The 57,671-nt window shown below is 29.8% G+C and carries 56 protein-coding genes (2 of these 56 running past the window's edge); 24 read left to right on the top strand and 32 right to left on the bottom strand.

The window, feature by feature from the left end:
• From H9W90_RS15125 to H9W90_RS15080, 10 genes are all read right to left on the bottom strand, one after another.
• Positions 1 to 647 carry the 5' portion of a SulP family inorganic anion transporter gene (locus tag H9W90_RS15125; protein WP_187482407.1) on the bottom strand. It extends 1,081 nt beyond the left edge of the window, so only the first 647 of its 1,728 coding nucleotides appear in the window; the start codon lies at positions 645 to 647; the stop codon falls past the left edge of the window.
• A 3-nt stretch (positions 648 to 650) separates the two neighbouring features.
• The gene (ruvB, locus tag H9W90_RS15120) at positions 651 to 1,673 is read right to left on the bottom strand and encodes a Holliday junction branch migration DNA helicase RuvB (protein WP_187482406.1); all 1,023 of its coding nucleotides are present in this window, start codon (positions 1,671 to 1,673) and stop codon (positions 651 to 653) included.
• A 108-nt stretch (positions 1,674 to 1,781) separates the two neighbouring features.
• Positions 1,782 to 3,563, bottom strand: a complete 1,782-nt coding sequence (locus tag H9W90_RS15115) for a cytochrome c oxidase subunit I (protein WP_187482405.1) — start codon at positions 3,561 to 3,563, stop codon at positions 1,782 to 1,784.
• A gap of 30 nt (positions 3,564 to 3,593) precedes the next feature.
• Positions 3,594 to 4,601, bottom strand: coding sequence for a cytochrome c oxidase subunit II (locus H9W90_RS15110; RefSeq protein WP_187482404.1), 1,008 nt, complete (start codon positions 4,599 to 4,601; stop codon positions 3,594 to 3,596).
• A 37-nt stretch (positions 4,602 to 4,638) separates the two neighbouring features.
• Complete coding sequence (locus tag H9W90_RS15105) at positions 4,639 to 6,078, bottom strand: urease accessory protein UreE (RefSeq protein ID WP_187482403.1); 1,440 nt, start codon at positions 6,076 to 6,078, stop codon at positions 4,639 to 4,641.
• Between the two features lie 25 nt (positions 6,079 to 6,103).
• Complete coding sequence (locus H9W90_RS15100) at positions 6,104 to 6,652, bottom strand: c-type cytochrome (protein WP_187482402.1); 549 nt, start codon at positions 6,650 to 6,652, stop codon at positions 6,104 to 6,106.
• A gap of 13 nt (positions 6,653 to 6,665) precedes the next feature.
• The gene (locus H9W90_RS15095) at positions 6,666 to 7,193 is read right to left on the bottom strand and encodes a DUF3341 domain-containing protein (protein WP_187482401.1); all 528 of its coding nucleotides are present in this window, start codon (positions 7,191 to 7,193) and stop codon (positions 6,666 to 6,668) included.
• A 2-nt stretch (positions 7,194 to 7,195) separates the two neighbouring features.
• The gene (gene nrfD, locus H9W90_RS15090) at positions 7,196 to 8,659 is read right to left on the bottom strand and encodes an NrfD/PsrC family molybdoenzyme membrane anchor subunit (RefSeq protein WP_187482400.1); all 1,464 of its coding nucleotides are present in this window, start codon (positions 8,657 to 8,659) and stop codon (positions 7,196 to 7,198) included.
• Between the two features lie 22 nt (positions 8,660 to 8,681).
• Positions 8,682 to 11,744 carry a TAT-variant-translocated molybdopterin oxidoreductase gene (locus H9W90_RS15085; RefSeq protein WP_187482399.1) on the bottom strand — a complete coding sequence of 1,021 codons (3,063 nt, stop codon included), beginning with the start codon at positions 11,742 to 11,744 and terminating at the stop codon, positions 8,682 to 8,684.
• A gap of 73 nt (positions 11,745 to 11,817) precedes the next feature.
• Entirely contained in the window at positions 11,818 to 13,119 is a 1,302-nt protein-coding gene (locus tag H9W90_RS15080; protein WP_187482398.1) for a c-type cytochrome, read from the bottom strand.
• Positions 13,120 to 13,317: 198 nt separating this feature from the next.
• Here H9W90_RS15080 and H9W90_RS15075 point away from each other — a divergent pair, with 198 nt between their 5' ends.
• Positions 13,318 to 13,686 carry an SPOR domain-containing protein gene (locus H9W90_RS15075; RefSeq protein WP_187482397.1) on the top strand — a complete coding sequence of 123 codons (369 nt, stop codon included), beginning with the start codon at positions 13,318 to 13,320 and terminating at the stop codon, positions 13,684 to 13,686.
• A gap of 110 nt (positions 13,687 to 13,796) precedes the next feature.
• Here the strand turns inward: H9W90_RS15075 and infB are convergent, their stop codons facing one another.
• The 3 genes from infB to rimP all read right to left on the bottom strand — a co-directional run bounded on the left by infB (position 13,797) and on the right by rimP (position 18,417).
• Positions 13,797 to 16,622 (bottom strand): translation initiation factor IF-2, encoded by a 2,826-nt coding sequence (gene infB, locus H9W90_RS15070; protein WP_187482396.1) that lies wholly within the window; start codon positions 16,620 to 16,622, stop codon positions 13,797 to 13,799.
• 64 nt (positions 16,623 to 16,686) lie between these two features.
• The gene (gene nusA / locus H9W90_RS15065) at positions 16,687 to 17,943 is read right to left on the bottom strand and encodes a transcription termination factor NusA (protein ID WP_187482395.1); all 1,257 of its coding nucleotides are present in this window, start codon (positions 17,941 to 17,943) and stop codon (positions 16,687 to 16,689) included.
• Positions 17,944 to 17,955: 12 nt separating this feature from the next.
• Entirely contained in the window at positions 17,956 to 18,417 is a 462-nt protein-coding gene (gene rimP, locus H9W90_RS15060; RefSeq protein ID WP_187482394.1) for a ribosome assembly cofactor RimP, read from the bottom strand.
• Positions 18,418 to 18,592: 175 nt separating this feature from the next.
• Between rimP and H9W90_RS15055 the strand changes: the two genes are divergently transcribed.
• On the top strand, positions 18,593 to 19,420 hold the full coding sequence (locus tag H9W90_RS15055) for a universal stress protein (RefSeq protein ID WP_187482393.1): 828 nt from the start codon (positions 18,593 to 18,595) through the stop codon (positions 19,418 to 19,420).
• Between the two features lie 42 nt (positions 19,421 to 19,462).
• On the opposite strand, the gene H9W90_RS15050 is transcribed toward H9W90_RS15055, so the two are convergent.
• Both H9W90_RS15050 and H9W90_RS15045 read right to left on the bottom strand, forming a co-directional pair.
• On the bottom strand, positions 19,463 to 19,828 hold the full coding sequence (locus tag H9W90_RS15050; RefSeq protein ID WP_187482392.1) for a DUF8840 domain-containing protein: 366 nt from the start codon (positions 19,826 to 19,828) through the stop codon (positions 19,463 to 19,465).
• 2 nt (positions 19,829 to 19,830) lie between these two features.
• Positions 19,831 to 21,180: a DEAD/DEAH box helicase gene (locus H9W90_RS15045; protein ID WP_187482391.1), complete on the bottom strand. Its 1,350-nt coding sequence runs from the start codon at positions 21,178 to 21,180 to the stop codon at positions 19,831 to 19,833.
• Positions 21,181 to 21,282: 102 nt separating this feature from the next.
• Between H9W90_RS15045 and H9W90_RS15040 the strand changes: the two genes are divergently transcribed.
• The 6 genes from H9W90_RS15040 to H9W90_RS15015 all read left to right on the top strand — a co-directional run bounded on the left by H9W90_RS15040 (position 21,283) and on the right by H9W90_RS15015 (position 27,875).
• On the top strand, positions 21,283 to 22,047 hold the full coding sequence (locus tag H9W90_RS15040; RefSeq protein WP_187482390.1) for a TatD family hydrolase: 765 nt from the start codon (positions 21,283 to 21,285) through the stop codon (positions 22,045 to 22,047).
• A gap of 3 nt (positions 22,048 to 22,050) precedes the next feature.
• Positions 22,051 to 22,749, top strand: coding sequence for a hypothetical protein (locus tag H9W90_RS15035; protein WP_187482389.1), 699 nt, complete (start codon positions 22,051 to 22,053; stop codon positions 22,747 to 22,749).
• 6 nt (positions 22,750 to 22,755) lie between these two features.
• Complete coding sequence (locus tag H9W90_RS15030; protein WP_187482388.1) at positions 22,756 to 23,241, top strand: methylated-DNA--[protein]-cysteine S-methyltransferase; 486 nt, start codon at positions 22,756 to 22,758, stop codon at positions 23,239 to 23,241.
• 57 nt (positions 23,242 to 23,298) lie between these two features.
• Positions 23,299 to 26,676, top strand: coding sequence for a DUF8818 domain-containing protein (locus H9W90_RS15025; protein WP_187482387.1), 3,378 nt, complete (start codon positions 23,299 to 23,301; stop codon positions 26,674 to 26,676).
• Between the two features lie 79 nt (positions 26,677 to 26,755).
• A complete protein-coding gene (locus H9W90_RS15020) occupies positions 26,756 to 27,304 on the top strand; it encodes a DUF3575 domain-containing protein (RefSeq protein ID WP_187482386.1) in 549 nt (182 codons plus the stop codon).
• Between the two features lie 73 nt (positions 27,305 to 27,377).
• On the top strand, positions 27,378 to 27,875 hold the full coding sequence (locus H9W90_RS15015) for a DUF3575 domain-containing protein (protein WP_187482385.1): 498 nt from the start codon (positions 27,378 to 27,380) through the stop codon (positions 27,873 to 27,875).
• Between the two features lie 70 nt (positions 27,876 to 27,945).
• Here H9W90_RS15015 and H9W90_RS15010 read toward each other — a convergent pair whose 3' ends face one another.
• A complete protein-coding gene (locus H9W90_RS15010; protein ID WP_187482384.1) occupies positions 27,946 to 29,487 on the bottom strand; it encodes a glycine--tRNA ligase in 1,542 nt (513 codons plus the stop codon).
• A gap of 45 nt (positions 29,488 to 29,532) precedes the next feature.
• On the bottom strand, positions 29,533 to 30,096 hold the full coding sequence (locus H9W90_RS15005) for a class I SAM-dependent methyltransferase (protein WP_187482383.1): 564 nt from the start codon (positions 30,094 to 30,096) through the stop codon (positions 29,533 to 29,535).
• A gap of 51 nt (positions 30,097 to 30,147) precedes the next feature.
• Here H9W90_RS15005 and H9W90_RS15000 point away from each other — a divergent pair, with 51 nt between their 5' ends.
• From H9W90_RS15000 to H9W90_RS14990, 3 genes are all read left to right on the top strand, one after another.
• Complete coding sequence (locus H9W90_RS15000; protein ID WP_187482382.1) at positions 30,148 to 30,834, top strand: ComF family protein; 687 nt, start codon at positions 30,148 to 30,150, stop codon at positions 30,832 to 30,834.
• A gap of 57 nt (positions 30,835 to 30,891) precedes the next feature.
• A complete protein-coding gene (locus tag H9W90_RS14995) occupies positions 30,892 to 32,505 on the top strand; it encodes an Ig-like domain-containing domain (protein WP_187482381.1) in 1,614 nt (537 codons plus the stop codon).
• Between the two features lie 65 nt (positions 32,506 to 32,570).
• The gene (locus H9W90_RS14990) at positions 32,571 to 33,362 is read left to right on the top strand and encodes a THC0290_0291 family protein (protein WP_187482380.1); all 792 of its coding nucleotides are present in this window, start codon (positions 32,571 to 32,573) and stop codon (positions 33,360 to 33,362) included.
• Between the two features lie 95 nt (positions 33,363 to 33,457).
• On the opposite strand, the gene H9W90_RS14985 is transcribed toward H9W90_RS14990, so the two are convergent.
• From H9W90_RS14985 to H9W90_RS14975, 3 genes are read right to left on the bottom strand one after another with little or no spacing between them, the layout of a single operon-like run.
• Positions 33,458 to 34,606, bottom strand: a complete 1,149-nt coding sequence (locus H9W90_RS14985) for a cystathionine gamma-synthase (protein WP_187482379.1) — start codon at positions 34,604 to 34,606, stop codon at positions 33,458 to 33,460.
• Between the two features lie 14 nt (positions 34,607 to 34,620).
• Positions 34,621 to 35,877 carry a cation:proton antiporter gene (locus tag H9W90_RS14980; protein ID WP_187482378.1) on the bottom strand — a complete coding sequence of 419 codons (1,257 nt, stop codon included), beginning with the start codon at positions 35,875 to 35,877 and terminating at the stop codon, positions 34,621 to 34,623.
• 6 nt (positions 35,878 to 35,883) lie between these two features.
• The gene (locus tag H9W90_RS14975; RefSeq protein ID WP_187482377.1) at positions 35,884 to 36,339 is read right to left on the bottom strand and encodes a DinB family protein; all 456 of its coding nucleotides are present in this window, start codon (positions 36,337 to 36,339) and stop codon (positions 35,884 to 35,886) included.
• Between the two features lie 42 nt (positions 36,340 to 36,381).
• On the opposite strand from H9W90_RS14975, the gene H9W90_RS14970 reads away from it, so the two are divergent.
• Positions 36,382 to 36,729, top strand: a complete 348-nt coding sequence (locus H9W90_RS14970; RefSeq protein ID WP_187482376.1) for an arsenate reductase family protein — start codon at positions 36,382 to 36,384, stop codon at positions 36,727 to 36,729.
• A gap of 79 nt (positions 36,730 to 36,808) precedes the next feature.
• On the opposite strand, the gene H9W90_RS14965 is transcribed toward H9W90_RS14970, so the two are convergent.
• The 3 genes from H9W90_RS14965 to H9W90_RS14955 all read right to left on the bottom strand — a co-directional run bounded on the left by H9W90_RS14965 (position 36,809) and on the right by H9W90_RS14955 (position 39,260).
• On the bottom strand, positions 36,809 to 37,282 hold the full coding sequence (locus tag H9W90_RS14965) for a hypothetical protein (RefSeq protein ID WP_187482375.1): 474 nt from the start codon (positions 37,280 to 37,282) through the stop codon (positions 36,809 to 36,811).
• 25 nt (positions 37,283 to 37,307) lie between these two features.
• Positions 37,308 to 38,291 (bottom strand): glycosyltransferase family 4 protein, encoded by a 984-nt coding sequence (locus H9W90_RS14960; protein WP_187482374.1) that lies wholly within the window; start codon positions 38,289 to 38,291, stop codon positions 37,308 to 37,310.
• Between the two features lie 108 nt (positions 38,292 to 38,399).
• Positions 38,400 to 39,260 carry a DUF8457 domain-containing protein gene (locus H9W90_RS14955; RefSeq protein ID WP_187482373.1) on the bottom strand — a complete coding sequence of 287 codons (861 nt, stop codon included), beginning with the start codon at positions 39,258 to 39,260 and terminating at the stop codon, positions 38,400 to 38,402.
• A 101-nt stretch (positions 39,261 to 39,361) separates the two neighbouring features.
• Here H9W90_RS14955 and H9W90_RS14950 point away from each other — a divergent pair, with 101 nt between their 5' ends.
• The 7 genes from H9W90_RS14950 (at position 39,362) to H9W90_RS14920 (ending at position 44,637) form a co-directional block, all read left to right on the top strand.
• Positions 39,362 to 39,985 carry a thymidine kinase gene (locus H9W90_RS14950; RefSeq protein ID WP_088353893.1) on the top strand — a complete coding sequence of 208 codons (624 nt, stop codon included), beginning with the start codon at positions 39,362 to 39,364 and terminating at the stop codon, positions 39,983 to 39,985.
• A complete protein-coding gene (gene alr, locus H9W90_RS14945) occupies positions 39,978 to 41,078 on the top strand; it encodes an alanine racemase (protein WP_187482372.1) in 1,101 nt (366 codons plus the stop codon). Before H9W90_RS14950 ends, alr begins: the two co-directional genes overlap by 8 nt.
• 56 nt (positions 41,079 to 41,134) lie before the next feature.
• A complete protein-coding gene (gene mscL, locus H9W90_RS14940) occupies positions 41,135 to 41,542 on the top strand; it encodes a large conductance mechanosensitive channel protein MscL (RefSeq protein ID WP_187484012.1) in 408 nt (135 codons plus the stop codon).
• Between the two features lie 182 nt (positions 41,543 to 41,724).
• Complete coding sequence (locus H9W90_RS14935) at positions 41,725 to 42,255, top strand: RNA polymerase sigma factor (protein ID WP_187482371.1); 531 nt, start codon at positions 41,725 to 41,727, stop codon at positions 42,253 to 42,255.
• A 2-nt stretch (positions 42,256 to 42,257) separates the two neighbouring features.
• The gene (locus tag H9W90_RS14930) at positions 42,258 to 43,019 is read left to right on the top strand and encodes a zf-HC2 domain-containing protein (protein WP_187484011.1); all 762 of its coding nucleotides are present in this window, start codon (positions 42,258 to 42,260) and stop codon (positions 43,017 to 43,019) included.
• 13 nt (positions 43,020 to 43,032) lie between these two features.
• Positions 43,033 to 43,836 carry a DUF4097 family beta strand repeat-containing protein gene (locus H9W90_RS14925; RefSeq protein WP_187482370.1) on the top strand — a complete coding sequence of 268 codons (804 nt, stop codon included), beginning with the start codon at positions 43,033 to 43,035 and terminating at the stop codon, positions 43,834 to 43,836.
• 60 nt (positions 43,837 to 43,896) lie between these two features.
• Positions 43,897 to 44,637 carry a DUF4097 family beta strand repeat-containing protein gene (locus H9W90_RS14920; RefSeq protein WP_187482369.1) on the top strand — a complete coding sequence of 247 codons (741 nt, stop codon included), beginning with the start codon at positions 43,897 to 43,899 and terminating at the stop codon, positions 44,635 to 44,637.
• Positions 44,638 to 44,703: 66 nt separating this feature from the next.
• Here the strand turns inward: H9W90_RS14920 and truB are convergent, their stop codons facing one another.
• From truB to H9W90_RS14890, 6 genes are all read right to left on the bottom strand, one after another.
• Positions 44,704 to 45,399 (bottom strand): tRNA pseudouridine(55) synthase TruB, encoded by a 696-nt coding sequence (gene truB, locus H9W90_RS14915; protein WP_187482368.1) that lies wholly within the window; start codon positions 45,397 to 45,399, stop codon positions 44,704 to 44,706.
• A gap of 22 nt (positions 45,400 to 45,421) precedes the next feature.
• Entirely contained in the window at positions 45,422 to 46,216 is a 795-nt protein-coding gene (locus H9W90_RS14910; RefSeq protein ID WP_187482367.1) for an undecaprenyl-diphosphate phosphatase, read from the bottom strand.
• Between the two features lie 3 nt (positions 46,217 to 46,219).
• On the bottom strand, positions 46,220 to 46,462 hold the full coding sequence (locus H9W90_RS14905) for a DUF3098 domain-containing protein (protein ID WP_187482366.1): 243 nt from the start codon (positions 46,460 to 46,462) through the stop codon (positions 46,220 to 46,222).
• A 4-nt stretch (positions 46,463 to 46,466) separates the two neighbouring features.
• A complete protein-coding gene (locus H9W90_RS14900; RefSeq protein ID WP_187482365.1) occupies positions 46,467 to 47,345 on the bottom strand; it encodes a cell division protein FtsX in 879 nt (292 codons plus the stop codon).
• Positions 47,346 to 47,420: 75 nt separating this feature from the next.
• Positions 47,421 to 47,822, bottom strand: coding sequence for a methylmalonyl-CoA epimerase (mce, locus tag H9W90_RS14895; protein WP_187482364.1), 402 nt, complete (start codon positions 47,820 to 47,822; stop codon positions 47,421 to 47,423).
• Positions 47,823 to 47,893: 71 nt separating this feature from the next.
• Positions 47,894 to 48,355: a hypothetical protein gene (locus H9W90_RS14890; RefSeq protein ID WP_187482363.1), complete on the bottom strand. Its 462-nt coding sequence runs from the start codon at positions 48,353 to 48,355 to the stop codon at positions 47,894 to 47,896.
• A 295-nt stretch (positions 48,356 to 48,650) separates the two neighbouring features.
• On the opposite strand from H9W90_RS14890, the gene H9W90_RS14885 reads away from it, so the two are divergent.
• From H9W90_RS14885 to H9W90_RS14870, 4 genes are read left to right on the top strand one after another with little or no spacing between them, the layout of a single operon-like run.
• On the top strand, positions 48,651 to 49,208 hold the full coding sequence (locus tag H9W90_RS14885; RefSeq protein WP_187482362.1) for a hypothetical protein: 558 nt from the start codon (positions 48,651 to 48,653) through the stop codon (positions 49,206 to 49,208).
• Between the two features lie 18 nt (positions 49,209 to 49,226).
• Positions 49,227 to 49,859, top strand: a complete 633-nt coding sequence (locus tag H9W90_RS14880; RefSeq protein WP_187482361.1) for a hypothetical protein — start codon at positions 49,227 to 49,229, stop codon at positions 49,857 to 49,859.
• Positions 49,829 to 50,593 carry a sensor histidine kinase gene (locus tag H9W90_RS14875; protein ID WP_187482360.1) on the top strand — a complete coding sequence of 255 codons (765 nt, stop codon included), beginning with the start codon at positions 49,829 to 49,831 and terminating at the stop codon, positions 50,591 to 50,593. The genes H9W90_RS14880 and H9W90_RS14875 overlap by 31 nt, the downstream gene beginning before the upstream one ends.
• Complete coding sequence (locus tag H9W90_RS14870) at positions 50,590 to 51,234, top strand: response regulator transcription factor (RefSeq protein WP_187482359.1); 645 nt, start codon at positions 50,590 to 50,592, stop codon at positions 51,232 to 51,234. Before H9W90_RS14875 ends, H9W90_RS14870 begins: the two co-directional genes overlap by 4 nt.
• A 76-nt stretch (positions 51,235 to 51,310) precedes the next feature.
• On the opposite strand, the gene H9W90_RS14865 is transcribed toward H9W90_RS14870, so the two are convergent.
• Together H9W90_RS14865 and H9W90_RS14860 are read right to left on the bottom strand one after the other, a co-directional pair.
• Positions 51,311 to 52,753: a DUF5689 domain-containing protein gene (locus tag H9W90_RS14865; RefSeq protein ID WP_187482358.1), complete on the bottom strand. Its 1,443-nt coding sequence runs from the start codon at positions 52,751 to 52,753 to the stop codon at positions 51,311 to 51,313.
• A 32-nt stretch (positions 52,754 to 52,785) separates the two neighbouring features.
• On the bottom strand, positions 52,786 to 55,593 hold the full coding sequence (locus H9W90_RS14860) for a carboxypeptidase-like regulatory domain-containing protein (protein WP_187482357.1): 2,808 nt from the start codon (positions 55,591 to 55,593) through the stop codon (positions 52,786 to 52,788).
• Positions 55,594 to 55,734: 141 nt separating this feature from the next.
• On the opposite strand from H9W90_RS14860, the gene H9W90_RS14855 reads away from it, so the two are divergent.
• A complete protein-coding gene (locus H9W90_RS14855) occupies positions 55,735 to 56,790 on the top strand; it encodes an endonuclease/exonuclease/phosphatase family protein (RefSeq protein WP_187482356.1) in 1,056 nt (351 codons plus the stop codon).
• A 124-nt stretch (positions 56,791 to 56,914) separates the two neighbouring features.
• Here H9W90_RS14855 and H9W90_RS14850 read toward each other — a convergent pair whose 3' ends face one another.
• Positions 56,915 to 57,671, bottom strand: partial view of an Rne/Rng family ribonuclease gene (locus tag H9W90_RS14850; protein WP_187482355.1) — the final stretch only. It continues 773 nt past the right edge of the window; only the last 757 of its 1,530 coding nucleotides appear in the window; its start codon lies off the right edge, out of view; the stop codon is at positions 56,915 to 56,917.

Here is a 57,671-nt window from a genome sequence, read left to right as displayed (position 1 = left end):
ACAATCCCAAAAACAACCACGATTAATGCATTCGGAATTTTTTTATTTATCTTTCTAAAAATGATTATTACTACAACAGAAATCAAACCTATTTTTGTTGTATGGTTATTAAAATCTAAAATTTGCAACCATATATCTTCTAAAATGACTTGTATTTGATCGCTTTGTATAAAGTCTACTCCTAATAAGTTTCTAAACTGGTTTAAACCAATAATTAATGCAACCGCAGATGTGAAGCCTGTTATTACGGGTTTTGATAAGAAATTAACAATAAAACCTAAACTGAAAACTCCTAATATGAATTGAATAGTACCTACCATTAAAGCTAATAGAATAGCAATGGATATGTAACTTTCTGAACCAGCTAGTGCTAAAGTAGAAACTCCTGTAGCAACAATTAAAGAATCCATTGCAACTGGGCCAATTGCCACTTGTCTAGAAGAACCAAATATTGCATACATTAATTGTGGAACCAAAGCACAATATAATCCGTAAATTGGTGGCAAACCTGCAATAAGAGCATAAGCAATTCCTTGTGGAATTAAAATAATACCAACAGTGATTCCCGCTACTAAATCTCCTTTAAATAAAGAGGTATTGTAGTTTGGTAACCACTCTAAAATTGGTATGACTTTTTTTATGTTCATCAATTAAAATAACTCTCCTTGATTTCTTCCTTTTGTTCTACCTAGATGGGTGTATGCTAATTCTGTAACTTCTCTTCCTCTTGGAGTTCTCATTATAAAACCTTGTTGAATTAAAAAGGGTTCATAAACTTCTTCAATGGTTTCTGTATTTTCACTAACAGCAGTCGCAATTGTACTTAAACCAACTGGGCCACCTTTAAATTTATCGATAATGGTTTTAAGAATCTTATTATCCATTTCATCTAAACCGTGAGCATCCACATTCAATGCCTTTAAAGCGTATTGAGCAATTTCTATGGTAATATTTCCATCTCCTTTAATCTGTGCAAAATCTCTAACTCTACGTAATAATGCATTTGCAATTCTTGGTGTTCCTCTACTTCTACCAGCAATTTCAATGGCTGCTTCCATAGAAATTGGTACTCCTAAAATATGTGCACTTCTTTGAATAATTGTTGTTAATAAATCGGTTTTGTAATAATGTAATCTACTACTAATTCCAAATCTTGCTCTCATTGGCGCAGTTAACAATCCTGAACGAGTTGTTGCACCAATTAAAGTAAATGGTTCTAAATTGATTTGAACTGTTCTAGCATTTGGACCAGATTCAATCATAATATCAATTTTGTAATCTTCCATAGCAGAATACAAATACTCTTCAACAATTGGACTTAATCTGTGAATTTCATCAATAAAAAGCACATCTCTTTCATCTAGGTTAGTAAGCAAACCTGCTAAATCTCCAGGCTTATCTAAAACGGGTCCTGATGTTACTTTTATACCAACTTGTAATTCGTTTGCTAAAATATGCGCAAGTGTTGTTTTCCCTAAACCTGGAGGCCCGTGAAACAATGTATGATCTAAAGCTTCATCTCTTTGATTTGCAGCTTCTACAAAAACTTTTAGATTATCAATTGCTTGATCTTGACCTGTAAAATCATCGAAGGAAAGTGGACGCAATTTTTTTTCAACGTCTAAATCTTCATTTGATAAATTGGTGTTTTCAGGATTTAAGTTTTCGTTCATAAATACAAAGATAATAGTTTTTATAGGACATTTTCTGTAAGATTTGTTACATAACAAAAAAACCTTTCCGAAAAATGGAAAGGCTTTTTATTATTATATAATTTTATTTTATGATGGATCTTCACCTTCTAGTAAAGGTGTTGTTTGTAAAACAAAGTCTTTACCATGTAAATAATCGCTATCATCATCTTTAGGATCTACACGCTTACTATAGTCATAAGCCCATCTGTGAACTTCAGGAATTTTACCTGGCCAGTTACCGTGAATATGTTCTACTGGTGTAGTCCATTCTAATGTATTAGAGTTCCAAGGGTTTTGTGTTGCTTTTTGACCTCTGTACATAGAGATGAAAAAGTTTGCTATAAAAAATATTTGAGCAAAACCACCAACCAATGCAAAAATTGTAATTACTACATTGATATCAGATAAGTCATCAAACATAGGAAATGCAGTATTAGAATAATATCTTCTTGGTAAACCTGCTAATCCAATAAAGTGCATTGGCCAGAAAACTCCATAAGCACAAATTATGCTTAACCAAAAGTGCCAATAACCTAAAGTTTTATTCATCATTCTACCATACATTTTAGGAAACCAGTGATATACACCAGCAAACATTCCAAATATAGCGGAAACACCCATTACTAAATGGAAATGCGCTACTACAAAGTATGTATCATGAATATTAATATCTAAAGCAGAATCTCCTAATACCAAACCTGTTAAACCTCCTGTTACGAATGTAGAAACTAAACCGATAGAGAATAACATTGCAGGATTCAACTGTAAGTTTCCTTTCCATAAAGTAGTAATATAATTAAATGCTTTTACTGCAGATGGAATTGCAATTAATAGGGTTGTAAATGTAAATACTGAACCTAAAAATGGATTCATACCAGAAATAAACATATGATGTCCCCAAACAATTGTAGATAAAAATGCAATTGCCATAATAGAACCAATCATTGCTCTATAACCAAAAATCGGTTTTCTAGAGTGAGTAGATATAATTTCTGATGTTATTCCTAAAGCAGGTAATAATACAATATATACTTCTGGATGTCCTAAAAACCAAAATAAGTGTTCAAACAATACTGGTGATCCACCTTGGTAGTGTAATACTTCACCAGAAATAAAGATATCTGATAAGTAAAATGATGTTCCAAAGCTTCTATCAAAAATTAACAATAAAGCTGCTGATAATAATACAGGGAAAGAAACAACACCAATAATTGCAGTAATAAAGAATGCCCACATAGTTAATGGCAATCTTGTCATTTTCATTCCTTTTGTTCTTAAGTTAAATATTGTTACAATATAGTTTAAAGAACCAATTAATGAAGATGCAATAAATATAGCCATAGATACCAACCATAAAGTCATACCTGCACCAGAACCTGGAATTGCTTGTGGTAATGCACTTAAAGGTGGATAGATTGTCCAACCTGCAGATGCTGGTCCTGCTTCAACAAATAATGAAATCACCATGATTATACTTGATAAAAAGAATAACCAATAAGAAACCATATTTAAAAAACCAGAAGCCATGTCTCTTGCTCCAATTTGCAATGGAATTAATAAGTTAGAAAATGTACCACTTAAACCTGCCGTAAGTACAAAGAAGACCATGATAGTACCATGAATTGTTACCAATGCTAAATACATATCTGGATTCATTACTCCATCTGTTTGATGAGGGCCTAAAAATGCTTCAATAATTGAAAACGATTTTTCTGGCCATGCAATTTGCATACGAAATAACATAGACATAAATACACCAATAATACCCATAAACATACCTGTTACTAGGAATTGTTTAGAGATCATTTTATGATCTTGACTAAAAATATATTTTGTTACAAATGTTTCTTTATGATGATGATCTGACATAATCTATTTATTTGTAGTATCTTAATTTAATTATTTAATAACTGATGCTAATGTTGGTTGCTCTGCAATCCATTTGTCGTACTCTTCTTGTTCTACAACAGTAATTTTCATTTGCATGTTGTAATGAGAAGCTCCACAAATTTTATTACATAATAACAAATAATCAAACACGTAAGGATCTTCTCCTTTAGCTTGTCTTATTTTGTTAATTCCTTTTGTTTTTTTAATAACTTCAGGTTGTTGTCTCATTTCTTCGGTAGTGTATTTTGGTGTAAAACCAAATTCTGTAACCATACCAGGAACACAATTCATTTGAGCTCTAAAATGGGGCATATAAGCTGAATGTAAAACATCTTGAGAACGGAATTTAAAATGTATTTTTCTTCCTTTTGGCAAATACAATTCTGTTACTTGTTTATCGTCAGCAGAATTTTTATCAGTCATATCAACACCCATCGTGTTAATACCTTTAATATAGTTTACGTTTCCTAAACCTAAAGCATTATCTTCTCCTGCATAACGTGCATCCCATCTAAATTGTTGAGAATATACTTCAATTACAACTGCATCTTTTTCATCAGATAAATCCATAATGTCATTCCATTGCCATAAACCATATCCAATTAAGAACACAAGAACAACAGCTGGAGTTACTGTCCAGATTAATTCAAGTTTGTGGCTATCTGCATAAAATTTAGCTTTTTTACCTTCCTTACCTCTATATTTAAATGTGAAGTAAAAGATTAAAAACTGCATAATAAACTGAACAATACCAATCAACCAAAATGTAATATCAAATAAATTGTCATCATGTTCTCCTTCAATAGAAGCAGATTCTGGTAACATAATTACATTCATGAAAATTAAACAGTAAATCATCATTGCGTATAAGAATACCATAAAATATATAGCATTTGTACCCTGCTTTGCGTTGTCTTTATCCGTGGCGATTACGCCTCTTAAGTTTAAAATCCTGGTTATTTGCCAGAAACTTACTCCGATTGCAACAGCTATAAAAATATAAAATAGAGCTAGCATAGTTATCTCGTCTTAATTATTTTAGTTCAAATTATTATTAATGATGATCTGATGATCCTTCTCCTCTGTGTTCAATATTATAATAGTGAAAGTGTTCACTTTCTTCTAAAAATGGATTTCCTTGTGGTATAGGATTTGCTTTAGCGAATGCACTAAATGTAGCATAAATAAAGATTCCTAAAAAGAATAACAAGGCACTTAATTCTGCAATACCGAAAGACCATTGTGCACCAACTGTTGCAGGCATAACCATTACAAAAATATCTATATAGTGTCCTGCAAGAATAACAATACCTCCAATTACAACAAACCAAGGAATACTCTTAAAGTCGCTATTTAATAATAACAATATTGGGAATACAAAATTCATACCTACCATAGCTAAAAATGGTAATTTATATTCATTAAATCTTGCTACAAAGTAAGTTGTTTCTTCCGGAATGTCTGCATACCAGATTAACATAAATTGAGCAAACCATAAATAAGTCCAAAATACAGAAAAACCAAACATGAATTTAGCTAAATCATGAATATGACTATCGTTTACTCCTGGTAAAGCTCCTTTAGAACGTAAGTATATTGTAACAAAAGCAATTGCTGTTAAAGCACTTACTAGTAAACTTGCTAGAACATACCAACCAAATAATGTAGAGAACCAGTGAGGATCTAATCCCATAATCCAATCCCAAGACATCATAGATTCTGTAATCATAAATAGGAAAATAAATCCTACAGATACATTGTAATTTAATTTATATGTTTTACCACCATCATTTGCAGTATCCTCTTTAATAGAATTTCTACGGATAAACCATCTGTAAGCATTCCATATTACTAAATAGATTATACTTCTAATTGTCCAACCTGGAATATTCATCCACCAAGCTTTACCTTCTATAATAGGATCATAATTTGCACTTGTTGGGTCGAAAACTCCTTCTGCCATCCAAGGAAAAAGGTGATTAATGTGCATTACCGAAGCAATTACTACAAATAACATTATTACAGATGTTGGCACTAAATTAGCTGTTATTGCTTCCATTACTCTAAACAAAACAACAGACCAACCAGATTGTGCTACTCTTTGCGATGCATAAAAGGCTAATACCAATAATGTAACTCCTAAAAAGAAAAATAATGCTACATAAAATGCAGCCCAAGGTTTATTTTGCAATTGATGAAAAACATGCTCATCATGTTTTGCGTCATGATGCTCTGCATGATCACCTGAAGAAGCATGTGCTTCTTTTTTAACACCATGAGAATCAAATACAGCATCACTTTTGTGATCTTCTTTTGAAACTTCATCATGAGAATCACCATGAGTGTTTCCATGTGATGACACTTGATGTGCTATAATTTCTTTAGCTTCTTCAACAGTTTTAGGTGCTGAATAAAAACTATATGCAATACCCAAAGCTCCTAAAATAATTAGTGCTAATGAGAATGTTTTTAATTTACCTGAGAATTGATACATATCTTTCGTATTCTTCTTTTTGTAATTATTTTGCTAATTCTATACGTAATTGTTCTACGTATTGTACTATTTGCCAACGCTCTTTATACGTTAATTGAGATGCATGTGAACCCATTAAGTTTTTACCGTGCATGATTACATGATAAATACTACCTGCGTTTATATCTCTATCTTTATAGTTAGGAATCCCAGAAAATTTCTCTCTTTGAGATAAAACCCCATTTCCATCACCTTTAGTTCCATGACAAGTTGCACAATAAATATCGTACATTTTTTTTCCGTTCTCTAAATTTTCTTCAGAAGCTTCAATAGGATTTGTTAATTCGGCTTTTGCTTTTTCATATCCTTCATTAGTATTAGGAATATCATAACTAGCATGGCCTCCACGTGCAATTGTTCCTGCAACTGGCTCCGAATTTACTGGATTCCCATTTAAACCTTCTGCTCCATTTGGATTATATGGTACAGATACATACATATCAGGCATATATTGAAGGCTAGGTGTTCTTCTATTGTTACAAGAAATAAAACTTGCAACAACTAGTAAAGCGATAATTAATCTAAAATTCTTCATTATCATCTATCTATTAGTGCTTGTCTACTATATTAATTTCTACAGCTCCTGTAGTTGCTAATAAAGCTGTTAATTCTGCTTCATTGTTATGTACAGGTATTTCCATTAAAAAATGATCATCTGTAGTTCTTGGATCAGGATTCTCTGCCTCTTTAAATGGCCAAATTCTACTTCTCATATAAAAAGTAATTACCATTAAGTGAGCTGCAAAAAACACTGTTAATTCAAACATAATTGGTACAAATGCTGGCATATTAGCAACCCAAGAAAAACTTGGTTTACCTCCAATATCTTGAGGCCAATCTTGAATCATCATGTAATTTGTCATCCAAATAGCAACAGACAAACCTGTGATTCCGTAAAAGAAAGCTGTAATAGCTAATCTTGTTGGAGCCAACCCCATAGCTTTGTCTAAACCATGTACTGGGAATGGACAAAATACTTCTTCAATATGATGATGTTTTGCTTTTACAACTTTCACTGCATCTAACAAAATTTCGTCATCAGTATAAAACGCATGAATAACTTTTGATGATTCCATAATTATTCGTTTAAATTGTTATCAGAATCTTCCTTTTTTACAGCTGCTTTTGCTACAACAATCGCAGGTTTTGTAGGAATTCCTTGTTCTCTTCTCTTCTTGTAAAATTCACCAGAAGATTTTAATATTGTTTTTACTTCCGCTTGCGCGATTACTGGGAATGTTCTTGCATATAATAAGAATAATACAAAGAAGAACCCAATTGTTCCAATAAAGATACCAACATCTACAAAAGTTGGCTCAAAACGCCACCATGTTGATGGTAAATGACCTTTACTTAATACAATTGCAATGATATCGAAACGTTCAAACCACATACCAATATTAATAAATATTGAAATGATAAATGACCATATAAAACTTCTTCTAATTTTCTTGAACCATAATAACTGTGGAGTTAAGATGTTAAAGAATAATAAAGAGTAGAATGCCCAAGCATAAGGACCTGTTGCAGCACCTACAGATAAATATGTGTAGTACTCATAAGGAGAACCTGTATACCAAGCTATAAAAAATTCAGTTGCATAAGCTACAGCTACAATTCCACCAGTTAAAATAATTACAATATTCATATATTCTACGTGCAAACGTGTAATATAATCTTCCATATTAGTAACTTTTCTCATAATACCTAATAACGTTTGTACCATTGCAAATCCAGAAAAGATAGCTCCAGCTACGAAATAAGGTGGGAAAATTGTTGAGTGCCAACCTGGGTTGATTGATGTTGCAAAGTCCATAGATACAATTGTATGTACAGAAAGTACTAATGGTGTTGCTAAACCTGCAAGTACCAAAGATACTTCTTCGAAACGTTGCCAATCTTTTGCTCTACCAGACCAACCAAATGATAATAAAGCGTAAATTTTCTTTTGAAAAGGTTTTACAGCTCTATCACGAATCATTGCAAAATCTGGTAATAAACCTGTCCACCAGAAAACTAATGATACAGATAAATATGTTGAGATTGCAAATACATCCCATAATAATGGTGAGTTAAAGTTTACCCAAAGTGATCCAAACTGGTTAGGAATTGGTAAAACCCAATATCCGTTCCAAGGACGCCCCATGTGAATGATTGGAAACAATCCAGCTTGAAAAACAGCAAAAATTGTCATTGCTTCTGCAGAACGGTTAATTGCCATTCTCCATTTTTGACGGAATAATAAAAGTACAGCAGAAATTAATGTTCCTGCATGACCAATACCTACCCACCATACAAAGTTAGTAATATCCCAAGCCCATCCAATGTTCTTGCTCAATCCCCAAACTCCAATACCAGTTCCTACTGTGTAAAAGATACATCCAAACCCCCATAGCATTGCTGCTAAAGAAATGTAAAATGCCATGTACCAATTCTTATTTGCTTTACCTTCTATAGGTTTTGCAATGTCTTCGGTAATATCGTGATATGTTTTATCACCTAATACTAAAGGTTCCCTTATGGGTGCTTCGTAATGAGACATATTTTTATATCTTAAATTTTAATTACGCTTCGTTTGTGTTTTTTATCTTCACTTGATAGATTACATTTGGCTTCGTTTGAAGATAATCTAAAACATTATATGCTCTTTTATCTTCTGCTAATGCAGCTACTTCGTCTTCTTTATTGTTTACATCACCAAATACCATAGCTCCTGTTGTACATGCAGATGAACAAGCAGTTTCGAACTCATCAGTATTTACAGCTCTTCCTTCTTTTTTAGCTTTTAGAATTGTTGCTTGTGTCATTTGAATACACATAGAACACTTTTCCATAACTCCTCTAGAACGAACTACAACATCTGGGTTTAAAACCATTTTACCATATTCATTATTCATATTGAAATCAAACTCATTATTATTTGAGTATTGAAACCAGTTAAAACGACGAACTCTATATGGACAGTTATTTGCACAATACCTTGTACCAACACATCTGTTGTATGCCATTTGGTTTTGTCCTTGACGACCATGAGATGTTGCTGCAACTGGACACACAGTCTCACAAGGAGCGTGATTACAGTGCTGACACATCATCGGCTGAAAAGTAACTTCAGGATTTTCTGCTTCAGTTTCTAATGCTTCATACATTTCACCTCTACTTAACCCTAATTCTTTTGCTTCTTCTCTAGTTTCTACTTCAGAAGAATAATATCTATCAATACGCAACCAGTGCATATCTCTACCAACTCTAACTTCATTTTTACCTACTACTGGAACGTTGTTTTCAGCATGACATGCTATAACACAAGCTCCACAACCAGTACAAGATGTTAAATCTATAGATAAATTAAAGTGATGACCAATTTCCCTGTTATGCTCATCCCATAAATCAATGGTATTAGCTTCGACTTCTTGATGATCATAAGAAACATAAGAAGGTTTATTCCAACCATTTTTATGATCTTTAGGTGCAACAGTATTGTAGTCTTTTAAAGAAGCTACTTTTAAAATATCATGACGCCCAGCAATTGTTTTTTGTACTTGTGTACAAGCAAATTTATGAGTTCCAGATACTTTTTCTATTGACACATTATATTGAATGTTATTACCTCCTTTATATAAAGGATAAGCATTAACACCTACATTCATTTCTTCTTTTAAGCCAAAAGTTTTACCATAACCTAACGCTAAACCTACAGAACCTTTTGCCTGACCTGGCTGCACCATAACAGGAACTATTACTTCTGCACCATTTACAGATACTTTAGCATAATCTCCATTGATAGCACCATTATCTTTTACAGGATTATCGAAACCTAATTCTTTAGCATCAGCAATAGACATTGTTAGGTAATTATCCCAAGAAGCTCTTGTGATAGGATCTGGGAACTCTTGTAACCAAGGATTGTTTGCCTGTTTACCATCACCTAAACCTGCTTTGGTATAAAAATTTAATTCAAAACCAGATGCTTTATTTGCAGCACTTGATAATTTTGAAGCTACATCAGAAATTACAACAGTAGATTCGAAAACTTCTTCTTCTAATGAAGCTGTTGAAGTAAAGAATCCATTATGTAAAGCTGTATTCCAAGAACTTCCACCTAAAACGTTAGTTGTAGCAAAAGCTTTTAAATAATCGTAATATTTAGTTGCATTTCCAGACCATTTTAACAACGTATCTTGAACTTGACGAGTATTAAATAGTGGTTGAATAGTTGGTTGTACTAAACCATAAGTAACTGAATCAAATTGTGCATCTCCCCAAGACTCCAAGAAATGTGGAGTTGGTAATGCAAAATGTGAAGCATTTACTGTTTCATTATTCTCTGTAGATAATGCTACCGATATTTCTACTTTTTTTAGTCCTTCAGAAAAATCTGATGAATTTGACAATGAATAAATTGGATCAACATTGTAAGAAAGAATTCCTGCAACTTTACCAGCTTTCATATCTGAAACTAATTGAGCAACCTCTGCATCATTTCCTTGACGGATATTTAATGTATTAGTTGTATCAATAATTTCACTATTTAATGCTTTATTAATTGCTAAAGCAATTAATTGTGCATTTTTATCATTTAACCCTGTAAGAACAACACCTTTAGAACCAGCTTTCTTTAAATCTGAAGCTAATTGTTTAATAACTTTATCAGCAGGAGTTGCTTTAGAGGTAACATTAGCACCTGTAATAGCGTTGTACAAATTCAACAAACCATATACTTGGTCAGATGGTTTTACAACTACTCTTTTGTCAGAATTAGCACCAGTTAAAGACATATTACTCTCTAACTGCACATGGTAAGACATTTTACCTGTTTGCGGCTTTCTTCCATTGATATATGCTTTTTCGAATCCTCCATGAAAATCTCCAAGAAAATCCGCACCAAAAGAAACAATTGTTTTTGCTTTATCTAAATGGTAGTTTGGTAAAGCACGTTTACCATACATTGCCATAAAAGCATCTACAGCACCAGATTCTGAAACCGCATCATAAACAACATGTTTTGTATTTGGATAAGCTGTAATAAACTCTTCAACAATTTTACTTGTAGACGGGCTTGCCATTGTTCCTGTTAATAAAACAACAGACTTATTAGCTTCTTTTAATTCGTTTAATTTAGCTCCAATTTCTTTATCTGCATCTGCCCAAGAAATTGTTTCTCCACTTTTAGTTGGCTCTTTTAAACGTAAAGTTTCATCATATAAAGATAACACTGAAGCTTGTACCCTAGCACTTGTTGTTCCGTTTGCATCTTTATTTGGCATTATTTGAATTGGACGACCTTCACGTGTTTTTACTAACACATTTGCAAAATCGTATCCATCTGCCATAGATGTTGCATACCAATCTGCAACTCCAATAGTCACATCATCTGGTTTTACAACATAAGGTATAGCCTTTCTAACTGGACCTTCACAGGCAGCTAAAGAAGCCGCAGCTGTTGTAAAGCCAACGTATTTTAAGAAATCTCTACGTGATGTAGAAGAATTTTCTAAAGTTTCTTTATCACCTAAAAAATCATCCGTAGGAATTTCTTCTACAAATTCATTTTTACTTAACGTTTCAACAATAGAACTTCCTTTAAGTTCCTCAACACTTTGCCAGTATTTTTTGTTTGAAGCCATTTATATTTAGTTATTAGTTGTTAGTTATTTGTTTTAGTTATTACACCAAAACCAAACTATCTTTCTTCTTTAATTAATAGTGACATTTACCACATTCTTTCCCTCCAAGCTGTGCAATTGTAACTTGCTCAACATTGAATTTCTTTGCCAACTCTTCATGGATTTTCTTGTAATACTCATTACCTTTTAAATCCACTTTAGTTTCTTTATGACAATCTATACACCAACCCATTGTTAATGGAGAATATTGATGCATCTCATCCATTTCCTCTACAGGTCCGTGACATTTTTGACATTTTAATCCTGCAACAGTTACGTGTTGTGAATGATTAAAGTATACGAAATCTGGAAGATTATGAACTCTTACCCATTTAATAGGTTTTGTTTCACCAGTATACTCTAAGTTATCTGCATCCCAACCAACAGCATTATAAACTTTCGCAATTTCTTTATCTAACTCTGCTTTACCATAAGTTAAACCATCCCATTCAATTTTAGTATCCTCTGCAACTTCAGAAATATTTTTATGACAATTCATACAAACATTTGCTGATGGAATACCAGATGTTTTACTATGCTTTGCTGATGAATGACAATACTGACAATCTATCTTATTATCACCTGCATGAATTTTATGAGAAAATGCTATTTCTTGAAGCGGCATATATCCTTCATCAACACCTACTTTAAACAAAGTTCCGAACACAAAGTAAGCACCTACTAAAAGTAAAAATATTGTTGACATTACTTTTAGAAAAGTATTATTCTTTACACCAACCCAAAGTTCCTGTAAATCTCTTTTTAAGTTAGATTGTGTTTCTGGGTTGTTATTCCCTTTTAACTCACTAACTTGCTTTAATAAACTAGCAATCATCAAGAAAGCAACTACTATAGCAGCTGTTAACAAATAGATAAGCCATTCTGGCGCTCCTCCTGAAGAAACAGTAGCTTCATTTTGATTTGCATTATCAACAACCTTTTTAATTTCACCAACAGTTGTATAGTATAAAATATCATCGATATTTTTATCTGTTAACTGTGGAAAAGCTGTCATAGGCGAACCCTTGTACTCATCAAAGATTTCAATTGCATCTCTATCTCCAGAAGCCCTTAACTCTGCGTTATTTTTAATCCAAGACTGTAACCAAGCGTGTTCTCTACGCTCTTCTACTTTCCCTAAAGCTGGACCTACTAATTTCTTATCTAACTTGTGACAAGAAGCACACAAAGATTTAAATAGTTTTTTTCCTTCTTTCTGACGAGCCTCATCTATATCTTGAGAATAAGAAGATAAGCTAAATGCGAAAAACAAAAATACCGTAAAACTCCTTAAAAGCAGTGTGGTTAGTCTATTGTGTAGTGCTACACTTTTCATATTTACAAACTATTATTTTAGTAATGTGTATAAATTCGTTCAAAAACATATTTTCCGAACAGTTTGACAAAAGTACTACTTATTGCTAAAATCTGAAAAGCTAAAAGAATGTTAAATTTAATTTATAATAATTCTAAATAACAATTTTATTCAATTTATTCTATAACAAGTCGTTATTTTTGTAGAAACAAATTTAATATGAAAAATAAACGGCTTTTAGCTACTCTTTTTATCTCTGCTTTTATAAGTATTCAAGGTATTTCTGCTCAAAATAACACAAATAGTAGCAAACAAGTAAAAGAATTGATTGCAAAAAAAAGGGCTTACAACAAAGAATTTGGATTTGGATACAGAATACAAATTTACTACGGTAATGAAACAAAAGCTAAAAGTTTGCGAAATAAATTTAGAATTGAATTTCCTGGAACATATAACATTTTAGAATATGACCAACCATATTGGAAGGTTCAAGTTGGAAACTACAAAACAAAGTTAGAAGCTGATAAATCATTAGTGATTTTTAAAGAAAAATTCTCTGGAATTATTGTGATTCCAATGGGAAAATAGTTTTGAGCCTTTAAAAGCGGGTAAACTACAAGTAAATAAGTTCAATAGTAGAAAAATAAAAAAGCCGAAATTCATAAGAATTTCGGCTTTTACTTTATTTAAAATTTAGTTTATTTCAACTTCTTTTTAACTGCTACTTCTTTGTAAGCTTCAATCACATCACCTTCAGCTATATCATTGTAATTCTTAATTTGAATACCACAATCATATCCTTTAGCAACTTCTCTAACATCATCTTTAAATCGCTTTAATGCTGTAAGAGTTCCGTCATGAACTACAATTCCGTCTCTAATAATTCTAATTTGAGAATCTCTAAAGATTTTACCAGACATTACCATACAACCTGCAATGTTTCCAACTTTAGATATTTTATAAATTTCTCTTATTTCTACATTACCAGTAACTTCTTCTTTCATTTCAGGAGATAACATTCCTTCCATTGCATCTTTAAGATCGTTAATTGCATCATAAATAATAGAATATGTTCTAATATCTACTTCTTCTTTATCTGCTATTACTCTGGCGTTTCCTTGCGGACGAACGTTGAATCCAACAATAATTGCATCTGAAGCTGTTGCTAATAAAACATCACTTTCTGTAATGGCTCCAACACCTTTATGTAAAATATTTACTTGAATTTCTTCTGTCGATAATTTTTGGAATGAATTTGTTAATGCCTCTACAGAACCATCTACATCTCCTTTTAAGATAATGTTTAATTCTTTAAAGTCTCCTAACGCAATTCTACGTCCAATTTCATCTAACGTTAATGTTTTTTGAGTTCTTACAGATTGCTCACGTTGTAATTGAGAACGTTTAGATGCAATTTGTTTTGCTTCTCTTTCATCATCAAAAACAATAAACTTATCACCTGCTTGTGGCGCTCCGTCTAAACCTAAAATAGATACTGGTGTTGATGGTTTTGCTTGTTGTAAGTTGTTACCCTTATCATCGAACATTGCTCTTACTTTACCACTATGTTTACCAGCTAAAATGTAATCTCCAATTTTTAATGTACCTGCTTGTACTAAAATAGTAGAAACATATCCTCTACCTTTATCTAATAAAGCCTCTACCACTGCACCAACTGCGTTTTTATTAGGATTAGCCTTCAATTCTAATATTTCAGCTTCTAATAAAACTTTTTCCAACAGTTCAGGAACTCCTTCTCCTGTTTTTGCAGAAATATCTTGCGATTGTATAGTACCACCCCATTCTTCAATTAATAAATTCATTGAAGATAATTGAGTTTTTACATTATCTGGATTTGCATTTGGTTTATCTATCTTATTAATTGCAAATATAATAGGAACTCCAGCAGCTTGTGCGTGAGAAATTGCCTCCTTAGTCTGTGGCATTACATCATCATCTGCAGCAACTACAATAATTACTAAATCCGTTACTTGCGCTCCACGTGCACGCATTGCCGTAAAGGCTTCGTGACCAGGAGTATCTAAAAATGCAATTTTTTGATCACCTACATTTACAGAATACGCTCCAATATGTTGCGTAATTCCTCCACTTTCACCATCAATAACATTTGCCTTTCTAATATAATCTAATAATGAAGTTTTACCATGATCTACGTGACCCATTACCGTAATAATTGGTGCACGAGTTTCTAAATCTTCTGGTTTATCTTCTACCTCTTCAATAGATTCCTCTACTTCGGCTCCAACAAACTCTACTTTATGATTAAATTCTTCTGCAACAATAACTAATGTTTCTGCATCTAAACGCTGATTCATTGTTACCATCATTCCTAAAGACATACATGCAGAAATAATATTAGTTACAGGAACTTCCATCATTGTTGCAACTTCACTTACTGTAACAAATTCTGTTACTTTTAAAATCTTGTTACCTAATGCCTGTGCCTCTAACTCTGCTTCTGTATGTTCTCTATGAGCATCTCTTTTATTTCTACGATATTTTGCTCCTTTACCTCTAGAAGATTTTCCTTGCAATTTCTCAAGAGTTTCTCTTACTTGCTTTTGAATCTCTGCTTCTGTAGGCTCTTCTTTTTTAACTGCAGCAGGTCTTGTATTTCCTCTACCACCTCTATTTCCAGGTCTATTAGGACTATTATTTCCTCTTGGCCCAGTTCCTCTTGGTCTTGGCGCATTTCCACCAGGTGTACCTGGTTTACTAATACGCTTACGTTTTTTTCTAGGATCTGAAGCTGCATCTTTTTTAGCTTCTGGCTTTTTCTTTTTAGGTTTTTCAAATTGTTTTAAATCAATTTTCTTACCTGTAAAGTTTGGACCATCTAACTTTTTATACTGCGTTTTTATAGCTTCTGCATTTTCTGCAGTAACCTCTTCAGTCTTTTCTTCTGCTTTAGTAGATTCTTTTTTACCTTCTACCTTTTTCTCAATTTTAGAAGCTTCTTTTTCTACTTCAGAAACTTTTTCTTGAACTTTAGGCTTCTCTACCTTTATTTCTTTTGTTTCCTTAACTGTTGTTTTTTCTTCAGCTGGTTTTTCTGCTTTAGGCTCTGCAACAACTTCTTTTTTAGGCGCTTCTTCTTTTACATCTTCCTTAACCTCTTCTTTCTTTGGAGCTGCTTTTTTACCAACATTGTCAATATCTATCTTACCAACAGTTTTAAATGCTAATTTATCTGCTTTGGCTTTTAAGACTTCCTCTTTCTTAACCTCTTCTTCTCTTTTCTTCTCTAACTTAGCTTCAATTTCTAAACGAATTGCCTCTTTCTCCTTACGTTTTTCTTCGCCAACTTCTTTAGACGCAGCTTTTTTACTAGCATCTGTTTGGAAGCCATCTAGTAACACTTGATAAACATCACCAGAAATTTTAGTAGTTGGTCTTGATTCAATTTCATGACCTTTATCTGCTAAATATTCTACTGCTCTATCAAGAGAAATATTTAATTCTCTTAAAACTTTATTAAGCCTCGTTGTTTTGCCTTCAGACATATATTATTTTTTAGCCTTTAATTTGTAAAAATATACTTTTTTTACGTTTACTCTTTAATTTTGATTATTCTTCAAACTCTTCTTTAAGAATTCTTTGAACATCCATAATTGTTTCTTCTTCTAAATCGGTTCTTTTTACCAATTCTGCAACACTAGTTTCTAGTACGCTTCTTGCTGTATCTAAACCAATTTTCTTGAATTCTGCTATTACCCAGTCTTCAATTTCATCTACAAATTCTGTTAATTCTACATCTTCCTCTTCTAAACCTTCTCTCTTAACATCAATTTCGTAACCTGTTAACTCACTCGCTAAACGAATATTAACACCACCTCTACCAATTGCTTTAGAAACTTCTTCTGGTTTTAAAAGCACACTTACACGTCCTTTTTTACCATTTCTTTCTTCTTCATACATTTCAATTTCCATTGAAGTCACTTTTGCAGGACTTAATGCTCTTGAAATAAACAACTGCTCATTTTTAGTGTAATTGATAACGTCTATGTTTTCATTACCTAACTCACGAACTATACCATGAATTCTAGAACCTTTAACACCAACACAAGCTCCAACAGGATCTATTCTATCATCATAAGAATCTACCGCTACTTTTGCTTTTTCTCCTGGTATTCTTGCAACTCCTTCTACAGTAATTAAACCGTCGAAAACTTCTGGAATTTCTTGCTCGAATAATTTATTTAAAAATGCTGGAGCTGTTCTAGACAATATAATAGCTGGTTTATTTCCTCTTAATTCTACTGTTTTTATAACACCTCTTACATTATCTCCTTTTCTAAAGAAGTCTGAACGAATTTGTTCACTTTTTGGTAAAACAATCTCATTTCCTTCATCATCTAACAAAATAATTGCGTTATGACGAATATGATGCACTTCTGCACTATATAACTCTCCTTCTAAATCTTTAAAATGCTTAAAGATGTTTGTACTATCGTGTTCGTAAATTTTAGATATTAAGTTTTGACGTAATGCTAAAATAGCTCTTCTTCCTAAATCTATTAATTTTACTTCTTCAGAAACATCTTCACCAATTTCGAAATCTGGTTCAATTAATCTTGCTTCTGCAAGTTCAATTTCTTCATTATCATCTTCAGAAAAACCATCTGCAACAACAACTCTATTTCTCCAAATTTCTAAATCTCCTTTGTCTGGGTTTATAATAATATCAAAATTATCATCAGATCCAAACTTACGTTTTAAGGCAGCTCTAAATACTTCTTCTAAAATAGACATTAATGTTACTCTGTCTATACTCTTATTATCTTTAAATTCTGAAAACGAATCAATTAATGCTATATTTTCCATTACATCTTTTGCTTAAAATACAATTTTCACTTTTGCTTCTTTAATATCCTTATACTCTACAGTAACTGTTTTTTCTACAGTAACTTTCCCTTTACCTACTGGTTTTGGTTCTCTCGCTTTCCAACGCAAAACAATTTTATCTTCATCTGCTTCAACTAAAGTTCCTTCTAGTTCTTCTGTAGCAGTTTTTACTTTTAAGATTCTGTTGATGTTTTTAATATACTGTCTCTTTAATTTTAGTGGATGTGAAATGTCTGGTGTAGAAACTTCTAATGAAAAATCTTCTTCTTCTCTGTCGAAATTACTATCAACACTTCTACTAATTCTAATACACTCACTTAAAGGGACTCCATTATCTCCATCTACAGTAACTTGAATTTTATTGTTTTCAGAGATTACTAAATCTACTAAATACAAAGATTCATTCTCTGCTAAAGCCTCGTCAATTAAATCTTTTACCTTTTTTTGGTCCATTTTAAATCTTAAAATAAAATATAAAAATAGGGGACTTTTAGTCCCCTTCATTTATCATTTATTGTGATTTTCGGTGCAAATATACGAATTGTTTATGATTTAACAAACAGAGTTTTATTCAAAAAAATTTTGTAACTTTAAATATCCCTTTTTTTTAACTTTAAACTTTTAACCAATGAAGAAGATTTTAGTTCCAATCGATTTTTCTAAACCATCTGAATACGCTTCAAAAATGGCTGCAAGAATTGCAAAAAAGACAAATGCTATTGTTTACCTTATTCATATGATAGAACTCCCAAAAGGAGTAATAGATATGGGTGCAGGAAGTAAATTTAGCATTCCAGAAAGTATGTTGTATTTAAGAAAGGTTAGAGAAAAAGTACTTCAATTTAAAGATAAGATTTTTAGCGAAGACATTCACGTAGAATATTTTATAAAATTAAATACACCTTTTGAAGGTATTAAAAAATATGCAGAAAAAATTGATGCAGATTTAATAATTATGGGTTCTAAAGGACATTCTGAATTTGAAGAAATTTTAATTGGCTCTAATACAGAAAAAGTAGTTAGAACCTCTGCAATACCAGTTATTGTGGTTAAAAAGGATCATAAAAAATTTAAATTAAAAAATTTAGTTTTTGCTTCTAGTTTTAAAAATGATAATAGAGAAGTATTTGGCAAGTTTCTAGATTTCGCTCATCAATTTGGTAGTAAAGTACATTTATTAAAAGTTAATACTCCTTCACATTTTGAAAGTACACATGATGCCACAGAAAAAGTAAAAGATTTTATAAATAAATATGAACTACCAAAACATTCTATAAATATATACAATGATACTTCTGTAGAAAATGGAATTTTAAATTTTTCTAGAGATGTAAATGCAGACATTATTGCTTTAAGTACACATGGTAGAAGTGGATTATCTCATTTATTTTCTGCAAGTGTTACAAAGAACTTATCTAAAAGTGCTTTAAAACCCATGTTAACAATTAAAGTTTAAATGTAAAAAAAAACCTGAAAAGTAAATTTTCAGGTTTTTTTATTATTCTAATATTTTTATAAAATTCTCAAAAGCCACATAATAAGGCTGATCTTTAAAGACAGGATTTTCTACACTTTCTGCGTTTGCAATTCCCACTCCAGCAAACCAAACTTTAGCATTTTGTTTTTTTGCATGATTTTTAAAAGTCTCCATCCACAGAACATCATATTCTTCAGGATTTTGTATATTGTTAGTTGCTTTTACCAAAACAAAAATGGTAGGTTCTCCTTTTTTAAACAACACAAATTGCGGGTGTCTTTTTAACTGGCTATTAATAGCCTGAAATTCATAACCCATTTTTATAAGTTTCTTACCAACAATATTCATTGCTAAATTATGCAATTCTTGCGCTGTTAAAACCTGCATTATTATTTCTTATTTCGTTTATTATAATTTTTGTCGCCACGAGTTTTTGGCTTCTTATATTTTTTAGCAATTTCTCTTCTGTAAGAACCACCTTGGTTGGTTTTGCTGTTCTTTTCACTCTTTTCATGAAACGCTGGACCAGGAACATATTCTAGTCCAGTTCTATTTTTAGATTGATCTGCATCTTCTTTAGGACGCTCATCCTCTGTTAATAATTTAGAAATTTCTACAGTTTCTGGAAGTTCTAAAACCGGAATTTTATAATTCATTAAAGCTTCTATTTCTAGTTTTCCTTCTTGTTCTTTTTCTGTTGAAAATAAAATAGTTTTCCCTGCTTTTTCTGCACGACCAGTTCTACCAATTCTATGCATGTAATTTTCCGGAAAATCTGGTGTATCAAAATTAATAACATGAGAAACATTATCAAAATCTAAACCACGTGCCATTACATCTGTAGCAACTAAAATCCTATTATTTCCTTCATCAAACTGTCTTATAGAACGAATTCTGTAATTCTGGGTTTTATTAGAATGTATTACACAGGTTTCGCTACCAAAAACTTCTTCTAATTCTTTAAAAAGCATGTCTGCAGTTCTTTTAAAAGACACAAAGACTAGTACTTTATTAAACTCTTGCTTGTCTTCTAAAAAATGATTCAACAAATTTACTTTCGTAAAAAAGTTTGGTACATTATAAGACACTTGTTCAATATTATCAAGAGGAGTTCCGCTTACTGCAACCGAAATTTTTTCTGGTTTTTTAAAGAAATCGTAAATTAAAGCATCTACATCTTCTGTCATTGTTGCCGAAAACAAAACGTTTTGTCTTCTTTCTGGAAGAATATCAAAAATATTCATCAACTGAAAACGGAATCCTAAATCTAGCATTACATCTACTTCATCAATTACTAATTTCTGGATAGACTTCAACTTTAAAGCATTGCTTAACCCTAAATCATACAAACGTCCTGGAGTTGCTACAATAATATCTTGTCCTTGTAAAATAGCTTGTTTTTGAGTGTTGATATTAGCACCACCATAAACTCCTAAAACACGAACATTAATATATTTTGCTAGCTTTTCTATTTCATCTACCACTTGTAAAACTAGTTCACGAGTTGGTACCAAAACCAACACTCTAGGATGTTTTTGGGTAGAGTATTTTAAATCGCGTAAAATTGGTAACATGTACGCAAATGTTTTACCTGTTCCTGTTTGCGCAATTCCCACAACATCTTTACCAGATCTTACTACAGAAAATGCTTGTTGCTGAATTGGCGTTGGTGCGTTAAAACCTAAATCGTCAATTGCATATTGTAGTTGATTTGATAAATCTAATTCTTCAAAAGTCATCTTACTAAATTTTCTGCAAAGGTACGTTTTATAAAATGTTTTACAACAGGAGTTCAACAGTAGATTAATTTGTAGTTTTGCTGAAAATTATCTAAAAAAATAATGATTACAGATACTCACACCCATTTATATTCTAGTCAGTTTGATGAAGACCAAAATGAAATGATTTTACGTGCAAAAGAAGCAGGTGTTTCTCGATTTTTTATTCCTGCAATAGACTCTTCTTACACAGACAAAATGTTGCAATTAGAAAAAGATTACCCTTATGACGTGTATTTAATGATGGGCTTACACCCTACTTCTGTAAAAGAAAATTATTTAGATGAATTGGCACATGTTCGTGAATGGATAGACAAAAAAGAGTTCTTTGCAATTGGCGAAATTGGTATCGATTTATATTGGGACAAATCTTTTTTAGCGCAACAACAAGAAGCTTTTAGAACCCAAATAAAATGGGCAAAGGAAAAGAAACTACCAATTGTAATTCATTGTAGAGATGCTTTTGATGAAATTTTTGAAGTTTTAGAAACTGAAAAAGGAGATGATTTAAGAGGTATTTTCCATTGTTTTACAGGAACAAAAGAGCAAGCAGAAAAAGCAATTTCTTACAATATGAAATTAGGAATTGGTGGTGTTGCTACTTTTAAAAATGGTAAGATTGATAAATTCTTAAATAAAATAGATATAAAACATATTGTTTTAGAGACAGATGCACCTTATTTAGCACCAACCCCTTACCGAGGAAAAAGAAATGAAAGTGCATACATTACCAATGTTATTGATAAATTAATAGATATTTATAAACTTTCTTTTAAAGAAATTTCGGAAATTACAACTCAGAATTCTAAAGACGTATTTAATGTTTAATTGATGAAAAAAATTATATCTTTTTTATTTTTAATTATTATTTCAATTAACTCATTTTCTCAAAACAATAGGGATTTATTAATTAGAAATGGCAATACTGTTAATAATAATTCAAATAAAAACAAAGACTTTAAAACAGAGAAATTCAATTTAGGTTTTAATTTTGGAGCTCTTTTTTCAACTTATGGAAAAGAATTTGATAAAACATTTGACAATACTTTAGGCCTTAATGTTGGTCTTGATTTTTTTTACAAAAAAATATTCATTGGATTTAATATGTTGTTTTCAAGCAGTAAACTAAAACAGGATTTAATAATTGATAACTTTTATTTAAATACTGGAAAAAGAAGTATGATTAACAACGGAAATATAGCTTTAGGCTATACCGTTTATGAAACAAATCGATTTAGATTATTGCCTTTTATAGGTTATGGAGGATTTGGATTTGTTGAGGTTTCCAATGATAATTCAGATGAAAGTGCATTTATTAACAACGTGGCATTTGGGCTAAATTTTGATTTAAAAAGTAATAAAAGAACCAGTAACAAACCCAATTTTATTGGTTATTATGAGCGAAGTAGTTTTTATTTGAGAGCAAAAATTTTTGTAAGTAATAGTATTGGCAAATCATCATTTAAAGGTAACTCAATAAATATGGGCTTAAATATTGGAATAGAAGGATCTATGTTTAAAAATCATTAACTAACCTTGAACACAACCTATCATAAAACACCAATTGGAATCGCAAAAATTGTTGGCGACACAAACGGAATACAATCTATTTCTGTCTTAAATAATGATGAAATTTCCGATGAACTCATTCATAAAAAAACACCAGAATGTTTGCAAGAATGTGTTACGCAATTAGACGAATACTTTAATAACCAAAGAGCTAGTTTTAATTTAACTGTAAACCCTAAAGGAACAAATTTCCAGAAAAAAGTATGGAAAGCCTTACTGGAAATACCTTACGGAAAAACAAGAAGTTATTTAGAACAAAGTAAAGCTTTAGGAGACGTAAAGGCTATAAGAGCTGTTGCTTCAGCAAATGGTAAAAACCCTTTATGGATTGTTATTCCATGTCATAGAGTTATTGGTTCTGATGGTTCTTTAACTGGTTATGCTGGCGGAATTTGGCGTAAAAAATGGTTGTTAGCGCACGAAAACCCTGTAAAACAGCAGTCGCTTTTTTAAAATTTTATTTTCAAACATTAAAAAACATATTTTTACGTTAAGATTGTATCGTTTTTTATGGTTCAAAGAATTCTCTTTTTTTTATTCATCTTTATTGGGTTTTCCATCCAAGCACAAACAATATCTAAAGATTTTAGAAGCAAGAAATTTTTAATCGAAAAAGATACCCTACAATTAGATTCTGTTGCTATAAATCCACAAAAATTTACTGTTAAAAATACGTTTCTAAAAACCATTGCTTCATCAGAATATAAAATTGATTTTAGCAAGGCTGTTCTAATCATCAACTCTAAAATATATAAAGAAATTACTGTAGAATATTTTAGGTTTCCAGAATTTATAACAAAAACATATAGTCCTTTTGATGAGAAATTAATTCTGCCTAACGAAACAAGTACAGGTCAATTATATAGTATAAGCAGTAATAACAAAGCTTCAGAAATTAAACTTTTCGAAGGTCTACAAACCAAGGGTTTTATAACAAGAGGAATTACTTCTGGTAACAACCAAAATGCAGTAACAAACTCGGCTTTAGATTTAGAAATTTCTGGAAAATTATCTAGAAACGTAACTTTAAGAGCTAATATTTTTGACACAAATATACCGCTACAAGAAAACGGATACTCGCAAAACATTACAGATTTCGATAGAATATTTATTGAAATGTTTACAGATAACTGGCGCGTAAAAGCTGGTGATATTTCACTAAAAAACCATGAAAGTTATTTTATGACTTTTAACAAACAAGTAGCAGGTTTACAAGTAGAAGCTAAAATTAATAAAAATTTAAAAGTAGTCGCATCTGGTGCAGTTGTTAGAGGAAAATTTAGTACATATTACGTTACAGGTCGCGAAGGTAACCAAGGTCCATATAAAATTTTTGGCGCAAATAATGAAGCTGCAATAGTAATTATTGCTGGTAGTGAAGTTGTTTTTATAAACGGAATTCAAATAGAACGTGGTGAAGATAAAGATTACACAATAGATTATAATTTAGGCGAAATAGAATTTAATACCACTTTCCCTATTACAAACGACATGAGAATTGCCATAGATTTTCAATATTCAGACAGAAATTACACACGTTTTGTTACCTACGAAGAAGCTGCTTATAAAAGTGAAAACCTTAATATTAGTGGTTATTTTTATTCGGAAAATGACGCAAAAAACCAGCCATTACAACAAAGTTTAACAGACGAACAAAAACAAATTTTAGCAAATGCAGGTAATAATACTGATTTAATGATTGCAGAAAGTGCTTATTTAGACACTTTTAATGAAAACAAAATTCTCTATAAAAAAATTGTAAACGGAAGCGTTGAAACTTTTGAATACTCTACAAACCAAAATGATGAATTATATACCGTAAACTTTACTAACGTTGGTACAAATAATGGAGATTATATTATTAATAAAAGTACAGCAATTGGAAATATTTTTAAATATGTAGGTGTAAATTTAGGAAACTACAAACCAATTGTTCGTTTAATTCCACCAACAAAGTCTCAAGTTTTTGTTTTAAAATCTGATTATAAATCGTCAGAAAAATCGCAATTCAATTCAGAAATTGCAGTGAGTAACAATGATGCTAATTTATTTTCTAGTTTAGATGATACAAAAAACACAGCAATAGCTGCAAAAATCGGTTGGCAACAAATTTTAATTGATAAAAAATGGCAATTAAAAAGCGCTATTTCTCATGAATTTGTTCAGAAAAATTTTAATACAGAACAAGGTTGGGAACCAATTGAATTTAATAGAGATTGGAATATTTTAACAAACAACGCTACAAAAAATTTCTTTCAATCTGAACTTTCATTAACTAACAAGAAAAACGATTTTGTATTATATAGATATAACAATCTAAATTATATCGATAATTTTAATGGAAACAAACACGAACTTCAATCTAAAATAAAATTAAGCAATACTACATTTTTTGTAGATGGAAGCTTTTTAGGAAACACATCTACACAAGAAGACAACTCATTTTTTAAAGCAAAAGCAAAAGCAGAACATAGTTTTACAAAAAATTGGTTAGGTGCATTTATCAATTTAGAAACCAATGCTAGAAAAAATAAAACCACACAAGAGTATATAAATACAAGTCATAGATTTAAGGAATTTGAAACCTATTTTGGTTTAGGAGATTCTACCAAAGTTTTTGCGAAAATTGGTTTTAATTATAGAAATAACGACAGTATAAAATCGAATCAATTTACAGAAATTAATAACCGAAAAACATTTTACGTAAACAGTAAATTGATACAGAACAAATTAACAAACTTAAGTTTATATGCAAATTATAGAGTTACAGAAAATAGTTTTTCTGAAAATGAAAAATCTTTAAACTCTAAAGTTGTTTTTAATAAAAGGCTTTTTAACGATTTTGTAAATTTAGGAACCGTTTATGAAACATCCTCTGGAAATATTGCAAGACAAGAATATGTATATGTAAAAACAGAACCTGGTTTTGGGTATTATACTTGGATTGATTACAACAATGACGGAATTCAAGATTTTGATGAATTTGAAGTTGCACAATTTCAAGATCAGGCAGAATATCTGCGAGTTCCAAAGCCTAATTTGCGTTTTCAATCTACCCAACGTGCAAAATTTAACCAAACAATTGCAATAAATCTTAACAAATGGAATACTAAAAAAGGAATTAAAAAAATGCTTTCACATTTCTATAATCAAAGTTTTTTAATTGTAGAAAATGAGCAAGAAAGAATAGGAAATTCATTTAATTTTAATCCTTTTGATTTTGATGAAAACAAGTTAATAAACCTAAACTTTAGTTTTAGAAATAGTTTATATTTTAATAAAAATCTACAGAAATATAGCACAACTTACACTTATGGTAGCTCAAAAAATAAACAGCAGTATTTTATTGGTAGTCAAGAAAATACCATACAATTACATCAAGTAGATTTTGCTCATAAATTTGCAACCTTTTGGGTATTAGATATAATGGGTAAACTTTCTGAAAACAATTTAGATACAGAAAATTTTAACAACAGAAATTATACTATCGACGCAAAAGAAATTCAACCAAAAATTAGTTTTTTATATAATGAAAATAATCGTTTAACAGCTTTTTATCATTACAAAAACAAACTAAATAGGTTACAAGATTTCGAGGAGTTAAATCAGCAAAAATTTGGACTAGAATATTTTTACATTAACAGTAAAAAGAACCAAATTTCTGCAAATATAAATGTGTTTTTAAATAATTTTACCGGAAATGTAAACACACCTGTTGCATACCAAATGTTAGAAGGTTTACAAGCAGGAAAAAATTATACTTGGAGCCTTTTATTCAATCAAAAAATAAACTCTTTCTTAAACTTAAATCTTAATTATTTAGGAAGAAAAAGCGAAAATTCTAAAACAATTCATACCGGAAGTGTTCAATTAAAAGCAATATTTTAAATAATTATATAAATTTAACGCAACCTTATTAGGTTTTAAACGTCTATACTATTAATATTACAACTTTAAAAAATATACCATGAGAAACATTACACTACTTATTCTATTATTTATTACAACAATTTCAGTTGCTCAAGAAAAAGAAGAATACCCACAAGACATTAACAAAAAACATGAAGTAAAAATTAATGTTTTAGGTTTACTTGCTTTTGAATGGTTAGATGTTTCTTATGAATACTTAATAAATGAAGAGTCATCTGCAGGAATAGGTATTTTAACAGGTTTTGACAACGGAAACGATATAGATAATTACAGAAAATTTTCTTTAACACCTTTTTACAGAAGGTATTTTTCTAGCAAATTTGCAAGAGGTTTTTTTGTTGAAGGTTTTGGAATGCTACATACATATGAACGCGATTTCGATTCTTTTTTTAATGGAAATAATATGACCACAAACTCGGAAAATAAAACTGAATTTGCTGTTGGAATTTCTGTCGGAGGTAAATTTATATCTAAAAGAGGCTTTACAACTGAAATATATTTAGGTTTAGGAAGAAATTTAGGTGGTGACGACAACTCTATTGCTGCTGTTGGCAGAGGTGGTGTTTCTATTGGTTATAGGTTTTAAGAAGTATCATAATTTTAGTAAGTTTGCATTATAATTTTTACTTCAAAAAAACGTTGTACAAAAAAACAAATCCATGAAAAAATTAGCTTTAATATTAGTCTTATTAACAAGTTCAATAACTTATTCTCAACAAGAAATAAAGTTAGATATTGCAAATGCTTTAGTTATTAAAAGTTTAGAATTTTCTTATGAAAACTATATTTCTGAAGAATCTTCTTTTGGTATTTCTGCCCTTTATAATTTAGAAAAGCAAAGTGCTACTTTTAGATATAATGAAAACATGATGATTACTCCTTATTATCGTCATTACTTTACAACTAATGAAAAATGGAACTTTTTTGGAGAAGGTTTTGTTGGTATAAACTCTGGTAAAACTGAATCTGTAGAAGATTCTGGTGTATATGATTTAAAATATACAGATGGTGCTTTAGGTGTAGCTGTAGGTACAAAATATATTTCTAGCGGAGGTTTAATTGTAGATTTATATGCTGGTCTTGGTAGAAATCTATTTGGTTCAGATTCGCCAATTATTGTTCCAAGAGTTGGTTTAAATGTTGGTTGGAGATTTTAACAAAAAACTTTTATAAAAAATAAAAAACCTCATCAATTGCTGAGGTTTTTTATTTATAAATAATTAAATATTATATTTTCTGCAACCAAGTTTTTACAGAAACTTCTGCTTTTATAATCTCTTTTAAATCAGAAATTGCAACTCTCTTTTGCTCCATAGTATCTCTGTGTCTTATAGTAACACATTTATCTTCTAAAGTATCATGATCTACGGTAATACAAAACGGAGTTCCTGCAGCATCTTGTCTTCTATAACGTTTACCTACAGCGTCTTTTTCATCATAAAAAACATTAAAATCCCATTTTAAGTCTTCCATAATTTCTTTGGCAACTTCTGGCAAACCATCTTTTTTTACTAAAGGAAAAATGGCTGCTTTAAAAGGTGCTAAAACTGCTGGCAGCTTTAAAACAGTTCTTGTTGTTCCGTTTTCTAGTTCTTCTTCTTGTAAAGAATTAGAAAAAACTGCTAAAAACATTCTGTCTAAACCAATAGAAGTTTCTACTACATATGGAACATAATTTTTATTTTCTTCATGATCGAAATACTGTAATTTCTTACCAGAAAATTTCTCATGCGCTTTTAAATCGAAATCTGTTCTTGAGTGTATTCCTTCTAATTCTTTAAATCCGAAAGGGAAATTAAACTCAATATCTGCAGCTGCATCTGCGTAATGTGCCAATTTATCATGATCATGAAAACGATAATTCTCTGCTCCCATTCCTAAAGATAAATGCCATTTCATTCTTGTTTCTTTCCAGTTTTCATACCATTCTTTTTGGGTTCCTGGTTTAACAAAAAATTGCATTTCCATTTGTTCAAACTCACGCATTCTAAAAATAAACTGTCTTGCAACAATCTCATTTCTAAAAGCTTTACCAGTTTGGGCAATTCCAAAAGGAATTTTCATTCTACCCGTTTTTTGAACATTTAAAAAGTTTACAAAAATACCTTGTGCTGTTTCTGGACGTAAATAAACTTGTGTAGAATTTTCTGCTGAAGCACCAATTTGTGTACCAAACATTAAGTTAAACTGCTTAACCTCTGTCCAATTTTTAGAGCCTGAAACAGGACAATTAATTCCTAAATCTATAATTAGTTGTCTAAAACCAACTAAATCATTTTCTTCTTGAACTCTTGTAAGCTCTAAAGTAATTTCATCTATTTGTTTTTGACGACGTAAAACATTTGGGTTTGTTGCTCTAAACTCTTCTTCATTAAAAGAATCTCCAAAACGTTTTTTTCCTTTATCTACATCTTTCTGAATTTTTTCAGAAATTTTCTCTCTAAAATCTTCAACTAAAACATCTGCTCTGTATCGTTTTTTAGAATCTTTATTATCAATTAAAGGATCATTAAAAGCGTCTACGTGACCAGAAGCTTTCCATGTTGTTGGGTGCATTAAAATTGCAGCATCTATACCAACAATGTTTTCGTGCATTTGCACCATTGCTTTCCACCAATAGTCTCTAATATTTTTCTTTAGCTCAACTCCATTTTGAGCGTAGTCGTAAACCGCACTTAAACCGTCATAAATTTCAGAAGACTGAAATACATAACCATATTCTTTTGCGTGCGATAATACTTTTTTAAATTGATCTTCTTGTTTTGCCATAATGGGCGCAAAGATAAACGTTTGCAGAGATTTTTCAAGAAAAACTTACATGACTTTTTTACAACGATAAACAAAAGCTGGTGGAATATTTAATGGCTCGAATTCTAAAGAAATAGATTCATTAAAAACAGCTTTTAGTTTTCTAAAATAGGTTAAGCTATATTGAAATTGAACATAAGTACCTTCATTTTCTAATACTTGGTAAGATTTATTTAAGATTTCTGAAGAAACTTCTTCTGGTAAAATAGTTAATGGTAAACTAGAAATAATATGATTTGTTTTAAAAAAACCTAATCGATTTAGTACTTCCTTTATATTTGATGCAGATGACTCAACAACAATTAGTTGAGAGTTTTTTAATGCTAATAATTGATTATAAAAATTAGTGTTTATTTCAAAACAAATTAAAGTTGCATTTGGTGGTAACTTCTTTAAAATTTTCTTTGTAATTGCTCCGTTTCCTGGACCCAATTCTACCAAAACCTCAACTTTAGAAAAATCTATTTCTTTAAGCATTCTGTTTGCTAAAAAGCGAGAACTTGGTGTTACAGTTCCTACATTTTTTAAATTTTTTACTGCTTCCTTAAAAAATTTTATTCTGCTCGTCAATTATAAATTTATATTTTATTAATTATCTTTCTAAAAAAAAGCTAGGTAAAGATGCAATTTTTAAAAGACTTTTTTCATTTATTTTACCCCAAATTATGTGCTAATTGCGAAAACAATCTAACAGAAAACGAAACTGTAATTTGTACTTTCTGTAGACATGACTTGCCTTTAACAAACTTTGTTGATTATAAAAAGAATAAAGTCTATGAAATTTTTTACGGTAGAGTTTCTATTGAAAAAGCAAACTCTTTACTTTATTATCGTAAGAAAGGAATCACAAAAAAAATAATACATGAGCTTAAATACAAAGGAAATGAAGACGTTGGTGTATTTTTTGGTAACTGGCTGGGAGAGATTTTAAAAGAAAATCGACAATTGTCTGACGTAGATTTTATAATTCCTGTTCCATTACATCCTAAAAAAATGAGACAAAGAGGCTATAATCAAGTTACAAAGTTTGGTGAATATTTAAGTAAACACTTAAAAATTACTTTTATTGAAAATATTTTAATAAGAATTTCTACATCTAAAACACAAACTTTTAAAGCTCGTTTTGAGCGATTTAATAACTTAGATACCAAGTTTATGTTAAAAAATACTTCAATTTTTACAAACAAACACGTTTTATTGATTGATGACGTTATAACAACAGGCGCAACTTTAGAGGCTTGTATTAAAGAATTACAAAAAACAAAAGGCATTAAAGTAAGTATCATAACTATGGCTTACACAGAATAGTTTTTATCATTTTTTAAATGAAAAATTAATTGTTAATTTGTAGTAAATTTTACATTTGTGAAACATCTTTCTAAACTTTTTTATATTACATTTTTATTAATTCTTGTATCTAATTGTGCAAGAACAGGAAGACCTGAAGGAGGTCCAAAAGATGAAGATGCTCCTTTGTTTGTTACTTCCAACCCACCTTACGAAACTACAAATTTCAATAAAAAGGAAATAGAAATTGAGTTTGACGAATACGTAAAGCTAAAGGATTTAAACAAACAGCTAATTGTTTCTCCTCCATTAAAAAACCCTGCTTTAATTACCCCACAAGGCACAGCTAGCAAAACTATTAAAATAAAAATTCTAGATACTTTAACTAAAAATACAACCTACATTTTTAATTTTGGTAATGCTATAGAAGATAATAATGAGAATAATAAATTAGAGGCTTTTAAGTATGTTTTTTCTACAGGAAATTATATAGATTCTTTAATTACTTCGGGTAAAATTAAAGACGCTTATTTAAACGAAACTCCTAAAAACATTAATGTTTTATTATATAGAATAGATAGTGCTTTTACAGATTCCATCATTTACAAAAAGAAACCAAATTACGTTGCCAATACTTTAGACACAACAAATTTCAACTTTTCTAACCTTAAAAAAGGAAAGTACTTAATGATTGCTTTAAAGGAAACTTCTAGCGATTATATTTTTAATCCCAAAACAGATAAAATAGGTTTTTATAACGATACCATATCCTTACCAAAAGATAGTATTATAGAGAAACCAATTGTAATTTTTAATGAATTACAACCTTATAAGTTTAGACGTGGAAAAGAAATATCTAAAGGTAAAATTGTTTTTGGTTATGAAGGAGAAATAGAAAATCTTAATATTAAAATTCAATCTGACGTACCTAAAGACTTTAAAAGTATTTCTAAATTTGAAATTAATAAAGATACTTTAAACTATTGGTTTACACCTTTTGAAGCAGACTCTTTAAATTTTATCGTTTCTAATGCTAATTTTTTAGATACAATTACAGTAAATCTTCGAAAGAAAAAAATAGATTCATTAACTATAAACTCTACAATAAGTAATACTTTACACTTAAGAGACACATTGTTTTTAAAAACAAACAACCCAATTATAGAATTAGATACTAGTAAAATATCAATTACAGATAAAGACACTATTGCAGTTCCTTTTTCTAGTTATTTGTCTTCTAAAGAAAATAAAATAGCTGTTCTTTTTGATAAAAAACAAAAGCAAAGTTATTCTGTAACGATCTTACCTGATGCTTTTAAGGATATTTTTAAACAACCAAACGATACTCTAAAATATAATTTAAAAACAAGAGAGTTAGAAGATTATGGTAAAATAACCTTAAACATTATTAATGATAATTCTAATCCTATAATTATTGAATTAGTTGAAGGGAAAGATAAAAACAAATTAGTAGAACGTAGATTTATAACAAAGTCTGAAACCTTGATCTTTGATCTTCTACAGCCAAAAACATATTATATTAGAGCAATTATTGATACCAATAAAAATAATAAATGGGATACAGGAAACTACCTGCTTAAACAACTTCCAGAAGAGATTATTTATTATAATGAAGAATTAGAAGTAAGAGCAAATTATTTTATAAATAACACTTTTACAATTAATAAATAGTAGTAAATTTTGTAGTTCAGATAAATTTACTATATATTTGAAACTTACTTTAAGACCCCTAAATCTTGAAAACCCCTATAACAATTATTTTTGTAATTGTTTTTATTCTAGAAATTAAGGCGCAACATTACACTCACGATATCGGAGCATTTGTTGGCACCACTAGTTTACAAACAGATTACGGCCAAAGAGGCAATTTTGCAAGCGAATGGAATAACAATGGCTTGTCTTTCTCTGTCGCCCATTATTTAAGTTTTTACAATAGAACTTTAAGATGGGATCCTAACAACGTTATGCATAACCATTTAATGGTAAAAACTGAATTGCACTATTTAAGCAATACAAAATTACAACATCATGGATATTGGGCTCAAAAACAAACATATGGAGGAGAACAATTAAGAGCCATGAAGGGAACTGTTAGAATGTTAAATATTGGTGTAAATCTAGAATATTTTCTAAATCCTTTAGAAGAATTTGTTTATCCGTATTCAGATACTCCTTTCAATCCATTTTTTACATTCGGACTCAAATATGCTTTTTACAACAATAGCTTAAAATCAGATTTAGGTGATTGGCAAGAAGACATATCTATTCTTCCCACTAAATACACTTTAGAAAATGCCCTTTCGTTAGGTTCTGGAGAAGTTTTTTCTGTAACAATTGGCTTGGGTACTAGATATAAGATAACAGAAAAACTAGATTTAGCATTACAATTTAACTATCAATATTTCTTTTCTGATGAAATTGATGGTTTACAAGCAGAAGTTTTCGAAAACAAAAATAATGAGTGGTTACTAAATATTCAACTTGGTGTAGTATATCATCTTAACTTTAGTTCTCCTTTATTTTATTAAAAATCCCCCCGAAAATTATTGAATAACCCCTAATTATTCATGTAAAAAAAAGAGAGCAATTTTGCTCTCTTTTTTTATTTGTTTAAGTTTTAGCTCTAAAAATTTAAAGCAGATTCTAAATCTGCTAACAAATCTTCTACATCTTCAATACCAATACTTAAGCGAATTACAGCATCTGTAACTCCTATTTTTAGACGCTCTTCTTTTGGCATTGATGCATGAGACATGGTTGCTGAATGATTCACCATACTTTCTACACCTCCTAAAGATTCAGCTAACGTAAAAAATTTTATGCTTTTTAAAAATTTAAAAGTTGCTTGGCTGCTATCATCTTTTAAGCTAAAAGAAACAACTCCTCCAAAATTCTTCATTTGCTTTTTGGCTATTTCATGATTTGGGTGCTCTTTTAATCCAGGAAAATAAACATCACCAACTTTTGGATGATTTTTTAAAAATTTAGCAACCTCAATCGCATTTTCACAATGACGCTGCATTCTAATATGCAAAGTTTTTATGCCTCTTAATGCTAAAAAAGAATCCATTGGACCTGCAATTGCACCTGCTGCAAATTGTATAAAATGAATTTCTTCTGCTAATTTTGCATCTTTTACAATTAAAGCGCCCATTATTAAATCTGAATGTCCTCCTAAATATTTTGTTGCAGAATGCATTACAATATCTGCTCCTAAATTTAAAGGTTGTTGTAAATATGGCGTTGCAAATGTATTATCTACTCCAATTAAAATATCAGAGTTTACATTTTTAACTGCAACACAAATTGCTTCAATATCTACTATTTTTAATAACGGATTTGTTGGTGTTTCTAACCAAACTAATTTTGTGTTTTCTGAAATTGAGTTTAAAATATCCTTTTCAGAATCCATATTTACGTATATAAATTCCAATCCGTATTTTTCGAATAGTTTAGTAAACAATCTGTAGGTTCCACCATACAAATCGATTGCAGCAATAATCTCGTCACCCGGTTTTAGTGTTCTTAAAACACAATCGATTGCAGCTAAACCAGAGGAAAAAGCAAAACCATGTGTTCCATTTTCTAAAGAAGCTAAACTTTTTTCCAATGCAGTTCTTGTAGGGTTTGAACCTCTGGAATAATTATATTCTTGATTCTCGCCAGCATTAAATTGTGCAAACGTAGAAGTTTGAAATATGGGTGGCACAACAGCCCCAGTTTTTTCTTCTGGTTTTTGACCTCCGTGAATTGTTTTGGTATTAAACTTCATTCTATAGAATTTATTTAATGAGAAGCAACTTCTGTTTCTTTTGCATATTTCTTTATCAATTTACCAACTGTTAACCCTTGTATTAAAATTGAAAACACAACAACAATATAAGTAATTACTAAAAACAAATCACGTTCCATATCACTTGTAAGACTTAACGCTAATGCAATTGAAATTCCACCACGTAAACCTCCCCAAGTCATAATTAAATTCGTTTTTGGAACAAAATCTAATTTCTTTGCGTAGATTTTTATCGGTAATAATAAAGAAATATATCTTGCTAAAAGCAACACAGGAATTATAATAAAACCTGCTAAAATATAGGTTGCATCAAAAGTTAAAACTAAAATTTCCATTCCAATCATTACAAAAAGAATGGTGTTTAAAAGTACGTCTAACAACTCCCAAAACTTATCTACATATTGTTCTGTAATTGCACTCATAGAAGATTTCCTTACAGTATCTGTACCTACAATTAAACCAGCTGTTACCATTGCTAAAGGTGCAGAAACATGTAATTTTTGTGCAATTAAAGTTCCACCCATAACTGCAGCTAATGTTATAATTACTTCAGTATCATATTCGTCTATACTTTTTAATAATCTATAAGTTATCCAACCAATTAACAACCCTAAAATAATTCCTCCTGCAACTTCAACAAAAAATAATTCTGCTATATGACCTACAGAAATTTCTGTTCCTCCTTTTGCAATTTGATAGATTGTTAAAAAAATAACAACTCCTACTCCATCATTAAAAAGCGATTCTCCAACAATTTTGGTTTCCAAATTTTTAGGTGCACCTACTTTTTTCATAATTCCTAAAACGGCTATTGGATCTGTTGGCGAAATTAATGCCCCAAATAATAAGCAATAGATAAAATCGACATCTAAATGAAGCATTTTTAATACATAAAAAACGAAAAATCCTGCTAAAAAAGTGGAAATTAAAGTTCCAAGAGTCGCGAAAATTAAAACAGGTTTTCTTTGAATTTTTAATTGCTGAAAATTAGTATGCAAAGCACCTGCGAACAATAGAAAACTCAACATTACATCTAATAAAACTGTTTTAAAATCGATACTTGTAATCAATTCTCTTTCTTTGATTAATAAAGTATCATCAAAATAGCTTAACACAAAAACAGCCAGTGTAAAAACAATGGTTATCAGCATTAAACCAATTGTGGTTGGTAGCTTTAAAAATTTGGTATTTATATAACCGAAAACAGCAGAAAGCACTATTAAAACAGTGGCAATTAGAAAATAATCCATAGAAAATTATATAAACTTTTTAATTGAAAAAATAATTCCTACATGTAAACCTTCATGAAAATTATTAAAAGGAATAGCCATGTCCATAGAATCTATATCTACACCTGTACTTGTAGGATATTCTTGATATTCCTTAAAAATACCAGCTTCATAATCTTCTTCTAAAGTATCTGGTAAACCTGCAAAAAGGTCTAAAACTTCATCAAATTCTTCTTGTGTAAAATCTTTTGTTGGAAAAGTTCCTTTTCTATGTGTTTCAATTAATTCATCTGGGCATAAACAGTTTAAGCCAGATAATTTATAATGTAATAATTGTTGTGTAACTACTAAATGTGCAATATTCCAAGCAATGTTATTTTTAAAACCTTCAGGTATTTTATTTAATTGCTCTAACGTTAAGCCTTCAATTGTTTTTAAAGTTAAAGCTCTCGATTTTCTTAAAATATGGAATTGTTTCTTCATTTTTATTGTTAATTTTGGACTGTAAATATAATGATATAAATAATGAAGAAAGTCTATTTTTTGCAAACTTGTGATACCTGTAGAAGAATTCTAAAAGAAGTAAATACAGATGGTTTTGAACGTCAAGAAATAAAAGCAAACCCAGTAAACGTTGCTCAATTAGAAGAAATGCACAAACTTTCTGGAAGTTATGAAGACTTGTTTAACAAACGTGCAAAATTGTACAAATCTATGGATTTGAAAAACCAAAATTTATCGGAAGCAGATTACAGACAGTTTATTTTAGATGAATACACATTCTTAAAAAGACCTGTTTTTATTGTTGATAATGAAATTTTTATTGGAAATAGTAAAAAAGTTGTTGCGGAACTAAGGGAAAAAATTGGGTAGTTTTTGTTACTAATTCACATAAAAAAAATCCTCAAAAAAAATTAATTTTTGAGGATTTTATATTTCTAATAAATGATTTTTAAAACGTCATAGAAATTCCCATGGACATTCCTTTTAGATTCAAATTAAATTGTGGTTGAAAATTTGAACTTGCTGTGGGCTGATCTGCATTGTATAATTCCACTGCTTTTTTTGTTTTTCTATTAAACCCTTTTACAATTGGAATTGTAGCAACAATAAACGCTACACCTACTCCAGCTAAAGCCCATTCTGGATCTCCTCCTCCAATAGCTGTTCCTATTGGATAACCTATTAATCCACCACCAATTCCGCCTAAAACCATACCCCAAGTTTGGTTAGATTTTGCTGATTTCACCAAATCAAAAGCTTCTTGATTATCTTTTACAATTTCCTGCATTTGGTTTAATGTTATTGTTTTATCATTTTGAGAAAACGTATAACCGCCAAATACTTTTTTCATTTCAATTTTTTGTGCATTTACTGACGAGAATGTTATTACTGAAAGTAAGATTGCTAAAAGTACTTTTTTCATTTTTTTTAAAATTTTAAGTTATAGATTAATTTGATTTATAAACCTTTATTAAATTTTCTGCTTCTTTTTTTGCACTCCAATTTTTAAGAATCGTTTCTCTTGCTTGATTTCCTAATAATGGTAATTCTGCTTTTATTTTTTGTTGCAAAATAGTTTCTAATTCAAATATATCTCCAGCTTCAAATAAATAACCATCTTTTTTATCTTGAATTAACTGAGAATGCACACCCACATTTTTAGTGGCAATTACTGAACAACCACAAGACATAGCTTCTGCAGTTACTAAAGAAAATCCTTCAGAAAAACTGGGTACAACCACAATTTTTGATGCTTGGTAATAAGAAACAATATCTGCAGTTTCATCAATAAAATAAACTTGATTTTCTATGGAATATTTTTTTGCAATTGCTTTTAATTCTGATAAAAAGTCTGGTTTATCAACTTTACCAACAATTACCAACGCCCAATTTTTGTGTTCTTTTAAAATTTTGGAAGCTTCTAATAAAACAACTTGTCCTTTTGCTTTTCTAACTCTTCCTGCGCACAAAATGATATTTTCTTGTTGAATATTATCTAACGAAATATTTTCCTTCGGAATAAATTCGGAAACATTTACTCCATGACCAACAATGGTATTTTTAATACCTAAATTATCGCTCATCGATTTTATAAGCGTAACAACTTTGTCTGCACTTTTTAATAATTTTAGAGTAAGATTAGATGGTTTAGATTCTGCATGACGTGTAGCAATCAACTTAAATTTTGCACCCAAAGCTCTAAAAATAAGCATTCGAATAATTTCGTTATTTCTATGACAATGCACCACAACTTCTCTCTTCGAAAACAATATTTTCTTTAATTCCGAAAAAGAGATATTGGTTCCTTTTGCAGTATTTCCATAAATATAAGCTTCATATTCATCAGAAAAAAAAGGAAAAACATTTTCGATACTTCTGGTAACTCCAGTTCTGCGTTTGTGAAAATGTGTATGAATTAAAACAGGTTTCAAGTTTCTGTGTAATTGTTTAGATGTATAATTGTATAAAAGATTTCTCTATAAAGTCGAAATGACAAACTTGCTCAACTTTGAATTTTAAACTCAAAATTTTGAATCTTTTTAAGCGAATTTACGTTCTATTATTTCCATAAAACGTGCTTCTAATTCTTCGTGTTTTGTCCAATTATAATCTGGTTTCACCATTTTATTGACAAATTTTTTCGCTTCCTTTTCTGTCTTTAAAGTATTTAATTGAGAAACTACTCTGTTAAAATCTTCTTGACTTCCTTCAAACAAATTCTTTACAAAAGTAATTCTGTCATTTAAACCAATTTGAATGTTGCCAGATAATCTATCATTTAAAGATTTTGGTTTTGCTGGCTCAAATAAATTTGCCATAACATCTACAGGAATTGTATCTTGTAATTCTTCTTCTAAAGTTAAAGAGTTACGTTCGCCAACATCTTTTGGGTCGTCTTTAAAATTGGTAGCAGAATGATTACTTTCTTTTACTATTTCTTTTACATCTTCTAAAGTTAAAATAGTTTCTTCTTCAACTATTTCTTCATCTGCTTTACTTTCAACTTCTAGGTACTCACTTGTTTCTTCATTGTCGATAGATTCAGAAGCTAAAATTTCTTCTAACTCATCAAAAGGTTGTTCTAAAATCTCTGTTTTATCTACTTCTAAATATTCGTCTTCTAAATTATGTATAACAGTTTCTTCTGAATTTTCTTCAACAATTTCTTCTAAAGCAACATCTTTCTTTTCAAAAGCTTCTTCAACTGTAGAAAGTAATTCCTCTTTTGTTTCTTTTACATTAACAGTAGAATTCACATACTCTTCAACAAATGCTAAAACAGATAATTTCTCATAAATTTCCTTCGATTTTTGCTTCAATAAAAACACATTGTCTTTATTTTTCATCTGTAAGATGCTGTGTGCTAAACTTATTAAATCGGCTTCTAATTTTTTGTGCATAAGTTGTAAGTTGATTTTATTATTTACTCGTAAATATTCCTAAATTTGTTGAAACTCAAAGTAACGTAAAGTTACAAAAATATAACGCCTAAAATTACAAAATGTTTCTTGAAAATACAGTAAATCATACAGAACAATTTGGTTGGATTGAAGTAATCTGTGGTTCTATGTTTTCTGGTAAAACAGAAGAATTAATTAGACGTTTAAAGCGTGCACAATTTGCAAAACAGCGCGTAGAAATCTTTAAACCTGCTGTAGATACGCGTTATGATGAGGAGGAAGTTGTTTCTCATAATGACAATAGAATTCGATCAACACCAGTTCCTGTTTCTTCTAATATTAGACTTTTAGCTACAGATGTAGATGTTGTTGGTATAGATGAAGCCCAGTTTTTTGATGATGAAATTGTAGCGGTTTGTAACGATTTGGCAAATAGAGGTGTTCGTGTAATTGTTGCTGGTTTAGATATGGATTTTAAAGGAAATCCTTTTGGACCAATGCCAGCTTTAATGGCAACTGCAGAATATGTTACCAAAGTACATGCAGTTTGCACACACACAGGAAATTTAGCACATTATAGTTTTAGAAAAGCCCAAAATGATAAGATTGTAATGCTGGGTGAAATGCAAGAATATGAGCCTTTAAGTAGAGCTGCATATTATAAAGCGTTGAAAAAACAAAAGGAAGAAATTGTCTCTAAAAAAGAAAATTCTACAGATGAATAATCACGTTACAGTTTTAGAAATTGATGGAAATGCTTTAGACCATAACCTAAATTATTTTAAAAATAAATTACAACCAAAAACCAAAGTTTTAGCAGTTGTAAAAGCTTTTGGTTATGGAAGTGATGGCGTGCAAGTTGCCCAGTTTTTAGAAGATAAAGTAGATTATTTTGCGGTTGCTTATGCTCATGAAGGAATTGCACTTCGTGAATCTGGTGTTAAAACTCCTATTTTAGTTTTACATCCTCATATTCAGAATTTACAAGACATTGTAGATTATAGATTGGAACCTAATTTGTATAATTTTCAAATTTTCGATGCTTTTTTAAAATTAGCAGACCAAGTTCCTTTGATGAATTATCCTATTCATATAAAATTTAATACCGGTTTAAATAGATTAGGTTTTTGGCATACAGATATTCCAAAAATCATCTCTGATTTAAAAGAAACCAATCATGTTAAAGTGCAATCTTTATTTTCTCATTTAGCAGCAAGTGAAGATTTAGAAGAACAAGATTTTACCATCAACCAGATTAATAATTTTGCTTACATAGCACAAGAGTTTTATAAACATTTAGGTTATGAACCTATGTTGCATATTTTAAATACTTCTGGAGTAGTAAATTATGCAAAAGCTCAATTTGATATGGTTAGAATTGGAATTGGTTTGTATGGTTTTGGAAACGATGAAAAAGAAACTGCGCAACTTAAAAATACACACAATTTAAAATCTATTATTTCTCAAATTCATATAATAAAATTAGGAGAAAGTGTAGGTTACAACAGAGCTTTTGTTGCTAAAAGACCTACAAAAACGGCAACAATTCCTATTGGTCATGCAGATGGTTTGTCTAGAAAATTAGGTAATAAAAAAGGGTATGTTTTAATCAATAACCAAAAAGCACCCATTATTGGAAATGTTTGTATGGACATGATTATGGTAAACGTTTCTAAAATAGATTGTAAAGAAGGAGATGAAGTAATCATTTTCAATCATCAAAATATGATACAACATATTGCAAATGTTTCAGAAACAATTGTGTACGAAACATTGACTGCTATCTCACAACGTGTTAAAAAAATGTTAAAGAAATAATTTTTTTTATTACTTTAGCAATCTAATAACTAATTAAAAATAGAATAAAAATGGGAATGCTTAAAGAGTTTAAAGACTTTGCAATGAAGGGAAACCTTGTTGATATTGCAGTAGGTTTTGTTATGGGTGCAGCTTTTAAACAAGTTGTTACTTCTTTTACAGGAGGAATTGTTTCTCCATTAATTGGCCTAATTTTCAATACAGATCTTAAAGATTTAAAATGGATTGCAAAAGAAGGTGTTGTAGATGATGCTGGAAAAGTTGTTGGTGAGGTAGCTGTTTTATACGGAGATTTCTTAACAAATGTAATTGACTTTATTATTGTTGCTTTTGTAATGTTCTTAATTGTAAAAGGATTAAACAATATGAAGAAAAAAGAAGAGCCTGCTCCAGAGCCAGCTCCTGCAGGACCAAGTCAAGAAGAATTGTTAGCACAAATTAGAGATTTGTTAGCAAAAAAATAAGAAGTTAACTTCTTAAAATATTTAAAATCCTGAACATTCGTTCAGGATTTTTTTGTGCTATATATTAAAGAGTCAAACTAATTATCTGAATACTTTTTTCTTTTCTAAAAAAAATAAAATAAAAATGTAACCTTTTTGTAAATTGAAGGTTTTAAGAATAGAAACCAACCAAAACAACCAACTTGAAACATTTAACTGACGAAGAAGTAATGTTGCAAATAGCAAATGGCAAACTAGATATGTTAACTATTCTGTTTGACAGGTACAACGTGCGTATTTACAACTTTTTCAATAAAATGGTGCATAATAAGATGGTGAGTGAAGATTTAACGCAAGATGTTTTTATGAAAGTAATTAAATACAAAGCATCTTATAAAAACAAAAATTTTGCAGCTTGGATATATACAATTGCGCGCAATATTTTTTCGAGTCATTATCAAAAAACAAAAAAAGAACGTTCTAATGAAATTGATGATAACACAATGTCTAATGAAGTGTTGGTTTCTGAAAGTAGACAAGAAGAGTTAGATCATTTACAAAAAGCATTGTTGCAATTAAAAAATTCTGAAAGAGAATTAATAGTGATGCATCGTTTTCAAGAAATTAAATACGAGCAAATTGCACAAATAATTGGTAGTAGTGAGAACGCCGTAAAAGTGAAGACACATAGAGCATTAAAAAAATTAAAAGAAATTTATTTTCAAACAGCATAAAAATGAAGTGTACAGAAATTCAAAATCAATTTACAGATTATTTAGAAGGTTCAGTATCAGAAGTTGCAAATTCTGATGTAAAAGAACACCTAAATTCTTGTGCAAATTGTTACCAAGAATTGGAAGAACTAAAATCGTTTTTAACTATTCTAGACAATGAAAAACTAGATATTCCTTCTGCTAATTTGAGAATGAATTTCGAAAAAATGTTAGCAAAAGAAATCGAAAAAGAACAACCGAAAGTTGTGCAATTACAACCGGAACAAAATTGGAAAACTTATCTTAGAGTTGCTGCTAGTGTTTTAATTGTAATAAGTGCTTTTTTAATTGGTAAGTATGAATCTAATGTTACAAAGATTGCAAATAATTATCAAGTGGAAAAACAACAAGTATTGGCTTTATTAGAAAACAGTTCTGCCAGTAAACGAATTTTAGCTGTTACAAATGCTGAAGAATTTACCAAAAAAGACACAAAAATAATTGACGCATTAATTAACCGTTTGTTTTTTGATAACAATGCAAATGTACGTTCTGCGGCAGCAGAAGCATTGTCTAAATTCTCAACTGAAATGATTGTTAGAGATGCATTAATTAAGTCTTTAGAAACAGAAAAGAACGCATCAGTTCAAATAGAATTGATTGAGATTTTGGCTAAAATTCAAGAAAAAAGAGCTGTAGAATCTATGGAGAAAATTCTTAAAAACGAAGAAACTCCACAATATGTAAAACAACAAATCGAATTAAATTTACCTAGTTTATTATAAAAATTAAGAAATCATGAAAAAAATATACATCCTATTATTATTAGTTTCAAGTATTGTTTCCGCACAAAATAAAGAATTTAAATACTCATTATCTGGTGTTAAAAAAGTAGTACTAGAAAGTGGAACAAAAATTGTTTTAACTGCAGGAAACACTTCAGAATTAGTTCTTGTAAACAATAAAGACGAGCACGAAAGTCATGATCATTTTCCTGGACGTGAAGATCATCAAAAAGAAAAAGACGATAAAAGAAAAGGCTTAACAGCCATATATCCTGGAGGAAAAGACAATACAGATGGTTTTGGATTTTCTATTAAAAAAGAAGGGACTGTTTTGTACGTTACAGATTTAAAATCTAACTTTCAAAGACATGGTATTAATTTAACATTGCCAAAAACAATGAATATTTCTGTTGATGCAGGTAATTTAGGCTCTGTTTTAATGGATGGTTTTACAGGCGAAGTAGAAGTATCTACAAATGTTGGACAAATAGAATTGAAAAATGTTACAGGACCAATTACTGCAAATACAAGTGTTGGTAAAATTGACATCGATTTTAGTAAAGTAAGTCAGACTTCACCAATAACTATTAGTTCTTCGGTTTCTGAAATTGATGTGGCAATTCCTGCAAATACTAAAGCCGATTTAGAATTAAGAACACAAGGAACTGTATACACAAATTTCGATTTTGATGTTCCGCAGAAAAAAGGATTACCAAATGTTAGCGGACGAAAAACCATTAACAGTAAAATAAACAATGGTGGTGTAAAAATCTACATTAAATCTTCTATGGGTAATATTTACTTGAGAAAAAAATAATTTATTCAAGATTTCTTTAAGAAATCAACCTACTAATTTAAACAAATTAAAACACTAAAAATGAAAAGTTTACTCTTATTCATAGGCTTGTTATTGACTTTTAACAACCTAACAGCACAAAAAAAAGTAACAGAAAACACCAATAGTAAAAATATTAAGGACGTTTATGTACATCTAAAATTCGCAAATAACATCCTTGTAAAAAACTGGAATAAAAAAGAAATTTCTGTTGAAGCAACTGTTAATATAGATGACAACAAACACAACGATTATTTCAACTTTAAAACTGATAGAATTGGCGGAACTTATAAAGTAAGTTCAGATTATGGAGATTATTTCAAGAAATACAGAAGCTATTTTTCTCACACTCATAAAGAAGGTGAAGAAAATGAAAATAATGAAGATGATTGTCATAAAAACCAACATACAAACATTGTAAACTATGTAATTTATGTTCCTAAGAACATGGAATTAAAAATTAAAAGTATTTCTGGAAATGTAGTTGTAGACAGCTATGATGGTGAACTTATTTTAGATTTAATTAGTGGAAACATCACCATTAAAAACCACTCAAAAGAAATGCACTTAAAAACAATAAGTGGAGATATAGATATTTATGTTTCTGATGCAAAATTTGAAGCCAAAACACTGTCTGGTTCTGTATACTCTGATTTAGATATTGATTTTGAAAAAAAAAAGAAAAATAGTTATGGTTCTACAATTAATGCAACTGTAAATAAAGGCACAGCTTCTTTAAAATTAAACACTATTAGCGGAGATATTTTCTTACGAAAAATATAAAACTAATATTTTGAATTGATTATATAACAACCATTTTCTTTTTAGGATGGTTGTTTGTTTTTTAGATTAAATTTCTTTCTCTAAATTCTTTATAAAATCATCAATTGAAGTAGCTTTATCAACAGAAAAATTTCCAATTTTTGTTCTTCGCAAAGCAGATAAATGTGCACCAGAATTTAATGCTTGCCCAAAATCGAAAGCCAAAGAACGAATGTAAGTTCCTTTGCTACAAACTATTCTAAAATCTACTTTAGGAAAATCAATTTTAGTTATTTCAAACTCTTTAACAGTGACCGTTCTTGCTTTTATTTCTGTAGTTTCTCCTTTTCTTGCCAATTCATACAAACGTTTTCCATCCTTTTTTATCGCAGAAAAAATTGGTGGTTTTTGTTCAATTTCGCCAATAAACTGTTTGGTAGTTTCTTTTAATAATGCTTCAGAAATATGTTCTGTAGGAAAAGTTTTATCTATTTCTGTTTCTAAATCGTAACTTGGTGTTGTTGCTCCAATGGTAAAAGTTCCTGTATATTCTTTTTCTTGACCTTGGTATACATGAATTTCTTTAGTTTGTTTACCAGTACAAATTATTAATAAACCAGTTGCTAACGGGTCTAAAGTTCCTGCATGACCAACTTTAATTTTTTTAATTTTAAAGCGTTGTTTTATATGCCAACGTAATTTATTTACAGCTTGAAAAGATGTCCATTCTAGTGGTTTATCAATCAATAAAACTTGACCGTTTTTGAAGTCTTCTTCAGTCATAATTGCTAAATCTATACCAATATTAATTTAACAACGCGTATCCTATTGCAATAAAACCAACAATTGCACAGTACAAAGAAAAGTAAGAAAGTTTGCTCTTTTTTACTAAAGAAATCATCCATTTACAAGCTAATAAACCAGCTAAAAATGCAGCAATAAAACCAGCAGAAATAGGTATTATTTCTGATGATTGAAAGTTTAAATCTCCACTTAAAACGTCTTTACCAATTTTACCAAAAATTAACGGAACTACCATTAAAAAAGAAAAACGTGCGGCTTTAGTTCTATCAATTCCTAATAAAACCGAAGTAGAAATTGTGGCTCCTGATCTAGAAATACCTGGTAACATTGCAATTGCTTGAGATATACCAATAATTACAGCATTAGAAAATGACACTTTTTTATTGGTGTTTTTTGCTTTATCTGCCATTAATAATAAAACTGCAGTTACTAACAACATGCAACCAACTAATAATATTTTTCCTCCAAAAAAAGATTCTAATTGCTCTTCAAAAAGTAAACCTACTACTACTGCAGGAATCATAGAAATAATGATTTTTAAAGAAAACTTTAATTCATCATTCCATTTAAACTGAAACAAGCCTTTAATAAGTTCGGCAACTTCTTTTCTAAAAATAACTAACGTACTTAATGCAGTTGCAAAATGCAATACCACTGTAAAAGTTAAACTTTCCTCTGGTACAGAAGTGTCTCCTAAAATAGCTTTTGCTAATTCTAAATGTCCACTAGATGAAACTGGTAAAAATTCTGTTAAACCTTGAATTATACCAAGAATAATTGCTTCAATAATATCCATATTCTATTTTTTCGGATTTGCTAAAATAGCATAAATCTCTATTCCCAAACCAATTATTACTAATGTTGGCGCCAAACGAATTCTTTGCCAATTATAAATTTCTTCATTAAAAACTTCTGGATTATCACTACCTCCACCAGACATAAAAATAAATCCTAGAGCAATTACAAGGATACCAACAATCATGATGATGTAATTCTTTTTTCCGAATAAAAATTCTTGCTTTTCAGCATTTTTTTCTTTCATATTTCTAGTAATAAAGTTCGTCTGTTTGTAAATTTAAAAAACGTTGAGTAGCTAAAAAAGTACTAAACCAAGTAATTATAAATGCCGATAAAATTACACCACCAACTAAATAGCTTAAGGTTACATAATCTTTTATTAACTCTAAACTTGGTGCGTACTTATCTAAATAGTAAATTACTACTGCTAAACCAATTAGTGCTAATATTGCACCAATCATTCCTAATTTTATACTACGCCAAATAAAAGGTTTTCTAATAAAGCTTTTTGTTGCACCAACCATTTGCATGGTTTTTATGTTGAATCTTTTCGAATAAATTGATAATCTTATAGAACTGTTAATTAGAATAATAGCCACCAAACCAAAAAACCCACTAACTATTAACAGCCAAAAACTAATTCTTTTAATATTCTTGGTTAGTAAAGTTATTAAAGGTTTATCATAAGAAACATCTGCAACAAAAGCATTTTTAAGAAAACGAGTTTCTAATTCTTGTATTTTTTCTGGAGTAACATAATCTGCTTTCAAGTAGACATCTATTCCATTTTTAAGAGGATTTTTACCTAAAAACTCTAAAAAATCTTCCCCAATTTCTTTACTATAATTTTTTGCTGCTTGTGTTTTTGAAGTATAAATAATTCTTTTAGCAAATTCTTCCTTTTCTAAAGAAGCTTTAAAAGTATTTATCTGTTTTCTACTTACTTCATCTTTTAAAAACAATGAAATAGCTACTTTTTCCTTTACACGATTGGCAACTAACGTAGATTTTAATAAGATTAAACCTAAAATTCCAACCATAAAAAGCACCAAAGCAATGCTTATTACAACAGAAATGTAAGAAGATTGCAATCGTCGTTTTTGATAAGAATCAAATTTTGAAGACATTTTTCTATTTGCTTTTTAAACGCTGCAAGATAATAATTAGTATGCAGTTGACAGTAACTGTTTGCAGTATTTTAACTAATCTATTTCTTGGCACAACTCAATTAAAACTCCGTTTGTAGATTTTGGGTGTAAAAAAGCCACCAATTTATTATCTGCACCTTTTTTAGGAGTTGAATTTAAAACCTTAAAACCCTCTTTTTTTAGTCTTTCAATTTCGGAATAAATATCTTCTACTGCAAATGCAATATGATGAATTCCCTCTCCTTTTTTATCAATAAATTTAGCAATAGGACTCTCTGGATTTGTAGCTTCTAACAATTCTATTTTATTTGGTCCAGATTCAAAAAAAGAGGTTTTTACCCCTTCTGAAGCAACTTCTTCTACTTTATAATGTGGTTTTCCAAAAAGTGATGAAAATAGTTTATTAGATTCTTCTAGGTTTTTTACAGCAATGCCTATGTGTTCTATTTTTTTCATTTTGTAAAAATAAGAAAAGCTATTATAAAATAGCTTTTCTTATCGATCATTAAAAAAGATTAAAGTTAATTTTAGTAGCTAAAATTAGTATCTTCATCTACATTTAGTTTTTCAACTTTTAAATAGATGTTTTTCATATTCGTTTTATTTGCGTTTATTGTTTTTGCATTTAGAAAAATGTTTTCGTTTTCTCTTAATAAAATTGTAAGTGTATTGTTAGCAGATTTTATTGCATGAAAACTAGAAGTATCTTTAGTTATTTCTGCATTTTCTTCATGAACCTCGTTACTTATTACCAATTCTAATGATGTTATAACATCTTTGTAAAAAGTATGAATCGAGTTTTGTTTAAATCCCCAAGAAATTCTATAAACTCCATATACAGGAATAGTTAGTGTATTATTGGAAACAGGACCTTCCTTTTTGTTTGAATTGAAATTTACAGGTCCATTTGTTGTTAATTCCTTTAACTGAAAATCTAATTTATAACTAGATTTATTTTCTACTGGCTTTTCTAATACATTTACATTCATAAGTTGCGTTTTTACAAGACTAAAGTTAAAAATGAGTTACTGTAAGAATGAGAACTTCGTATTTATAAAAAAGCCTCATCAATTATTAATGAGACTTTTTTAGCAATTTCCCCTAACTTTTCTTTTTCTTGTTACAAATTTCAATTTATTGTTTGATTTAGACCACAGGAATTATATTGATAATCATACAGGAAAAACACCCTTAGTTTTATAATGTTTTTCTATGAAGCTAATAAAATAGAACTTCAATTAGATTTTGTAAATTGCTCTAAATATTAACCTAATCTTTATTACCATGAAAAAAATCAACAAAATCGTTATTGTATTTATCTCTATCTTATTTTTTTATTCTTGTTGTGAGAAACAAAATTCTGACAAACCAAAACAAGCAATTGATTATTCAACTGCAAGTAAGCTACAAAAAGAGTATATAGCAACTAGAGCTAATGTTTTGAATGAACATTTAAATGCTAATGGACATTTTAATAAAATGAAAACTACAGAAGATAAAACAGTTAAAAGCGATTTTATAAAAGATGTTAGAGATGTAACTTTCGATTTTGCCACTATTAAACAATATATAGCTTACGTAGAAAAAGAAGCACAAGAAAAAGGAATAGACAAAAAAGAATTAAAATTAAGGGTTTATCTTGGTGCTTATCCAACTAAAAGCCCAAATGAAAAAATTAAAAAAGAAGATTTAGGTTATACAACCGTATTTTTTATGCCTGTTAAAAGAAAACTTTCTAATGGTGCTAGTTTCTTTTATCAAAATGATGATGAAATTATTAAAGACATAGATGGCCTTAATATGGGTAATGGTGGAAACCCTCCTCATTTTAATGATTTATAATAGAAGATTATTAAAAAAATGGGTAATATTATTCACGTATTTGAGTTTATTGCAGCTTTATTAGCTACTTATCATTACAAGAAATACAACAAATCAACAGAAAAGTATTTTATGCATTTTCTGTGGTTTGTTTTTATTATTGATTTTGGCATTGGAGGCTATATTGGTAAGGTTTTAAAAACAGAAAATAGCTGGGTGTATAATATCTATTTTTTAATAAGTTTTTTATTTTATTTTAATTGGTATTACAAAATAATACAAAAAAAGAAGTTTAAACAAATAGTATTTTTTCTAGCAATACTATTTGTTTTTATAGACGTTTATAGTTTTATTTTTGAAGACAATAAAGAATATCATATTAAAGCATTTGTTTTTGGTGCTATTATTAATTTAATTGCTACACTTTTATATTTTTCGGAATTACTATCTAGTAAAATAATGATTCACATTAAATATAAATTAAGTTTTTGGATAGCAACTGCATTACTTCTTTTTAATGTTGGTATAATACCTTTTATGATTTATACAGAAGAAATAACAATGTCTAATCAAAATTTGTATCAAATAATTCTAATCTCTTTTAATCTAATTTTATATACTTGTTATTCAATCGGTTTTATATGGAGCAAGAAGGAGTACAATCAGGAGTAGAATCTACATTAATTTTTACATCGCTATTAATTTTATTAATGACAATAACTGTTGTTGTTTTCTTTGTGGTTTATCAAAACAGGAAAAACAAATTATTACAAGAACAAAAAGACGAAAAAAAACGTTTTGAGCGCGAAATTGCTGAAACTCAAATAGAAATTAGAGAAGAAACTTTAAGAAACATAAGTTGGGAATTGCACGATAATATTGGTCAGCTTTTAACATTGGCAAAAATTCAGTTGCAAACTACTACAAAAGAAAACATTAATGAAGTTTCACAAACCATCTCTAAAGGATTAACAGAAGTAAGATCTTTGTCTAAATTAATAAATCCAGAAGCAATTAAAAATATTGATTTACGTGAAGCAATTCAGTTAGAAATTGATAGATTTAATCGATTAAACTTTATAGATTCTAACCTTAAAATTATAGGTAAAGAATTAGAAATTGATAAAAAATCTAGCATAATAATTTTTAGAATTTTACAAGAATTCTTTTCTAATACCATTAAACATTCTAAAGCCTCTATGCTTACGGTAGTTTTAGAATATACATTAGACACACTAATTATTACTGCCACAGATAACGGAATTGGTTTTGCTGCACCAGAAAATACTAATAAAGGAATTGGTTTAGAAAACATAAAGAATAGAGCAAAATTAATTGGAGCTGAAGCCAAATTTTCATCAAAAAAAGGGGCAGGAACAAAACTATCTATACATTATAAATTATGATAAAATATTCAGTAGTAATTGTAGACGATCATACATTATTATCGCAAGCAATTGCAGGTATGGTTAATACTTTTGATAAATTTAAAGTTTTATATACTTGCAAAAACGGACAAGAATTAATTGATAAGTTCTCTTCTTCTCCAAAAAACATTCCAGATGTAGTTTTAATGGATATTAATATGCCAATTATGAACGGAATTGAAACTACAGAATGGGTTACAGAAAATTACCCTATAACAAACATTATGGCACTTTCTGTAGAAGATGAAGATACTACAGTTCTTAAAATGTTAAAAGCAGGTGCAATTGGTTACTTATTAAAAGACACAGAAAAATCTGTTTTAGAACATGCTCTTATAGAAGTTGTAGAAAATGGTTTTTTTCACACAAAAAATGTTACCAATTTATTAATGCAATCTATTTCTGGTAATGGAAAAGATACTATTGTATTTAAAGAAAGAGAACTTACATTTATGAAGTTAGCTTGCACTGAATTAACTTATAAAGAAATTGCAGACAGAATGTGTTTAAGCCCAAAAACAATAGATGGCTATAGAGATGTTTTGTTTACTAAACTAAACGTAAGAAATAGAGTTGGTTTAGTAATGTATGCTATTAAAAATAAAATTTATACACTATAAGTATTAAGCTATTAAAAACAAAAAAGCCAGTAAAGAATTAACTTTACTGGCTTTTTTTATATAATTAAAGGAAAAATTATTTTCCTGTAACCTTTACATTATCTACTTGAAAAGTAGTAGTTACACCATTATCTGCTCCTTCATATTTAAAAGCAACATGAAGTTTACCTGATAAACAAGAAACATTTATAGAACCAGAACTAACAAAACTTCCGTAACCAGAAGATGGTCCTTCAGATAAAACTGCATCTAATCTTAACCAAGTAGCCGTAGTTACATCTCCTGTAAAATCTGAAGATACATAAGTTGATAATGCTTTTCCATTATCAAAACCTGTATTTGTTTCAAATGTTAACTCTTCATCTGTTGTAGCATCTAAATCTATTTCTGGTGAAACTAACCAAACTTCTAATGGAGTTTCTCCTGATCTAAATGCCGAAATTTGAAGGTATCTATTTCCACTAAAACTTCTTGATTGGTAAATAGTACTTCCACCATTTACGTTTACGTTTGTCCAACCTGCAGCAGTAATTGCACCAGACGTTGTAATGTTTTCGAAATCTTCTTCTAATAAAACAACGCTTCCACCAACTGCTCCTGTACCACAATCTAAAACTGGAGGATCACATCTGTCCATATCTGTAAATTCTAAATCTGACGGTTTGTTTGCTATAGCAACTAAAAACTCTGATCTAAAGTCTTTAGATAATACTGCTGTAAATGTACCTTTTCCTTGAGGAACTAAATTAGATTTAAAACTTGCAAACGTACTTGTTTGTAATTGGATTGTTTTTTCTGTTTCACATTCAAAAACAGTTCTAAAACCATCAAACTCATCATTAGATTCACCTGCAAAAGTTTTAGTTAAATCTGACTTTAACATTTGTGCAGAAGGTAATTGTATCATTGTACTAATGTGTTCTCCTGTAATATCTGCTAACTTAATACTTGTAGGTACTATTTCTGCAACAGTTGCAGATCTAAAAATATGTTTTGCTACAGATGTAGAAGGAATATCATCTACTTGATCTCCATCTAAAACTCCTAAAACATATTTACCAGGAATACCATTTGTTGGGCTAATAAAATTAGCGCTTTCCCCATCATCATAAGAAACTGACAAACCATCTAATTTAATATAGATCTTTCTTCCGATATCAAAAGTTTCACTTAAAGAAGTTTGGTTTATTATAATTTCAATCCCTGCTGTTGGGTTTTCTGGCTTATCTTGTACCATTAATTTTTTGTAAAAATTACCTGTTGCATCACTAGATACAACATAAGCTTCTACATAAGTTGGGTTTTCTTCATTTTCGAAAAAAGTATACACTAAATCTCCGCTAGAATTAAACTCTTGCTGTAACGCCGTTTTAATTGCTAAAACTGAAGAATTTGCTGTAATATTAGGTTCTACAACAGATACATCTGGTACTGTAAAATCTCCATCTTGTACACAAGATGTAATTGAGAAGGCTATCATTAAAAATGATAAAAAGCCGAAAATTTTATTTGTTTTCATAATTGTATATATTAATGAGTTTTTTATTTTATTTAAAATCTATAGTTTACGTTTAAGAAATAAGAAGTTCCTCTACCAAACCAATATTTGTTTCCAAATACAGGTGTATCTAATTCTTTATCTTCTTTTAATTGTCTGTAATTTGCGTTTCTACCTTGCTCAAAACCACCAGATTTATATTTGGTGTTAAATAAATTACCAAGACTAGCAAATACACTAATATATTGATCTCCTATTTTCCAAGATTTACCACCAATCATGTTTACAACCATATAATTGTTAAACTTTTCTTGTTGTAATAATTCTCTAGCAATGTCAACATCATAATCATTAAATGGAATTCCTCCATCATCTGCAAAATTAGAAGTTCTTGTTAACGGAGCTACATCTACATATACATTATCAAAAAAGTTTGCAGTTGCACCAACAAACCAATAATCTGGGTCTCTATATTCAAAACCAACTGAATAAGCTGTTTGTGGTCCTGCTGCTAATTTGTAATTCTTAAGGTTTGCTGCACCAAAATCTTTACGACCGTTAACAAAACCTGCATCTGTAGAACGTGTATTGTTCTCTGTAGTTAAGTATAAATTTGGATTATTATCATAAGTATATTGCCCAATATTACCTGCAGCTTTTAACTTAATAGTAGGTGTTACCTGCGCTTCTACACCAAATTCTGCTCCAAAATGTTTTTTATCAATTCCTGATAAAATTTCTTGTACAAATGCTGTGTTGTCTCCTCCAATTCCATCAGCAAAGAAAAAAGAAATTTCTGTTGCGTCTTGAACTTTTGTGTAATAACCTGTAACTTTAGCTTGTAAAATTGGACCTCTAAAAATATAACTTGCATCTGCAGTCATTATTTTTTCGCTAGTTAAATTCTCTACAGTATTATTATTTTCTCTAGAATTAGAAAATGAATTTCTTAAGTTAGGTGCTTTTGTTAGATAACCTGCATTTACATTAAATAAATGACGTCCAGAAAACTTATAAGTAAAACCACCTTTAGCACCATAATTTGTAAATGATAATTCTTCTGACTTCCCTAAAGAATTATTTGCAAAACCTCCATTTTGAAACAAACCTTCTCTTTGATGAGATGTTCTAGATACGTTAGCAGCTAAATAAAAGTCAACTTTATTATATTTAAATTGTCCCTGAACAAAACCATCTATTACATCAGAAAACAAATTAAAATTGTATTTAAACTTTTCTCCTACTCCTACTACATTTAATGGGTTTAGTAAATCGTTTTGTTTTTCATCGAAAGAATCTGCAAAAGAATCTGCATCTAAATAACCTGTTCCTCCTAATAAATCTATTACTTCTGCAAAGTTTTTAGATTTTAATTTAGTGTATTGAACTCTGGCATTTAAAGTGATATTTTCTGATATTTCTTTGTCTAAAATACTGTTTACAGTAAATTGAGTATCATCATTTCTATCTTCATATAAAACATAAGAAGAATTCCCTCCATTTTGTGGATTAAGGTTTGCATTATACAAACTATTCCAGTTTAACTGACCATCATTTATAAAGTTCTGTTGGATATCATAAATATTAGAATACCCTTGTCTTAAACCATAACTAGGTAGTTTTTGATAATATGTAGGATCTGGGTTAGAAGCTCCTAAATTAACAATATAAGGATTTCCATTACCATCTACAGCAGTTCCATCTACTCTAGTTCCGTTATTGTCTATTCTACTATTTCCTGTTTTACCAAATTGGTAAGAAACATTTGTATTAATAGATGTAGTTTCATTTAAATCCCAGTAATGATTCAACATTAAAATTGGTTCTGAAACTTCTTTAATACGAGAGTTTCTAATTTCATTATTCTGAAAACCCCAATAAGAGTTATATCTAATACCTTTTAAATCGAAAACTTCTTGAGTTTGTGGAGCAGATTTTCCTCTTCTATTAAAAGCTGTAATTGAAGTAAAATTTAAGCTATGTTCTTCATTAAATTTCTTTTCTAAAGAAAGAAACATAGAGTTTGCATTATACATAGTACCATCTACAAAACCTTCATTTCCTGCTCTTCTACTTGCAGCAACTGTGTATGCCCAACCATCTTCAGACATACCTGAAGAATGTGTTGCCATAACTCTGTGTTGGTAACTTCTGTTAGACGCTGCATAAGAAATACGAGTTCCTGGTCTTTGGGTTGAAGCTCTTACATTTATATTTGTAGAACCTAAAATTCCTCCAAAAGTATAAGCAGAGGCAGTTAAACCAGTACTAAATTCTTGATTTCTTAAAACATCATTTAAACCTCCCCAATTACTCCATTGTGGTCTTCCACTATAAAGCTTGTTCATGTCTATTCCGTTAATAAGTAACTTACCATTTTCTGAATCTAAACCTCTAATTCTAAAAAAAGAAGAACTAAATTCGAAAGCAGCCGTTCTTAAATATACATCTTGACTTGCTTGTAACAAACCAGAAATATTATCTGCAGCACCACCATCATCGTTTAATTCATCATCTGTAATGGTAACAATACTTAAGTCTTGGTCTTCAGTTATATCTTTATATAATAAGATAGTACCTAAATCTACCATTTTCCCAGTAAGTTCTACAGGAAAATTTTGTGTTTCATAACCCGCTAATTTAATCTCTACAATGTAGTTGCCGTTGGTAAGGTTTTTTAAAGTAAAGACACCATCTGCACCTGTAATCTGGCTAATTGAAGTGTTAATTACGCTAACCGAAACACTTCGCAGAGGGTTTTCTGAATCGCTGTCTGAAACAATTCCTTTTACAATATTCTGTGCTTGTAACCCTATACTAAAGAATAACAACATAAATATTGATAAAACAATTTTTCTCATAAATGTGTATTTATATTTTATATATTTTTTGCAAAAATGCTCACAAAATTAACAATTTTTAACATACAATTGTGTTAAAATATGAATATAAAATTTTTGGCGTGAAATTTGTTTTATATGTTTGCATAGAAAATATATAAAATGAAAAAAAATATAGCCATATTATTATTGCTTTTAGTTTCAATCTCATCTTCTTTTGGTCAAAAGCAAGGTAAAAAATACAACATAAGAACAATTGCTTTTTATAATTTAGAAAATTTATTCGACACAATTAATGATGTAACAAAGAATGATGAAGCTAGCCCAATGATGGAAATTAAAGCTAATAGGTCTAAAGTTTATTGGGATAAAATTGACAAATTAGCAAGTACGATTGCTCAAATTGGTTTAGATAAAGCAAATACAAGTCCGGCTATTATTGGAGTTTCTGAAGTAGAGAATTTAAGTGTTCTTGAAGATTTAGTTAAATCTAAACATTTAGCAAAACAACGCTATGGTATTATCCATTACGATTCTCCTGATAAAAGAGGAATTGATGTAGCATTATTATATCAGAAAAGATATTTTAAACCTATTTACCACGAAGCTTTCAATCCTAAAATTTACAGAGATAATTTCCCTGTTTATACAAGAGATCAGTTATTAGTTTCTGGTTATTTAGACGATGAATTGATACATGTTATAGTAAATCATTGGCCTTCGAGAAGTGGTGGTGAAGCAAAAAGTAGACCTTTACGTGAAAAAGCAGCATATCAAAACACAAAAATTATTGCTCAAATAAGAGAAAAAGAACCTAATGCTAAAATCTTAACAATGGGTGATTTTAATGATGACCCAATAAACTCAAGTTTTAAAGAGGTTTTAAAAACCAAGAGTAGAAAGAAAGATGTTGCAGAAGGTGATTTATACAACCCATATGAAGACTTACATAGAAGAGGATTTAACACATTAGCATACAGGGATAACCTTAACTTATTCGACCAAATACTTTTTACATCTCAATTGTTAGACAAAGGAGAAAAAGATTTTTCTACATACAAAATGTACAAAGCTATGATTTTTAACAAACGTTTTCTAAGCGGAAAAAAGGGGAAATATAAAGGTTACCCTTTTAGAAGTTTTTCTAACGGTGGGTATACAGGAGGATATTCTGACCATTACCCTGTATATATTTATTTAATAAAAGAAAAACAGTAACTTACTCTTATTAAGTTAGAAAAATATTATAAATATTTAATATTCTAAAAATAAAAAAACCCACAACTTTAAAGTTGTGGGTTTTCTTTTGATAAAAAATTATTGCCTTTTACAATTATAAAATTTAATCTTTAACAGATTTAAATCTATAATGTAAGTATGTGTAAGCATCTCTAGGTATAATTGTAATCCACTTTTTGTGTTTTAGATACCATCTAAAACGTATAGAATTTACGCCTTTTAATAAATATGCAGCAATAAATGGATGCAAGTGTAATTGTATCTTTTTATTTTTTGGATTAGAAATAAATTTTTCTAAATCTGCTTCAATTTTGTCTAATAAGACAATTGGCGCTTCTACTTGTCCATTTCCATTTGGGTTGGCTTCGGTAGTTTTTATACTTAACTCTGGTCTTACCCTTTGTCTTGTAATTTGTACCAATCCAAATTTACTTGGAGGTAATATTTTGTGCTTTGTTCTATCTAAAGCCATTTGTTCTTTCAAGTGCTGATACAATTTATTTCTGTTTTCAGCCTTGTGCATATCAATAAAATCTACAACTATAATTCCGCCCATATCACGCAGTTGTAACTGACGTGCTATTTCTGTAGCAGAAATTAAATTTACTTCTAATGCTGTATCTTCTTGAGAACCTGCTTTATTAGAACGGTTTCCACTGTTTACATCTATAACATGTAAAGCTTCTGTGTGCTCTATTACTAAATAGGCACCTCTACTCATAGAAACTGTTTTTCCAAACGATGTTTTAATCTGACGTTCTATTCCGTATTTTTCAAAAATCGGAATTTCTGATTTATGTAATTTTACAATCTTCTCCTTTTCAGGAAAAATTTCTTGTAAATACTCTTTGATTTCTACT

Origin of the sequence: Polaribacter pectinis (assembly GCF_014352875.1) — a bacterium.
In the GTDB taxonomy this organism is placed as follows: Bacteria; Bacteroidota; Bacteroidia; order Flavobacteriales; family Flavobacteriaceae; genus Polaribacter; species Polaribacter pectinis.
This window is presented reverse-complemented; position numbering and strand designations above follow the sequence as displayed.

Excerpts from the sequence above, each read along its gene's own strand:
- H9W90_RS15020 (WP_187482386.1), top strand. The coding sequence starts at position 26,756 with ATGAGAAACATTACACTACTTATTCTATTATTTATTACAACAATTTCA.
- H9W90_RS14930 (WP_187484011.1), top strand. The coding sequence starts at position 42,258 with ATGAAGTGTACAGAAATTCAAAATCAATTTACAGATTATTTAGAAGGT.
- H9W90_RS14965 (WP_187482375.1), bottom strand. The coding sequence starts at position 37,282 with ATGAAAAAAGTACTTTTAGCAATCTTACTTTCAGTAATAACATTCTCG.
- H9W90_RS15015 (WP_187482385.1), top strand. The coding sequence starts at position 27,378 with ATGAAAAAATTAGCTTTAATATTAGTCTTATTAACAAGTTCAATAACT.
- H9W90_RS14970 (WP_187482376.1), top strand. The coding sequence starts at position 36,382 with ATGAAGAAAGTCTATTTTTTGCAAACTTGTGATACCTGTAGAAGAATT.
- mce (WP_187482364.1), bottom strand. The coding sequence starts at position 47,822 with ATGAAAAAAATAGAACACATAGGCATTGCTGTAAAAAACCTAGAAGAA.
- H9W90_RS15085 (WP_187482399.1), bottom strand. The coding sequence starts at position 11,744 with ATGGCTTCAAACAAAAAATACTGGCAAAGTGTTGAGGAACTTAAAGGA.
- H9W90_RS14885 (WP_187482362.1), top strand. The coding sequence starts at position 48,651 with ATGAAAAAAATCAACAAAATCGTTATTGTATTTATCTCTATCTTATTT.
- nusA (WP_187482395.1), bottom strand. The coding sequence starts at position 17,943 with ATGGAAAATATAGCATTAATTGATTCGTTTTCAGAATTTAAAGATAAT.
- H9W90_RS15080 (WP_187482398.1), bottom strand. The coding sequence starts at position 13,119 with ATGAAAAGTGTAGCACTACACAATAGACTAACCACACTGCTTTTAAGG.
- H9W90_RS14870 (WP_187482359.1), top strand. The coding sequence starts at position 50,590 with ATGATAAAATATTCAGTAGTAATTGTAGACGATCATACATTATTATCG.
- H9W90_RS15010 (WP_187482384.1), bottom strand. The coding sequence starts at position 29,487 with ATGGCAAAACAAGAAGATCAATTTAAAAAAGTATTATCGCACGCAAAA.
- H9W90_RS14865 (WP_187482358.1), bottom strand. The coding sequence starts at position 52,753 with ATGAAAACAAATAAAATTTTCGGCTTTTTATCATTTTTAATGATAGCC.
- H9W90_RS14980 (WP_187482378.1), bottom strand. The coding sequence starts at position 35,877 with ATGGATTATTTTCTAATTGCCACTGTTTTAATAGTGCTTTCTGCTGTT.
- H9W90_RS15025 (WP_187482387.1), top strand. The coding sequence starts at position 23,299 with ATGGTTCAAAGAATTCTCTTTTTTTTATTCATCTTTATTGGGTTTTCC.
- H9W90_RS14905 (WP_187482366.1), bottom strand. The coding sequence starts at position 46,462 with ATGAAAGAAAAAAATGCTGAAAAGCAAGAATTTTTATTCGGAAAAAAG.
- H9W90_RS14880 (WP_187482361.1), top strand. The coding sequence starts at position 49,227 with ATGGGTAATATTATTCACGTATTTGAGTTTATTGCAGCTTTATTAGCT.
- alr (WP_187482372.1), top strand. The coding sequence starts at position 39,978 with ATGAATAATCACGTTACAGTTTTAGAAATTGATGGAAATGCTTTAGAC.
- H9W90_RS14875 (WP_187482360.1), top strand. The coding sequence starts at position 49,829 with ATGGAGCAAGAAGGAGTACAATCAGGAGTAGAATCTACATTAATTTTT.
- truB (WP_187482368.1), bottom strand. The coding sequence starts at position 45,399 with ATGACTGAAGAAGACTTCAAAAACGGTCAAGTTTTATTGATTGATAAA.
- H9W90_RS15050 (WP_187482392.1), bottom strand. The coding sequence starts at position 19,828 with ATGCAGGTTTTAACAGCGCAAGAATTGCATAATTTAGCAATGAATATT.
- H9W90_RS15035 (WP_187482389.1), top strand. The coding sequence starts at position 22,051 with ATGAAAAAAATTATATCTTTTTTATTTTTAATTATTATTTCAATTAAC.
- H9W90_RS15040 (WP_187482390.1), top strand. The coding sequence starts at position 21,283 with ATGATTACAGATACTCACACCCATTTATATTCTAGTCAGTTTGATGAA.
- H9W90_RS15110 (WP_187482404.1), bottom strand. The coding sequence starts at position 4,601 with ATGCTAGCTCTATTTTATATTTTTATAGCTGTTGCAATCGGAGTAAGT.
- H9W90_RS15045 (WP_187482391.1), bottom strand. The coding sequence starts at position 21,180 with ATGACTTTTGAAGAATTAGATTTATCAAATCAACTACAATATGCAATT.
- H9W90_RS14855 (WP_187482356.1), top strand. The coding sequence starts at position 55,735 with ATGAAAAAAAATATAGCCATATTATTATTGCTTTTAGTTTCAATCTCA.
- rimP (WP_187482394.1), bottom strand. The coding sequence starts at position 18,417 with ATGGACCAAAAAAAGGTAAAAGATTTAATTGACGAGGCTTTAGCAGAG.
- H9W90_RS15105 (WP_187482403.1), bottom strand. The coding sequence starts at position 6,078 with ATGTATCAATTCTCAGGTAAATTAAAAACATTCTCATTAGCACTAATT.
- H9W90_RS14890 (WP_187482363.1), bottom strand. The coding sequence starts at position 48,355 with ATGAATGTAAATGTATTAGAAAAGCCAGTAGAAAATAAATCTAGTTAT.
- H9W90_RS15055 (WP_187482393.1), top strand. The coding sequence starts at position 18,593 with ATGAAGAAGATTTTAGTTCCAATCGATTTTTCTAAACCATCTGAATAC.
- H9W90_RS15100 (WP_187482402.1), bottom strand. The coding sequence starts at position 6,652 with ATGAAGAATTTTAGATTAATTATCGCTTTACTAGTTGTTGCAAGTTTT.
- infB (WP_187482396.1), bottom strand. The coding sequence starts at position 16,622 with ATGTCTGAAGGCAAAACAACGAGGCTTAATAAAGTTTTAAGAGAATTA.
- H9W90_RS14955 (WP_187482373.1), bottom strand. The coding sequence starts at position 39,260 with ATGCACAAAAAATTAGAAGCCGATTTAATAAGTTTAGCACACAGCATC.
- nrfD (WP_187482400.1), bottom strand. The coding sequence starts at position 8,659 with ATGTCTCATTACGAAGCACCCATAAGGGAACCTTTAGTATTAGGTGAT.
- H9W90_RS15095 (WP_187482401.1), bottom strand. The coding sequence starts at position 7,193 with ATGGAATCATCAAAAGTTATTCATGCGTTTTATACTGATGACGAAATT.
- H9W90_RS15115 (WP_187482405.1), bottom strand. The coding sequence starts at position 3,563 with ATGTCAGATCATCATCATAAAGAAACATTTGTAACAAAATATATTTTT.
- H9W90_RS14985 (WP_187482379.1), bottom strand. The coding sequence starts at position 34,606 with ATGAAGTTTAATACCAAAACAATTCACGGAGGTCAAAAACCAGAAGAA.
- H9W90_RS14925 (WP_187482370.1), top strand. The coding sequence starts at position 43,033 with ATGAAAAAAATATACATCCTATTATTATTAGTTTCAAGTATTGTTTCC.
- ruvB (WP_187482406.1), bottom strand. The coding sequence starts at position 1,673 with ATGAACGAAAACTTAAATCCTGAAAACACCAATTTATCAAATGAAGAT.
- H9W90_RS15000 (WP_187482382.1), top strand. The coding sequence starts at position 30,148 with ATGCAATTTTTAAAAGACTTTTTTCATTTATTTTACCCCAAATTATGT.
- H9W90_RS15075 (WP_187482397.1), top strand. The coding sequence starts at position 13,318 with ATGAAAAATAAACGGCTTTTAGCTACTCTTTTTATCTCTGCTTTTATA.
- H9W90_RS14920 (WP_187482369.1), top strand. The coding sequence starts at position 43,897 with ATGAAAAGTTTACTCTTATTCATAGGCTTGTTATTGACTTTTAACAAC.
- H9W90_RS14900 (WP_187482365.1), bottom strand. The coding sequence starts at position 47,345 with ATGTCTTCAAAATTTGATTCTTATCAAAAACGACGATTGCAATCTTCT.
- H9W90_RS14860 (WP_187482357.1), bottom strand. The coding sequence starts at position 55,593 with ATGAGAAAAATTGTTTTATCAATATTTATGTTGTTATTCTTTAGTATA.
- mscL (WP_187484012.1), top strand. The coding sequence starts at position 41,135 with ATGCTTAAAGAGTTTAAAGACTTTGCAATGAAGGGAAACCTTGTTGAT.
- H9W90_RS14950 (WP_088353893.1), top strand. The coding sequence starts at position 39,362 with ATGTTTCTTGAAAATACAGTAAATCATACAGAACAATTTGGTTGGATT.
- H9W90_RS14975 (WP_187482377.1), bottom strand. The coding sequence starts at position 36,339 with ATGAAGAAACAATTCCATATTTTAAGAAAATCGAGAGCTTTAACTTTA.
- H9W90_RS14910 (WP_187482367.1), bottom strand. The coding sequence starts at position 46,216 with ATGGATATTATTGAAGCAATTATTCTTGGTATAATTCAAGGTTTAACA.